General features: G+C 57.7%; 43 protein-coding genes (1 of these 43 only partly in view). 21 read left to right on the top strand and 22 right to left on the bottom strand.

Annotated features, from left to right (window positions below; genetic code table 11):
- The 4 genes from HY298_17415 to HY298_17400 form a co-directional block, all read right to left on the bottom strand.
- Positions 1-114: DUF433 domain-containing protein (locus HY298_17415; GenBank protein ID MBI3852040.1), on the bottom strand; the 114-nt coding region annotated here is incomplete at its 3' end.
- A 138-nt stretch (positions 115-252) separates the two neighbouring features.
- On the bottom strand, positions 253-2,778 hold the full coding sequence (locus HY298_17410; protein MBI3852039.1) for a hypothetical protein: 2,526 nt from the start codon (positions 2,776-2,778) through the stop codon (positions 253-255).
- Between the two features lie 88 nt (positions 2,779-2,866).
- Positions 2,867-3,835 carry a dihydrodipicolinate synthase family protein gene (locus HY298_17405; protein MBI3852038.1) on the bottom strand — a complete coding sequence of 323 codons (969 nt, stop codon included), beginning with the start codon at positions 3,833-3,835 and terminating at the stop codon, positions 2,867-2,869.
- The gene (locus HY298_17400) at positions 3,832-4,959 is read right to left on the bottom strand and encodes a hypothetical protein (protein MBI3852037.1); all 1,128 of its coding nucleotides are present in this window, start codon (positions 4,957-4,959) and stop codon (positions 3,832-3,834) included. Before HY298_17400 ends, HY298_17405 begins: the two co-directional genes overlap by 4 nt.
- 258 nt (positions 4,960-5,217) lie before the next feature.
- Here HY298_17400 and HY298_17395 point away from each other — a divergent pair, with 258 nt between their 5' ends.
- Entirely contained in the window at positions 5,218-6,753 is a 1,536-nt protein-coding gene (locus tag HY298_17395; GenBank protein ID MBI3852036.1) for a hypothetical protein, read from the top strand.
- Positions 6,754-6,846: 93 nt separating this feature from the next.
- On the opposite strand, the gene HY298_17390 is transcribed toward HY298_17395, so the two are convergent.
- The 8 genes from HY298_17390 to HY298_17355 form a co-directional block, all read right to left on the bottom strand.
- Positions 6,847-7,188, bottom strand: a complete 342-nt coding sequence (locus HY298_17390) for an ASCH domain-containing protein (GenBank protein MBI3852035.1) — start codon at positions 7,186-7,188, stop codon at positions 6,847-6,849.
- 14 nt (positions 7,189-7,202) lie between these two features.
- The gene (locus tag HY298_17385; protein ID MBI3852034.1) at positions 7,203-8,588 is read right to left on the bottom strand and encodes a hypothetical protein; all 1,386 of its coding nucleotides are present in this window, start codon (positions 8,586-8,588) and stop codon (positions 7,203-7,205) included.
- 6 nt (positions 8,589-8,594) lie between these two features.
- Positions 8,595-9,164: a hypothetical protein gene (locus HY298_17380; protein ID MBI3852033.1), complete on the bottom strand. Its 570-nt coding sequence runs from the start codon at positions 9,162-9,164 to the stop codon at positions 8,595-8,597.
- 264 nt (positions 9,165-9,428) lie between these two features.
- Complete coding sequence (locus tag HY298_17375) at positions 9,429-11,216, bottom strand: hypothetical protein (GenBank protein MBI3852032.1); 1,788 nt, start codon at positions 11,214-11,216, stop codon at positions 9,429-9,431.
- 12 nt (positions 11,217-11,228) lie between these two features.
- On the bottom strand, positions 11,229-12,242 hold the full coding sequence (locus tag HY298_17370; GenBank protein ID MBI3852031.1) for a hypothetical protein: 1,014 nt from the start codon (positions 12,240-12,242) through the stop codon (positions 11,229-11,231).
- 123 nt (positions 12,243-12,365) lie between these two features.
- On the bottom strand, positions 12,366-13,268 hold the full coding sequence (locus HY298_17365) for a hypothetical protein (GenBank protein MBI3852030.1): 903 nt from the start codon (positions 13,266-13,268) through the stop codon (positions 12,366-12,368).
- Positions 13,269-13,764: 496 nt separating this feature from the next.
- Positions 13,765-15,528: a PQQ-binding-like beta-propeller repeat protein gene (locus tag HY298_17360; GenBank protein ID MBI3852029.1), complete on the bottom strand. Its 1,764-nt coding sequence runs from the start codon at positions 15,526-15,528 to the stop codon at positions 13,765-13,767.
- A gap of 62 nt (positions 15,529-15,590) precedes the next feature.
- Positions 15,591-16,049 carry an acetolactate synthase gene (locus HY298_17355; protein ID MBI3852028.1) on the bottom strand — a complete coding sequence of 153 codons (459 nt, stop codon included), beginning with the start codon at positions 16,047-16,049 and terminating at the stop codon, positions 15,591-15,593.
- A gap of 288 nt (positions 16,050-16,337) precedes the next feature.
- On the opposite strand from HY298_17355, the gene HY298_17350 reads away from it, so the two are divergent.
- Positions 16,338-19,238: a DEAD/DEAH box helicase gene (locus HY298_17350; GenBank protein MBI3852027.1), complete on the top strand. Its 2,901-nt coding sequence runs from the start codon at positions 16,338-16,340 to the stop codon at positions 19,236-19,238.
- A gap of 87 nt (positions 19,239-19,325) precedes the next feature.
- On the opposite strand, the gene HY298_17345 is transcribed toward HY298_17350, so the two are convergent.
- The 3 genes from HY298_17345 to HY298_17335 form a co-directional block, all read right to left on the bottom strand.
- Complete coding sequence (locus HY298_17345; protein MBI3852026.1) at positions 19,326-20,108, bottom strand: hypothetical protein; 783 nt, start codon at positions 20,106-20,108, stop codon at positions 19,326-19,328.
- 108 nt (positions 20,109-20,216) lie between these two features.
- Positions 20,217-21,239: a DNA-protecting protein DprA gene (locus HY298_17340; GenBank protein ID MBI3852025.1), complete on the bottom strand. Its 1,023-nt coding sequence runs from the start codon at positions 21,237-21,239 to the stop codon at positions 20,217-20,219.
- 109 nt (positions 21,240-21,348) lie between these two features.
- On the bottom strand, positions 21,349-23,487 hold the full coding sequence (locus HY298_17335) for a RecQ family ATP-dependent DNA helicase (protein ID MBI3852024.1): 2,139 nt from the start codon (positions 23,485-23,487) through the stop codon (positions 21,349-21,351).
- Positions 23,488-23,557: 70 nt separating this feature from the next.
- On the opposite strand from HY298_17335, the gene HY298_17330 reads away from it, so the two are divergent.
- Both HY298_17330 and HY298_17325 read left to right on the top strand, forming a co-directional pair.
- Positions 23,558-24,808 (top strand): radical SAM protein, encoded by a 1,251-nt coding sequence (locus HY298_17330; GenBank protein MBI3852023.1) that lies wholly within the window; start codon positions 23,558-23,560, stop codon positions 24,806-24,808.
- A gap of 26 nt (positions 24,809-24,834) precedes the next feature.
- Positions 24,835-25,053: a type II toxin-antitoxin system HicA family toxin gene (locus HY298_17325; protein ID MBI3852022.1), complete on the top strand. Its 219-nt coding sequence runs from the start codon at positions 24,835-24,837 to the stop codon at positions 25,051-25,053.
- On the opposite strand, the gene HY298_17320 is transcribed toward HY298_17325, so the two are convergent.
- Complete coding sequence (locus HY298_17320; GenBank protein MBI3852021.1) at positions 25,050-25,289, bottom strand: hypothetical protein; 240 nt, start codon at positions 25,287-25,289, stop codon at positions 25,050-25,052. The two genes, HY298_17325 and HY298_17320, sit on opposite strands and share 4 nt — an antisense overlap.
- 204 nt (positions 25,290-25,493) lie before the next feature.
- On the opposite strand from HY298_17320, the gene HY298_17315 reads away from it, so the two are divergent.
- The 8 genes from HY298_17315 (at position 25,494) to HY298_17280 (ending at position 38,787) form a co-directional block, all read left to right on the top strand.
- Positions 25,494-28,628 carry a PSD1 domain-containing protein gene (locus tag HY298_17315; GenBank protein ID MBI3852020.1) on the top strand — a complete coding sequence of 1,045 codons (3,135 nt, stop codon included), beginning with the start codon at positions 25,494-25,496 and terminating at the stop codon, positions 28,626-28,628.
- Positions 28,629-28,735: 107 nt separating this feature from the next.
- The gene (locus HY298_17310) at positions 28,736-30,202 is read left to right on the top strand and encodes a DUF1501 domain-containing protein (GenBank protein ID MBI3852019.1); all 1,467 of its coding nucleotides are present in this window, start codon (positions 28,736-28,738) and stop codon (positions 30,200-30,202) included.
- Between the two features lie 78 nt (positions 30,203-30,280).
- Positions 30,281-31,684, top strand: a complete 1,404-nt coding sequence (locus HY298_17305; protein MBI3852018.1) for a hypothetical protein — start codon at positions 30,281-30,283, stop codon at positions 31,682-31,684.
- Positions 31,685-31,926: 242 nt separating this feature from the next.
- Complete coding sequence (locus HY298_17300) at positions 31,927-32,949, top strand: hypothetical protein (GenBank protein MBI3852017.1); 1,023 nt, start codon at positions 31,927-31,929, stop codon at positions 32,947-32,949.
- Between the two features lie 204 nt (positions 32,950-33,153).
- Complete coding sequence (locus HY298_17295) at positions 33,154-35,112, top strand: hypothetical protein (protein MBI3852016.1); 1,959 nt, start codon at positions 33,154-33,156, stop codon at positions 35,110-35,112.
- A gap of 23 nt (positions 35,113-35,135) precedes the next feature.
- Complete coding sequence (locus HY298_17290) at positions 35,136-36,017, top strand: prepilin-type N-terminal cleavage/methylation domain-containing protein (GenBank protein ID MBI3852015.1); 882 nt, start codon at positions 35,136-35,138, stop codon at positions 36,015-36,017.
- 54 nt (positions 36,018-36,071) lie between these two features.
- On the top strand, positions 36,072-36,500 hold the full coding sequence (locus HY298_17285; GenBank protein MBI3852014.1) for an exo-alpha-sialidase: 429 nt from the start codon (positions 36,072-36,074) through the stop codon (positions 36,498-36,500).
- Between the two features lie 25 nt (positions 36,501-36,525).
- On the top strand, positions 36,526-38,787 hold the full coding sequence (locus tag HY298_17280) for a hypothetical protein (GenBank protein MBI3852013.1): 2,262 nt from the start codon (positions 36,526-36,528) through the stop codon (positions 38,785-38,787).
- A gap of 615 nt (positions 38,788-39,402) precedes the next feature.
- On the opposite strand, the gene HY298_17275 is transcribed toward HY298_17280, so the two are convergent.
- A complete protein-coding gene (locus tag HY298_17275) occupies positions 39,403-39,552 on the bottom strand; it encodes a hypothetical protein (GenBank protein MBI3852012.1) in 150 nt (49 codons plus the stop codon).
- 173 nt (positions 39,553-39,725) lie between these two features.
- Here HY298_17275 and HY298_17270 point away from each other — a divergent pair, with 173 nt between their 5' ends.
- On the top strand, positions 39,726-40,550 hold the full coding sequence (locus HY298_17270) for a hypothetical protein (GenBank protein ID MBI3852011.1): 825 nt from the start codon (positions 39,726-39,728) through the stop codon (positions 40,548-40,550).
- A 49-nt stretch (positions 40,551-40,599) separates the two neighbouring features.
- Complete coding sequence (locus HY298_17265) at positions 40,600-42,420, top strand: putative Ig domain-containing protein (GenBank protein ID MBI3852010.1); 1,821 nt, start codon at positions 40,600-40,602, stop codon at positions 42,418-42,420.
- On the opposite strand, the gene HY298_17260 is transcribed toward HY298_17265, so the two are convergent.
- The 4 genes from HY298_17260 to HY298_17245 all read right to left on the bottom strand — a co-directional run bounded on the left by HY298_17260 (position 42,399) and on the right by HY298_17245 (position 46,946).
- Complete coding sequence (locus tag HY298_17260) at positions 42,399-43,361, bottom strand: hypothetical protein (protein MBI3852009.1); 963 nt, start codon at positions 43,359-43,361, stop codon at positions 42,399-42,401. The two genes, HY298_17265 and HY298_17260, sit on opposite strands and share 22 nt — an antisense overlap.
- A complete protein-coding gene (locus HY298_17255; protein ID MBI3852008.1) occupies positions 43,358-43,807 on the bottom strand; it encodes a hypothetical protein in 450 nt (149 codons plus the stop codon). The genes HY298_17260 and HY298_17255 overlap by 4 nt, the downstream gene beginning before the upstream one ends.
- 348 nt (positions 43,808-44,155) lie before the next feature.
- Positions 44,156-45,355 carry an outer membrane beta-barrel protein gene (locus HY298_17250; protein MBI3852007.1) on the bottom strand — a complete coding sequence of 400 codons (1,200 nt, stop codon included), beginning with the start codon at positions 45,353-45,355 and terminating at the stop codon, positions 44,156-44,158.
- 241 nt (positions 45,356-45,596) lie between these two features.
- Positions 45,597-46,946, bottom strand: a complete 1,350-nt coding sequence (locus HY298_17245; GenBank protein MBI3852006.1) for a Gfo/Idh/MocA family oxidoreductase — start codon at positions 46,944-46,946, stop codon at positions 45,597-45,599.
- A gap of 277 nt (positions 46,947-47,223) precedes the next feature.
- Here HY298_17245 and HY298_17240 point away from each other — a divergent pair, with 277 nt between their 5' ends.
- Positions 47,224-49,767, top strand: coding sequence for a hypothetical protein (locus HY298_17240; protein MBI3852005.1), 2,544 nt, complete (start codon positions 47,224-47,226; stop codon positions 49,765-49,767).
- Here HY298_17240 and HY298_17235 read toward each other — a convergent pair.
- Positions 49,652-50,875: a hypothetical protein gene (locus HY298_17235; GenBank protein ID MBI3852004.1), complete on the bottom strand. Its 1,224-nt coding sequence runs from the start codon at positions 50,873-50,875 to the stop codon at positions 49,652-49,654. The two genes, HY298_17240 and HY298_17235, sit on opposite strands and share 116 nt — an antisense overlap.
- A 245-nt stretch (positions 50,876-51,120) precedes the next feature.
- Between HY298_17235 and HY298_17230 the strand changes: the two genes are divergently transcribed.
- The 6 genes from HY298_17230 to HY298_17205 form a co-directional block, all read left to right on the top strand.
- Positions 51,121-51,561 carry a transcriptional repressor gene (locus HY298_17230; GenBank protein ID MBI3852003.1) on the top strand — a complete coding sequence of 147 codons (441 nt, stop codon included), beginning with the start codon at positions 51,121-51,123 and terminating at the stop codon, positions 51,559-51,561.
- A 30-nt stretch (positions 51,562-51,591) separates the two neighbouring features.
- Positions 51,592-53,040, top strand: a complete 1,449-nt coding sequence (sufB, locus tag HY298_17225; GenBank protein MBI3852002.1) for a Fe-S cluster assembly protein SufB — start codon at positions 51,592-51,594, stop codon at positions 53,038-53,040.
- A gap of 137 nt (positions 53,041-53,177) precedes the next feature.
- Positions 53,178-53,936: a Fe-S cluster assembly ATPase SufC gene (gene sufC / locus HY298_17220; protein MBI3852001.1), complete on the top strand. Its 759-nt coding sequence runs from the start codon at positions 53,178-53,180 to the stop codon at positions 53,934-53,936.
- Between the two features lie 167 nt (positions 53,937-54,103).
- The gene (gene rpoD / locus HY298_17215; protein ID MBI3852000.1) at positions 54,104-55,978 is read left to right on the top strand and encodes an RNA polymerase sigma factor RpoD; all 1,875 of its coding nucleotides are present in this window, start codon (positions 54,104-54,106) and stop codon (positions 55,976-55,978) included.
- 174 nt (positions 55,979-56,152) lie between these two features.
- Positions 56,153-56,350, top strand: coding sequence for a 30S ribosomal protein S21 (rpsU, locus tag HY298_17210; GenBank protein MBI3851999.1), 198 nt, complete (start codon positions 56,153-56,155; stop codon positions 56,348-56,350).
- A 62-nt stretch (positions 56,351-56,412) separates the two neighbouring features.
- A protein-coding gene (locus HY298_17205) for a sugar phosphate isomerase/epimerase (GenBank protein MBI3851998.1) crosses the window boundary here: on the top strand, positions 56,413-56,536 show its 5' portion. It continues 791 nt past the right edge of the window; only the first 124 of its 915 coding nucleotides appear in the window; the start codon lies at positions 56,413-56,415; the stop codon falls past the right edge of the window.

The raw sequence follows: 56,536 nt of genomic DNA, 5'->3' as shown, positions 1-56,536 counted from the left end.
CAGGCTATCCACCGGCACGCGCGTGCCTTTGAAGCAGGGTGTGCCACTCAACCGTTCCGGGTCAACCCAGATGGGAACCTCCGGTGGAAAATTGTATGTCGGCGCTGATTTCATCCGGCTTCAATCTATCAGATGCACCGACATTGTCACGCGATGTAATTCTCGATCCCACACGCACAAGCAGACGGGGTTGCAGTCGCCGATGGTGTTGGCTACCGACTGAATCACTCCATCGTTCGGTGCCATTCGCATTCAGTCCTTCAACAACCACACTTCGCTGACGCGGGATTGCTGTCGCCAGTTGAGATGGGCTTCGTCCGGCAGCGGGTCGAAGGTCAAGAGCAGTTTGCCGTCTTTGAGCAATGCGGCTGGCACCGGAAACTCCTTGAATTCGCCGATGTCGTGCCTGGCTTCCCGTGTGGGAGTCAGGAGTTGGCTGTTGGCCCGCAACTTCACTTGGCCATAGCCCGTCAACCGCACCCGATACTTCGCCGCCGGGTCGAGCTGATGATACGCGAGTCCCAGCGGCCAGTCCATGCTGGTCTGCCACGAAAGGCGCTTGCGGCTCGAACCTTCGTCCCACCACCAGAAACCAGGAGTCGGATTCTTTTCGCCGGTCGGATCCGTGTTCCTTCCCTCGCCACGAATGACGTGGGGCGATTTGGCAATGTTGCCCACTTCATCATAGAAACTGCCAACGCCGGGATTTTCCCAGGTGCGTATCAGTTCCAGCGCCTTGAGCTTGGCGGTTTCCGAGGAGTCACCACGGACGTTCGTACTTCCGGCTGCATTAGATGAAACGCCGGTCCCCACACCCCGTCCCTCTCCCCGTCCGACGGGGAGAGGGTGGCTTCCAGCCGAGTGAGGGGAATTTTCGCCGCCAAGTTTTCGGATTCGAGCGAACTCATCCTCCAACCACCAGCGGTTGTTGAGCGGGTGATCGACAAAGTCCAGCACCGCGCCGCGCTCATGGCCGCTGGCCTGATAAAGCGGGACGCTCGTTTGCAGCTTGATCGCTTTGAACAAGTCCGCGCACAAGTCGCCGATGCGCGCCCGCCACTCCTTCTCGATGGGTTGCGAAACTGCGCGCTGCAAAACTGCGAGGGCGGAGTCCATCACAACGTTGGCACCGCGCGCGGGAGCGGTCGCCAAAACCTGATTCGCCTCATGCTCCAGTTCGGTTTCATAGATCAACCGATGCCGCGTGTAGGCGTCGTAGTAGGCCCGGAGCAGGCAAAGTTGCCAGCGCCAGTTGCCGCGCAGTTGCGGCGATTCACGCTCCAGTCGTTGCCACAGCGCGAGGGTTGCGTCCACGCTGCCGTTGCTGGCCAGTGGACCTTCCCAGTTCTTTTCCAGCGCGAGAATTCCGTCCGCCGCTGACTCGGCAACCGGCGGACCAAAAAAGAACCGCGTGTATTGAATGAGGATCTCACGCGCCTGGAGATCAGGATTCCAACCTGACATGCTCCAGACGGTTTTGTTGACGTCGTCGTGAACGCCGTCCGAATACGAAATGAAGCCGCTGGTGTATGGGCCAAACCAGTTTTGAATCAGCTTGTAGAAAACGGGGCGCGGATTCGAACACTCCCGGCCGAGCGTTAACGCGAAGGCCGGGTCCCACCACGGAACTTCAAACTGGCAGCGCACGGTGTGCGTGATGTCCGGATAATCGCGCAGCCCGTACCGTTGCGGCAGACGCGCGCGGATTTCCGGAATGGGCGGACTGCTCGGCCCGGCGACGAGACCACCCAACCAGTCGGGCATTTTCTCGTTGATCCAGTGGTGGACGTAATCAACCTGGGCCTTCCGGAATCCCTGCATCGAGAGCCAGATCTTTGCGCGCGGATGATGTTTGAGCAGGGACTTCGACATGTCTTCCAGATACGGAATCACAAGTTCGGGCGGATTGTTCCCCGGATCGCCGCCGGGAAAGAAGACGCCGTCGAGCCGCGGGCAATCGCGGAACAACGCTTCATGTTGCTCCAATGCTTTTGCGCGTTGCGTCGTATCCTTGAGATCGAAGTCCGCCGGCACCCAGATCCAATACTGCATCTCGTAGCGGGCGCAGATTTCGCTGAGCCTCCGGTTCATCACGTCACGCGGCAACGGCATGTGCGGGCTTTTGCGCCCGCCCTGAAAGGGAATGCCCTCAATGCTGTTCGCGCCGAACAAGGCCAGTTCGCGGATGTATTGCTCGAATTGCTTGTCGCCCCAGCCATCGTAACTGTTGGCCGTGGAGCGATAACCGAGTTGATGTCCGCGAATCGGTTGAACCGGCGCCGTAGCGATGTCGAGATCGGACGGGACGCTGGCCGAACCTTTGGCCCAGTTCAAGAAGCGCATAAATTGACCGACGCCGAACAATGCGCCACGGGAATCTGCACCGCCAATCCAGACGACGGCGGATTGCGCCGGCTCATTTTCAGTCAGCAATCGAAAGCCTTCCGGTTGGTTTTCTGGCAAGTTGTCTCCAAGTCGGCGCGGCATGGCTCTGGGCCAAGTGGCGTCGCTTGAACCTGAAGAGATCGCGATGGCCACACCGCGTTTCGGCCAGGTGGTGGCGATCGGCCAGTTCAAACCCGTCCGCTTCTTCACTTCTTCCACCAACACGCGCGCTGCGGTCTGCTCGGCGGGCGGAAGAGTTCCGGGGCGCACGACGATGGTCGCCCTCGTCAAGTCGAGGTTCGTTGCGGCGTGAGAATTTGCCGACAGGCACAGACTGCAGAACGACGAACTCAGCGCGACGATCAGGCTGATTCGATTCTTGAACGAATGCATGACTGAGTATGACTGCAAAGGTTGGCGACCGCGCGCAAGGGAAAAGGAAAATGCATCGGTAGTAACCGACGACGTAAAGAGGGGCGGTTCAGCACGACGCATTGTGTCCGCCTCCTTTCGTTGGCGGCTCCGCAGCTTGATGAGGTCGCTCCGCCTGAATCTCCTTTTCGAGTGCCAAGTAGAGATCGATCAGCTCGTCGGCAATTCGCAGATTGTATTCGTCCCAGCCCGACCAAGTTTGGCGCATCGTGGCGGACAGAAAGACCCCTTTGCGTTCCAGCAGGCGTTTGAAGAAGGCGATCGAGAGACCAATCTCTTGGTTGGTGAACGTGAGCACGGGAATGAGACGGTGAAAAATGCGCACGGCTTTCGCGCGGTCGCCGCTGGCGTGCGCCCGATAAATTGCCGAATAGACTGCCACCATAGAGCTTTCCGGAATAAGCGCGTCCACGCCGCGATCCAGCACCTCGATCATTTGCGGCACGGCCCAGCCGCCAGCAATGAAGAATTCGCTGCCCAACGCGCGACGGACGGCGGTGTATTTGGGACCAGACGGCACAGTTTCAATCTTCACTCCGGCCAAAGTCGGGACGACTTCTTTGATCCGCCTGAGAGTCCGGATCGAAAGTCCCGGCCCGTTCCATTCCAAATCCTGAATGACCAAAGGCAAATCAATGCTTGCGCGCACGGCTTGGAAAAAGCCGACGATTTCCTCCGGACGAGAATAGAGCGCCGACGGAACGGCCACGAGATATGCAGCGGCCCGGACTTCCTCCGCGAGCCGCGCAAAGTGCCGACACTCGTCCATGTCCCGGCTGGACGCACCGACGATAAACGGCACGCGCCCACGAACGGTCGCGGCCACACATCGGATGATTTCTTCCCGTTCCTGTCGCGACAGGAAATCCACTTCACTGGCAACGACGGGCGCGAGGAAACCATTCACGCCATCGCGCATCGCGGCTTCCATCAGCTTGACGAGCGAGGCGTCGTCCACGTTGCCACCGGGAGTGAACGGCGTTTGCAGCACGGAAACGATTCCGCGCGGAAGATTCATGGACGTGACGGTTTCCGCTTTGCCTTGGACAAATCGAGGATGAAAATCCCGTGGCCCACACCCGCGGCATCTTTTGACTTCGCCATCTGAAACGCCACGAACCTGCCGTCATCGCTCACCACCGGATTCGAAGCCTTGTAACCCGGATAATCCGAGAAATACGTCAGTCGCTCCACGTAACCGCCGCCGTCGAGCCGCAACTTCCACAAATCAATATGATTCGGGCCTTGCTTGTTCTGCTTGTCGCACTCGACCAGCGTGAACCTGCCGTCGGGGAAAACGCCCTCCGGTTCGTCGTATTCATCCGGCGAATTCGTGAGGTTCGTCACAGCTTTGGTCGCCAAATCCACCACGCACACTTCCGTGCCTTGAAATCCGTAAGCAGAGAACGTCAACCGCTTTTCATCCGGCGGCACGAAATTCTGCGTCTCCATCGTGCACTTGAACGGCAGTTCGCGGCTGTCGAGGATGAGCCGCTCGTTCGCAAGCTTTGGCGTACCCCTCACCCGTCCTCCGGACACCCTCTCCCCATCGGATGGGGAGAGGGACGGGGTGAGGGGCGCGTCGTTTCCATACACAATATCCGCCTCGCGCATCTGCGACGCGCCATTCGGCAACTTGTCCGGATACTGTGCGCTCACGTGCGTCCAGGCGATGTGCATCCGTTTGCGCGACACCGCCGGTCCTTCCGAACACTTCGTGCCCAGTGGCACCGGCGGCTTGGTGAGGCTCTGGTCCAGCACGGAGAGAAAACATTGTGTGCGCGCGTCGCCGGGTTTCTTCGGATCGAAGGTTTCCGGACCGGACAACAGGATGTCATCGTTGGCCAGATAAAGCGCCCGCGTGTAACCATGATGTGGATAGTGATGCGTCATGGCCCGGATGCGTCCCGTCGCCAATTCGACTTCGTACACGTCGCCAAAGGTTTTTTCGACGAACAGAATCCGTTTCCCATCGTGCGACCAATCGGCGCGCTCCCCGAACCACGTGAGCCGCTTGATGTGCGACGGCAATTCATCGGCGGGACTCCTGCCGGCCGTGATGGTAGGTTTTTCCGCTGCAACGAGACCCAAAGCGGCGCTGGAAGCGAGGAGCAGCAAGAGTGGAAGTGTTCGAGCGTTCATGAATGATGCCGGACTTTAACCACAGATTGACTGGATGAACACGGAATTTTTGCCACAAACAAACGCAAAAACCTTAACCGCTGATGAACGCAGATGGACGCTGAATTCTGACTTCTGTCCTTCGACGAGCCGCATCTCAACCGCACAGCAACACGGCGGACAAACCGGCTTGGAACACAAACTTCGGAGAGGATTTGAAATTGCCGAAAGAAACGCCTGTTCAGTGTGGAATGTGCAGCGTAATTTTCCGTCAAGTTTATGTGCCTCCAAATATCATTGGTCAATCCTTGGGACTCCTGGAACTGGGAAGGCGATGAGATCGTCTATAAGCCGATCATCCCGGCCTCGCGCACAATCCCCAATACGAACAAGCGCTATCCCATTGATATCCGCGAATTCCTGACCACCACCGACAACGCGGTTGTCAGCGAGAAGCTGGGTGAACTGATCCACAGCCTGTCGCCATCGGACCAGGCGTGCTTCCGATCCCACTCAAATGGAAGTTTCGATTTCCGTGCGGACACAATTCTGCACTCGTTCAGCAAACTGCGCTATTTGCGCAAAGCCAATAAGGTTGGCCGGTGCCCCGATGCGTGGCTTTATCCGGATGAAACTCTGGCCCAGGGCGGCGGTGACTGTGAGGACTTGGCGTTCCTTTTGGCGGCCCTGCTGCTGGCGGCCGGAATCAGCCGGTATTGTGTCCGGGTCGCACTCGGGTCGCTCCACATCCGCCTGACGAACGGAAAACTCCAAACGAACGACCATTGCTGGGTGATGTACCAGAACGAAGCAGCCGTGTGGGAAATCCTCGAACCAATGACCGCGGTCGGTTCCCGTCCGGACAAACAAGGGATCAAAGCCGTTCAATCGAAGGTCCAGAGCATCGAATACATGCCGCATTATGTGTTCAACGCCGATCATCTCTGGAAAATTCACTCCCGGGATTTTGATCGTGATGTGGATTTTCCTGATTATTGCATGGACCGGGAATTCTGGGGAAAATTCGACCCCAGCTTCGCCGCAGCCGTGCATGACACCATTTACGACCAGGCTTTGAAGTCGAAAATTCCCGCCTCCGCCCTGAGCGCCATCAAACGCAAAAGCCTGTGGCTCGACGCGAACATCCTGACCTACGACCCGCGCGATCACTTTGACAACGGCTACATTCCGGAAGGTTGGGATCAAGTGAACGCACGCCTCGCTGTTTTCCGCAAAGACAATACCGATTGGGGCAGCTTCGGCGCGGCGGCCCATGCCATCGGCGATTTCTATGCCCATTCATCCTACGTGCATTTTGCTCGACTCCAGAATGTCGCGCCCGACGGTGGCCAGGCCGTCATCTACGCTCCCGGCGTGCCACTCGTGGCCTCGCCGCAATACACGGCCATGCCGGCTGATCCGTCGCTGCCACCGTTCGATCTCACCTCGAACGCGTTCTCGATGAACACCGAACTTTGGACCGGGACAAAGCCGCAGGCGGCGCAACAATGCGCCGGCAAACTGATTTCAGGAAGATACGCCCAGAAGTATGATCCGCAGGCGACGTTCTGGGAAGGATTCACGAGCATCCCGACGGCCCTGGCCCAGGCGCCGGATTTCAAGACCCGCGGCGCGTTGCCACATCACAATGAAATTGCCGTGGACGACCAGACGATGGGTTCCAAGCACAAACTGTACAGCGCATTTTCATCCGGCCCGACCGACCGAAAGGCCTATGCGAACCAGTTCCGCTGGCGTGTCAACACAGCCATTCAGCACATCCAGAGGGCACTGCTCGACAATTATCATCCATAGTAGGGCGAGTTGCTTGGTCGGACACTCAACCGCACAACAACACGGCGGACAACCCGGCTTGAAAAAGAAACTTCGTCTTCATCCGGGCGCGTTTCATGCCAGCTCGTTCGGCACTTCGACCTCGTAAATTCCAAGTTGTCCGCGCACTTCGAACGGTTTGATTCTCCGAATTTCGCGAAACACCCATGAGAATGCGTTGGGGTAGATCGGGCAACAAGCAGCCATTTCATCCCGTCGTTCCATCGGACGGCAATCAACGAGCTTTACGAGTGCAAGCGCGCAGCCAGCAGGTTCAATCGGAGGGGTTCGCGATGAAACTATTAGTAGTTCGCCACGATAGTCCGTTGGCCATGTTCTCGTTTCTATTGTCTTTTCTCCCGAGGCAATCAGATTGGCCCACGGCTGCTTGACAGATAATGCCTTCACGAGCGGCATAAACAAATCGTCAGCTAGAGACTGAGAATCTTTTTCGTGTTAGCGCTGCTCCACGCGCTTGCTTTCCTGAGGTAATCCTGCGACCAACGTAAAAGCATGTCTGACCACGGCGAGTAATTCGACGCGCCTTTAGGTCCGATCAATCGCCCGACGTTCGCAGGAAAATGGCCATGCGCAAGGACTAGGAGTTGGCGTTGCGCCTCAGTCGAAGAGACAACTCTTTTGGCGAACGTCGTAAGCGCCCTCACATGCGGCGCTGTCGTTTCAGTCAATTTCCCTGCACCCAAGTCAACGAATGGATTGTACACGAATTCCTGTTCAAAATTGTTGACCACTTCAGCCATCGCGCACCGGCGGTACAAACAAGGAACACAGTAGCCACAGTGCCGCTTACCGAACTTGTGCATACGACTTGGGTGAGCGCAGGAGACAGAGAGTTTTAGAAGTGCCAAGACATCACCGCCGCAGTCGCGCAACATGTCGGTCTCGCTACTGTACAGAAATGGGTTCTTCAGTTCTCCATTGTAAACGCCGAGCTTGGCCAGCGTCTGCAACAACTGCAAAAGAAACTTCGGATGTGCTGTTCGGGTGCTGAGAGTGCCCAGTCTTGATAGCTGTAGCGGCGCGTTTAGCGCTATCAATCCGTTCTCTGGAACAAATAAGGATTCGATTCCTTGCGCTTCAGCCACGGCAGCAGCTAGGGCTATGAAGAGAAACGACCGCACCCGGTGCGTCTCCTCCGTTTTCGCTGGTAATGGAAATCTCGGATGGTCTGACTTGGACCGGGCCGCCCGACATTGGATGAAGGACACTTGTCCCGGGAACTTCACCCTGAGCCGGCGTGCTAGTTCATTTTGCACACCGGCGGTCGTATTATCCGCTTGATGCCCCACGAGCAAAACTTTCCTTCCGCTTTTAAGTAATAGCCATGCGCCCAACAACGAATCAATGCCGCCAGAGAAAAGGCAGACCGTATCGAATTGACGCGAAACGCGTCCCCTATGGTGTGGTCTCCGAGGAGCTCCCATGCATTCTTCCCAAGCGAATTCAAACTTGTCGCCAGAGAGAGTGAAGAGCGTTTCGGCCAATAGAGCTTCGGCTCCGCGCCAGACATCGAGTTGCAGCACCGGAAGTAGAAAACAGAGATTTCGCGTCCAGTGATCGGGGCCGGATTCGCGAGGGACGTGCTCATCAGCGATGTAAACGCACACTGCAATGTCGAGAAGGTCGCGTGCTGCGGGACTGAATCGAAGTCGAACCGCTTTTTCGTCACATGTAAGCCGGAACGTGACGTTGCCCTCGCTATATGAATCAACAATCAAGGAATCTTCAGTTTCTAGCGCTTGGTGATAACGGGGAGCTTGGCAACTTCGCTGGCCGATATAGCGAACAATCATCATAGAAAATCAATCTTCAGCATGGGCTATGAGGCGTGCCTCCACTTTGGTCGCGATTTCATGGCCGAGCTTTACGCCGTCATTACCAAACCAGTCCACTCTATCAAAGCTGCCAGCTGCCTTGGCGTCATTTATGATATCGCGGACCTCGCCCTTGCATGAATGCAGAAGTGCGTCTTGGAGCGCTTCCACATCTGCCTCGCCAGTGCTGTGAGCTTGAACGTGCTGTTCATCACGGCTCCAAACAAATTCGAATGCGAACCGGCCGAGGAGAAGCTCAATCAATCCTTCAATTCCTTCAGCGCCAAGGAAAGCTTGCAGGCCCGCTTCCAAGTCTTCGTATCCGAGCTCGCTTCCCAAGTTCGCCGCCTCAAGAATCGTTGTGCGAAGGGAATTGTTCAGAATCTCCTGATCAATACCGTCTCCCGCCTCGCAGAGATGTTCGGCAATCTTCGCAATTACTTCGGGAGCTTCCTTGCCGTGCAGTTCAGAGAGAGCCAGCGTGTCCAAGGCTGAATCCAAACCATCTTTTTGCAATGAACTCGCAAAGGCGCCAAGGCCACCGACTGTAGCTCCCAATCCTTTTCCTCGACCTCGCCGCCCGCCGCCCCGTCGCCCACCCGCGCCTGAACCTCCACCACCACTTCCCGCTGTTCCTCCAGTAGGAAAACGACTCGAACCAGCAGATGCGAATCCCCCGGCCGCTCTCATAGTCTGGCCTACGAGCTTGACCGGAGTAATTCGGCGGTCCCCGCCGAGATAGCTCGTCAAATTTGTCTTGAGCGGCTTCCACTCTCCGCCGCTGGGTGTTGAAAGGCTTTTTGATGTTCCCATACGGCAACGCTATTTGCGCTCTTTCGCACCACGCTTAACCAGCGACTGAGCAATTGGTGACGCGGAAACGAACCGTTCCTTGAGGCCGTCCGAAAGTTTCGCTCCCACCTTTTCCGCACTCTGAATTATTGTTGCAGCGACGAACGACACGGCGCTCCTTGGCCGCGACGGCAATTGTTCTATTGCTGCCAACACCTCTTCGTAGTGCTTCGGGTGTTCCCTGCAAATCGTAGCCAGGCCAGTCAGGACATGCGTCTGCACTTTTCCCCCATCTGGAGTAAAGAGTTTCGGCGTTAACAGCCGCACAACCGCTGCAACAACGGCAGGTTCGGCCTTCGCCGCTTGTCGTGCCGCCGCGTCCGCGCGAACGCGATCTTCGCTGGAAATTCGCGTAGCGAAGGATTTCGCCAACTGCTCGAGAGTTGTAACACCTCCGCCCTTTTGTGAGACGAGCGAGGTTTGGGCGAGGAAAAGATAAGGGCCAAGGTGAAACCCTTCGTCAAGGCACGGATCAGCGGCTAAGAAATCGGCGAGCCCGGGTGACTCCAGTGCCACTCTTACCCAAGGTGAATCCGGCTCTTTCGTTTGCTCTCTGTGCGCCTTCAATACTTCAACCACCAACGTCGAAACCCCTGAAGATGGATCAAAGGTTTCGACCAATTGGCCGAAGAATTCTGGCCAAGCGTACTCGAGCACGGCCAGTTTGATGAGTACGTCAGAGTCGACCGAGAGCTTGTTGTGTTCCGCCAGGCGTTCTCGCATCCCCACTATATTCAGGAACCGTTTTATCTGCCTCGGGTTTCCTTTCAGACCGTGGGCAAGAATTGATACATAGGGCAGCGTCCGCTGGAGCTGCTTCAGCGGCGCATCGACCTTCTTGTCCATCATTCCTGTTGGGTGTTGAATCACCCACTCATTAAATGCATCACCAATCTTCTCTCCCTTTCCAATCAGCGAAACTCGCTCTTGAAGAAGCGTCTGCCATGCTTCATCGGTTACGAATCGCTTCATGACCAACATTCCAACATAACAAGCGATATCGGAAAGCTGTTGTTCAGGTATCCTAAACGGCAGTTGGATAATCTTCTCCAAATAATCCTTCGTGAAATCCGTACGCTTGAGATCAACGACTCTGTAAGTGTCACCGATGGCGTGTTCAATCTTGTCGGGATCTGCCCCGATCACAAACGTGCATTTCGGCGTGTTGAGAAATAATTTTATCGTTTCAAAAATCTCAACCACCTTGGAGCTTTGACAGCGGTCAAGATCGTCAATGAAAACGACAATTCCTTCGACCTCTAGCATCTTGAGAAACTCTTCGAAGTCCTTCTCAAAGCTCTCCATCGTCGCTGCAAGCTTCTCCGATTCATCCCGAAAACAGTCCAGAAGACCCGCAAGGTCAGGTGTCAATGTCATCGCCGACTTTCCGATGAACTTTGCCAGCTTTATTACGCTCGCGCCATCTTTGAGCCGCTTTAGCACGTTTTTAGCGTCGTCGCTAAGGGTTCTATTCTCTTGAAACTTGTTGAGGATGGAATGAATGAGGGCAACTTGGGCTTCCTCCTTTCCCTCGTATCTCCATGCGTTGAACCAAAGGGTTTTGAACTTGTGGGAATCGACAGTGCTTTCGACATGCTGCTGGAGCATTTTCATGAGACTGCTCTTGCCGCTTCCCCACGATCCAAAAACTCCAAGGGTGAGCGGTGCGATACTTCGTTCCACGCAGATGTCGGCAAGAACTTTGACGTAGCTCCCGAACCCGAGGCAGTCTTCGTCAGTTTCGCGGTCTGTCCACATACGGTGTGCCTTTTACGATTTGCTGCGGAGACATTTCTTGATGAAGAGGAGATAGCCCAGGAACGGCAGCATGGAAAACGCCATCAGCCACGTCATGCGGTTCCCCACCAGCAAGCCGGACTTTTGTATCTGTTCGATTTGCGCCTCGGGATAATCCATCAGCCGATACATTTCCATCACGTCATGCCGGGCAAACGTCAGGATGGCGGACGCCATAAACACACACAAAGCGATTAAGATCAGCCACCAACCCCGCGGCTCGAGTTTATACAACGACCAGGCGGCATAACTCCAGATGGCGGCGATGGCCAGACATAGCATCGCGCCCGGCGCACCGGTGAGGAACATTCCAAAAAACGGCATCACGCCGTGACCCGCAAGGGGCATGATCAGCATCATCGGCACACCCAACAACAGCCACAAACAAAACCCCAACACCGGCAACGGACAGGCATCGGTCCAGCGCGTTGCGGGATCGCGCGTTTCACAGGTGGCCTTCACATGCCGGCTGTTATAGAAAAAAGTCCAGGCTGCCGGCAAAATCACAAATATGACGCCGAAGACCAGAAACATGCCGACCATCATCCCGGCTATCGCTGCCGAAGGCACCGCCGGTTGGTTGGTCGCTCCGCTAGTGGGTAAGTTGGCCAGCATTTTCGGCATCAAGAACGCCATGAAAACCAAAACAAACAGTCCCATGATGAGCCAGCTCCACGAAAAGATGAGCAACAGCGCCCTTGCCCAGCGTCGGGCCATGATGGAGCCAATTCCCAACCACACCAACGCCACCGCCAAAACGCCATAGATCAACATGGCAGGAAGAATGGCGGAAAATGGGGTCGCCGCACCCGAGGCTTTGGCAGACGCGGCCTGCCCGATCAACATCAAAGGGACAAACAGTCCGGCCAGACAGCCGAGCAATATCGTCAGAATGCCGAAGATGATCAGCCCCGCCGAACGGTCCTTGTAAGGCGTGGGCAACGGAATTGATTCAACCGGCGCGGTTCCTGGATATTGATCATCCATAGGCTTGAGGGCGACTGCATTGGATGCTCCTTGACGGCCCCGCGTTTGTCCATAACGGATGTTGAAAGCAGAAAGCATAAATCTGTGTCCATTCGCGTTTATCTGTGGTTGGGCGCACAAGCTTCAATCTGCTGATCTAAGGCGGAAGAACAGGCTGCCGATGGCTGTGCTGATGCTCGCGGTTTTGTTCGTGCCATCGTCCGTGACCGTGCCGGTGTAGTTGGTCCAGTGGTTGGCGTCCAAATCAAAGTTTTGTTGCAGTTGAAAGCTGGCAGGAACGCTGGGCCAGGAAAGCAACAGGCTATTGCCGAAACGTGACGGACTCAACGAAGGCGGAGAAGGAAGTGAGGTGTAAATCTGACCGTTGGCAGCCACCGCGACCATCTTGCTTCCGTCGGCTGAAACGGCAATTGAGGACCAATACAACTCAGGCAAATTGTTTGAAACCCAGGTTGATCCCGAATCCGACGACGTGTAGATGGGGCCGGTGGAAGTCGCTGCCAGCTTGCTACCATCAGCCGAGGAGGCGACGGACAACCAGCGTCGGGAGGGGGCGGCACTGTTTGAAGTCCAAGTCGCTCCCGAATTTGTGGAGATGAAGATGCCGCCGCCATCCACACCGGCTATCAGTTTAGTTCCATCCGCTGAAGAAGCGACCGTATTCCAATAGTTGCTGGGCACTGTATTCGGCGACCAATCCAATCCAGAATTGGCCGAGGTATAAATGACGTTGTTCTGCCACGCCAAGGCCACCAGTTTTGTTCCGTCCGCAGAGGATGCGACGGAATACCAGGAGAGATTCGGGGCGCTGGTCAAGTCCCAGGTATTACCGCCGTCAGACGAGGTGTGGATTTGGCGCGTCAGAGCCTGCGTTCCTGCCGCGACGATCTTCATCCCATCCGTCGAACAGGAAACCGAATTCCAACTGTGGAGACTTGCCGGAGCACTCGTTAAGGTCCAGGTCGCGCCGCCGTCTGGAGAATTGTAAATACCACCTGCGCCGGAAGTGCTGAGTATACTGATCACGGCCACCAACTTCATTCCATCGGCCGAGGATGCCACGGAATACCAGTTTCTGGCCGGGACGTTGTTTGAAATCCAAGTCACGCCAGAGTTCGTAGAAGTGTAAATGGGGCCGCCATAGGCTACGGCCACCAACTTGGTTCCGTCCGCCGAAGAGGCGGCAGACCACCATGTCTTTACGGGTGCGTTGGTTGCCTGTGTCCAGATCTGCGCGACCGTGGAACCAACGCAGAAAAAAGAAATAACCGAAACTACAAGAGCCCAAAGGAGAAACATCAAAGGTTTCATTTCTTACCCTGATTGTAGCCAACCAGTTCCTGCCGATGGTTACAAGATGAATCTTAGTATCTTGGCTCTTCGTGCGTTCTTTTGTGCCGAGGGACTGACTGCTCGCGTCGTAATGCTGCGGCGAGTGCGCGCGGGGAACTAATCAGCGTCAAATGAAGATCAAATGCGGAAAGTTGAAAGCTGGAAGCAGAAAACCCTGTCAATCCGTGGTTCATTTCGATCCCACACCTTTCTGCACGGCGTAGAGGTGAGTCATGGTGGCGATGTAGAGGACGCCGTTGGCGGCGGTCGTTGTGGCGCTGATGGGTTCGCCAAGTTCCATCGTGCTGAGGATTTTCTTTTCCTTGCTCGCAGCGAACACCCAGAATTGTCCGCCGCGCGTGCCGAGATAAACCTTGCCGTCGGCCACGAGCGGCGAGGCCCACACTTCACCCGTGATTTCGTGCGTCCAATAAGGCTGGCCGGTGTCCGCGTCCACGCAATGCATCGTGCGTCCGCAGTCCGAGATGAACACCAGGCCGTCATACACCGCCGGCGTGGACATGACGTGTTTTTGCAGCGGGTAAGACCAGAGCAGGCCGCTCACCCCGTCCATCTCCCCATCGGATGGGGAGAGGGTGTCCAAAGGACGGGTGAGGCCTGCTGCGTCAATGCACTTCAGCCAAGCCTCGTTCTTGCCCCAAAAAACATCGCCGCCGCCTGCGACGTAGATGCGGTTGCGATGGAAGACGGGCAGGCCGTAGATGTTGCTCGGGCCTTCGCGGCGATTGCTGAGATACGGGTGAACGTCTCCCGTGGGCGACGTCGGGTCGAACTTGAATTGCCAGACTTTGCGGAGCGTCGCGGGGGATTGGAGTGTTGGAGAGCTGGAGCGTTGCGCCGATTTACTCAGGCCCACCACCCCATTACTCCCTGACTCCATTACTCCCTTTCCGACTGCTTCAAACGCATAGACAACTCCATTGCCGCCGCAGAAGAAAATCAGCGGACGTCCATTCACATCGCCGAGCGACGGCGATGACCAGGTGCAGTGGAAAATATCGGGCGCGATGTGTTCGTCGTCGCGCGCCACGAGTTGGCCGGTGCGCTTGTCGAGCACGATGAGGCTCGGCGCATCGGGTCTGCGGATGCGCTTGTGGGTGTTGTCCACGCCGGTCCCGGTGTTGAGATAGAGATAGTCCCCGTGAATGAGAATCGAACTGTGCGCACTATCATGCGGCCAGATGCCGGCGTCGGAAACCAGATCAAAGAGCCAGATGATGTCGGCATCGAGCGGGCCGGGCTTGAGCAACACCCCGTCGGCGGGAGGACGCAGCGGCTGGGGATTGATCTCCGCGCCGGCGACGGGTTTGGGTGGCGCACCGGAATTCTCAGGCGGCGTCATGTGCGCGGCTTCATCGCGGAACGGACCCTCGTTGCCGTTGGCCATGCCGTGCGCATCGAGACACAGCACCTCGCCGCGGTTGCTGACGATATAAACGCGGTCGCCTTCAACGGTGGCGGGCGAAGAAATCCCGCTCTTGGGCCAATCGAAGTAAGGGTCTTCCTCGCGCTTGGGCACGACGAGTTGCCACAGGAATTTTCCCGTCTTCTCGTCGAAGCACATCAACACGCCGCGGTCGCCTTGATGCTTGGGATCGCGCGGTTCGCCGTTGTTCGTGCCGATGAACACGCGACCACCGGCGACGACCGGCGTGGAATGCGTCTCAGTGCCGAGCCGAACCGACCACTTGATGTTCCTGCCCGTCTTGGGATCAAATGAATCCGGGAGGCCTTTTTCCGGCGAGACCATGTTGCGCGACCAGGCCGCGCCCCATTGGGCTTGATCGGCCGCACAGGCGCGGAAGTCCCAAGCGCCAAGCGCCAAGCTCCAGATAATCCCCAAACTCAGAATCGATATTCGAACACGAAGACATCGACGGCAACCCACCGGACCGGGCGCGAAGAACCGGGAGCCATGTAAACTTCTTTTCATTGGCATTACTCCGAGAGGAAACCTGAATATTCCCAACGCAACAAGAATTCTTTGCGCGCGGGTTAGCGCGAGATATCCGATTGTTTGAGCACGCGGAACTGATGCCGTCGCAGGATTTGCTCGGCGACTTCGTTGTCCTCCATGTTCAGACCGATGAGGGATTTGCCATTGGGGTGTGGGATGAAGGAGTAGAGATAGTTGATGTTCAGTTCGGCCTCGAGCAACGCGGACATGATCCGGTGCAAGTCTGTCGCTGAATCGATTTCGACCACGAGCAGTTCGCTTTCGGTGAATGGAAAATTATTTTCCACCAACAATCTGCGGGCGAGGTCCGGGTCATCCACCACGCCGCGGATGATGGCGTTGTCGGTTGCGTCCAACACGGTCAACGCCAGGACGTGCACGCCATGCGAGCCCAACAGACGGGTGAGGTCGTGCAAACGACCGAGCCGGTTGGGTGTGAAAACGGAGAACTGAATCACCGGATCGGGCCGCCGCGCTTTGCTGATTGCCACAGGCATGATGCAAATAAGCCATACCCCGCCGCCAAAAGCCAAGCCTGGAAACAACCTTGCCGAGAGATGAGTTAAACAGCGTGACGCAGCCGTAATCGAAGTTGGAGTTCAAGCTTCAGCTTGTTGCGGCGTCACAGCGCGGTGGGTGGGGCAAGCTGAAGCTTGAACTCCAACGCCAGAAATCTTTGCGTCGCGTGAAAACAGTGAGGAACTTTTGCGTGCGGTGAATAACCCGTGAACAAACCGCCAACAACTGCGCGTTGACTCTGCCCGCCCGCTCAGAATGATTGCGGCATGGCATTCAAGACGAAGACGAGTTCCGACCTCAAAATCCCTTCGGCGCATGATTGGCGCACGACCGATGCGGATGAAATCAACAAGCGCCGCCTCCGCGCCCGCGAGGAGTCCTTCACGATCTCGAACGCCGACCCGCGGCATCCGATTTTCTCCAACTTCCGCGTCGCGTCGCGCAGCGGGCTGACTTACTCGGTGGAGATTCGCGACCTATGCGAGCGGCAGTTCGCCTGTGACTGCGTCGATTTCCGCATCAACGGGCTGGGCACTTGCAAGCATGTCGAGGCGGTGTTGCGGCAGCTTGAGGCGCGGTTCCGCCGGCTGTTCCACTCGGCCCGCCAAAACGGTTCCACGCGGATCGAAGTGATCGTGGACCCGGCCGCCGACACGTTGCGACTGCTCAACGGACACGGCGAACTCCCGCGCGCCGCTCAGAAGTGGTTCGACGGTAACGGCCGCCTCGCCCAAGGTTCGCCCGAGCCGGCGCTCACCGCCTTGCAGCAACTCCGCGAAACCGGCTGCCCGCAAATTCGCATCTCGCAGGAGGTCGCGGCCTGGCTGGAAAACCGCCGCCGCGCCGAGGAGCGCCGACAACTGCGCCACGAGTACGAGCTTAAGGTCCAAAGCGGCGAATGGCCAGCGCACGAGACCAAAGTCCCGCTATTTCCTTACCAGCGTGAAGGGATGCTGCATCTGGCTTTCACCGAGCGTGCGCTCCTGGCGGACGAGATGGGCCTGGGCAAAACCATTCAAGCCATCGCCGCGTGCGCGCTGTTGCATCGGCTTGGTCAGGCGCAGCGCGTGCTCGTCGTCACGCCCGCGTCGCTCAAGACCGAGTGGGAAGAGCAGATTCAGCGGTTCACGGACTTGCCGCTGCAACTCGTCTTCGGCTCGCGGCATGAACGCTTGAAAGCCTACACAGTCCCCTTACCCGTCCTGGCGGACACCCTCTCCCCATCCGATGGGGAGAGGGACGGGGTGAGGGGCGTTCTCAACTCTCAACCCTCAACTCTCATCTTCCCCTTCTTCACCATCGTCAACTACGAGCAGATGCTGGCCGACGGGCTGGAGGTCAACCAACGTCTGCGCCCGGACATCGTGGTGCTCGACGAAGCCCAGCGCATCAAGAACTGGAGCACCAAGACCACGCAAGCCATCAAGCGTCTCCGCAGCCGTTACGCCTTCGTGCTCACCGGCACGCTGATCGAGAACCGCATTGACGAGTTGCATTCGCTGATGGATTTCCTCAACCCGTCGGTGCTCGGCCCGTTGTTCCGTTTCAATCGCGAGTTCTACGATCTTGATGACCGCGGTCGCCCTGCCGCCTATCGCAACTTGGATCAACTCCACGCGCGGATTGCCCCTTACATGTTGCGCCGCCGCAAGGCTGAAGTCGAAACTGAACTGCCCGACCGCACCGACCGCAATCACTTCGTCCCGCTCAGCCCGGAGCAACAGGGCGAATACGACGGGCACGAAGGTGTTGTGGCGCGGCTCGCTCACCTGGCGAAGCGCCGCCCGCTCACGCAGCAGGAGCAGGACAAGTTGATGCGCCATCTCGCGATGATGCGCATGGTCTGCGACACGAATTACATCCTCGACCCGGAAGACAAGGTGTGCCCCAAGCTCGGCGAGTTGGAGAAGCTGCTCGACGAGTGCCGCGAGAACGATGCGAAGGTGATCGTCTTTTCCGAGTGGGAACGGATGCTCGAACTGGTGCGCGAGTTGTGCGAGCGACTCCACCTCGTCTTCGCCTGGCACACCGGCACCGTGCCGCAACGCCGCCGTCGCGCGGAAATCAATGCGTTCAAGAACGATCCGAACTGCCGCGTGTTTCTAAGCACCGATAGCGGCAGCACCGGGTTGAACCTTCAGTGCGCCAGCGTCGTGATCAATTGCGATCTGCCGTGGAATCCGGCGAAGCTCGAACAGCGCATCGCCCGCGCCTGGCGCAAGCACCAGACCAAACCGGTCAGCGTGTTCAATCTCGTTTCCGAAAAAACCATCGAGCACAAGATGCTCGAAACGCTGGCCAACAAACAGGCCCTCTCCGACGGCGTGCTCGATCTCAAAGGCGACTTGAAGGAAATCAAGCTGCGCACCGGACGACAGGCGTTCCTCGCGAAGCTGGAGCAGTTGGTGATCGCGAAGCCCGCCAGCGCGGCGGCTGAAAGCTCTCAACCCTCAACTCTCAACTATCAACAAAGCCTGCCCGCCGACCACCCGCTTGGATTTGCGCGCAAAGCCCGTGAGCGAATCAACGGCGCACTGCTCCATTGCGAGGAGCGCTATCCGTCGCAAGGCGCACATTCGGTGCTCTATGTGGTGGTGGATCGCGACGCGGCGCAGTGGCAGACGCGGTTGAACGAGTTGCATCGCGACTTTTTCGGTCCGGGCCTCAGCGATCCGCTCGCGCCCGTGCAACTGGAAGTCGTGGACCGCGCGACACACGAAGCCTTGGAGCGACTGGCCGCGGCGGGGTTGATTTCCGTGACAACGCGAGCGAGTCGGCCGCTGTTCCCGGAGCCGGAGACCGGTTCCGCCCCGCTGCCGCTTTCGCCAGAGGAGCGAGCCAAAGCCGACGCCCACCGCGCCCAGGCTGCGCGTAAACTCAAGATGGCGCAATTGCTCGGTGGCGGCGGAATGGCCGACGAAACTCGCGCGCCGTTGCTCGACGCGGCGCTGTCGCTCGGTCGCGCGCTGGCCACCGAAGCCCGCCTGCCAGAACCGGCGACGCTCGACGAGGCGCTGCTGCCGCCACTGTCGCATTGCTGGCGGGAGGCGCTGCCTTTGTTGCGCACCTTCGCGTCCGACGCCGCGCAATCGTGGCGACCGATGTTTGAAGCTCTGGAGAAAGCGACCGACTCCACCGCCGGCCGGACTCAATCCCATCGCCTTTGATCCGCTTGCCTCCTCACAACTGCTCATGGTCAGGTGCACCCGTTCTCCCAAACTTTGTCGCATATGCGACAAAGTTTGGGATGTAGCTCAAGAGTTGAAGGTGCGCAATTGTCGCCCGGCTTCGCGGAACACTTCCACGCGCCGGCGCCACGCCGATTGCCCCTGGTAATCAGACGGCAGAATTCTTTCTGGCAGCAGCGGATCGTTCGTCACCGCGTTGAGCCACGCCTCGCGCTCCGCCGCCGCCCAGCGCAGCAACGCCTTCGCCGCCGCGTCGTTCCGCAGCGCCCCGCCCGGTCGCTCATCAAGGATTTTCAAATGCCGGGCATAGCGGCGGTTGATGCGCTCGAAGTCCCACGCGCCAGCGACGATTTCCGCGTCAGATTCTCCCGCGCAAGGCCGCGCCTCCAGCAGGAGGAGCGATTCCACATTGATCTTCCCGCCGACAAGGATTCGCCGTTCTTCTTTGAGCGAATCCGGCGTGATCCAGACGCTGTTTTGCAGGTAACCGAAGCCTTTGTCGCGCAGGTAGCGCCGCAGCCGGGCGCGATGCGTGTTCTGTGTCGTCGGAACATCGAACAACACCAGCCGCCAGCGTCCATCCCACTCGCGCGACCAGTGGGTTTGAGGGTCACGTCCTCCCAAAGCGTGCAAACGTCCTTGCCAGGTCAAGCGATACATGCGGTCGTCCGGCACGGCTGGATTGCGCTCGAGGTATTGCTGGCGCTCCAAAATTGCGGTTTGTTTCAGCAGGCCGTTGCGGTACGCCCAACTCTCGTATGAATCGGTCAGGTTGCGAAACGTGGGGCGCGCCAGCTTTTCGGCAGACCAGAGCAGAAGGTTGAGAAGTTCTTCGGTTTTGGGTTTCACGGTTGAAGTATGCGTGAAAAGTCTTGAAATGGCCAGTCCAAACTTTGTCGCATATGCGACAAAGTTTGGGAGTTTCAAATAAGGAGTTCGAGCGGGAATGTGCTCTGATCAGGTCCGTCGCACTGGTGGAACGAGGTCGAACAAATCCGGCTCGGGCGTCTTTGGCGCGACTCGTCGATCCACCCATTCCGCAACGTTTGAAACGGCGGCCAGATGATCAGCGCTCAAGCCGGTCGCGCCAAGTTTGAGAAGCTCCCGGTTCCCGCGCGGCACGCCGTCGCCGTCACGCACCAGCACGGGGCACCAGCCGCCCTTCAACGCTTCGACCGCGCCCGCCCAGGTGCCGCCGGTTTGATGGTCGCTGCTCACCACGACGGCGAACTCGGCCAGTCCGTATATCAACTTGTTGCGTCCCATCGCCGCACCGACGGAGAAGCCGGCAGTCGGCGCGTAGGGCGTCAGCAACACCAGCTTTCCATCGCTCACGAACTCGCATACGTCCGCCTGTCGCGCCGTGCGTTCGAGGCTGTCCGCCAATGCGCCGAACGCAATGCCACCGGTTTCGAGCGCGGCCTGCATGGCGATGCGGTCCGTGCCGCGCGCTCCGCCGGAAACCACCGGAAGTTTCGCCGTGACAGCTTTTGAGCCGACCTCGCGGGCGAACGCGGCGCCGGCTTCGTCAATGTTGCGCGAGCCAACCACGGCGACGCCGGCGCGTTGAAGCAACCGGATGTCGCCCGCCCCGAACAACACCGTCGGCGCTTGATGCTTCAACGTGTCGCGTAGATGCACAGGGTAAAGTTCATCCAAGCGCGACACTGCCCACAGGCCACGCTCGAAAAGGTTTTGCAGCTCGAGCGAAAGTTGGCCGGCGAATTTCAGCAGACGCGCGATGCGCCCGGCTTCGTCCGTCGGCAGTGCGAGGGCTTTGGCCAGTTCATCCGCACTGCGACCTTGGAGTGCGGCCGGGCTTTTCAAGGATGATTCGCGAATCTTGCGTTCGAGTTGATTCCACTCGCCCAGTTTCAATGGCGACAAATCCATCTCCTTCGCGGTCGGCGGCAAAGCGAGCGAGGAGCAGAGCAACAGCATCGCCTGCCCGTCGGCGCTGAGATAGTCGTGTGGGTTCATCAACAATCTTCAATTATTCTCCGTAGCAGCCGACGTAAGGAGGCTCTAACTCTTCGAATCGCTGCGACGTAAGGATTTTAGAGCCTCCTTACGTCGGCTGCTACAGCGTTTAACTGCCTCGCGGCGAAGCCTTGGCCAGGGCGAACGGATACACCGGCCCGCTGCCGCGCTGCCGCAACAATACCGCCAGCAACGTCAGCGTCCATCCTGAATCCACCATGTCGTCCACCAGCAGCACTGGACCTGACGGCGGCTTTCCCTCAATGTTGAACGCGCCGAGAAGATTACGAACTTGTTGAACGCTGTTCTGCATTTCCTTTTGCGGGTGAATGTCACGGGTGCGGCGAAGAATGGGCGCGAAAGGCAGGTTCAGTTTTTCTGCCAGGCGACGGGCGAAGCCGTTGACCAGTTCCGCCCGGCGCGCCGATGGAACAGCGGTGATCCACGCGGGCGGCGGTTGAGGTCTCCACTTTTCGCGGATCAGTGCGGCGGCGGCGTTCACCAGCGCGTCGCTGAAGCGGCCGGCTTCGTATTTTCCACGCGCGACTTCATCGCCCCAGCCGGAGTCGCCCCAGAGGCACAACACGCGTCCGGCTTCGGCGCGCAAGGCTTCCGGGATCGTCGTTTTCAGCGCGCCTTTGTCGCCAAACTCCACGGCTTCCGGCAACGCTGATCTGATCTCTTCGAGCAACGGCTTTGGCCAGCGCAAGCGCTGTTCGAGCACGAGCGCGTCGCCGCGCAGAAAATCCACGGCGGACTGTGTGAGAGACCCGGGCACGGTGCGTCGCTCAGTGTGCTTCGTGCAATTCATGCACTTGCCGCACGGCGCGGCGTTCGGGTCGTCGAGCGCCCGTGCGAGGAATTCCATCAGGCAGCCTTTGTGCTCAACGTAGCGCCGCATCTGCTCGACCTCGTCCCGCCGCAAGCGTGTCACCTGTTCAAACCGTGCAACGTCCGGTTGCCAGGGATTCGCCGTGCGCGAGTAGCCGTGTCTGTCGTGTGTCACCGCGCCGTCCACTTCGAGGAGCTTCAGGGCTTTCTCGATTGCACCGCGGCCCTGGTTCAATTCCGCGCCGATATCATCAATCGTCAGCGGGCCGCGTCTGCCATACTTTGCAAAGTACGCCGCGCCATCCAGCGTCTGAAGGATGCCTTGCATCACCTCCACGGGCGGAAACGCGGTGCGGATGAAGTAATCCGAAATCTCGTCATCCTCGCTGCCGTTCAAAAGAATCCCGAACGCTGAATCCACCGCGCGACCGGCGCGACCGACTTGCTGATAATACGCGACCACCGAACCGGGCCGCTGGAAGTGAATCACGAAACCGAGATCAGGTTTGTCGAAGCCCATGCCCAGCGCGACGGTGGCCACGAGCGCCTTGACTTCGTTGTGGAGCAACTGTCCTTCGGTTTCGATGCGCTCGGCGTCTTCGAGGTCGGCGTGATACGCGCGGGCGGAAATCTTGTTCGCTTGGAGCCACGCGGCGACGCGCCGCGCGTCCTGAATGGTCAGGCAATAAACGATGCCGTTGCCAGGCAGTTGCGGCAGGAAATGCGCGAACCACGCGAGCCGGTCGGATTGATGGGCGAGGCGGATGTTGTAGAGGCGAAGCGACGAGCGCACGAGCGGGCCGCGCAGGACGTGCAGTTGCGGAATCTGCGTTTCGATGTCGCGCACCACGCGGTCGTTGGCGGTCGCGGTGGTGCAGAGCACGGGCACGCCGGGCGGCAGCAATTTCATCACTTGCAAAATGCGGCGGTAGTCCGGGCGGAAATCGTGTCCCCAATCCGAAATGCAATGCGCCTCGTCCACGACGAACAATCCGACGCGACCCTGCAACAGCGGCAGGAGCTTTCGCATGAAGTCCGGGTTGGCCAATCGTTCCGGCGACACCATGAGCAAGTCGAGATGATTACCCGCGAGAGCCGATTCGACCTCGCCCCAGTCCTTCACGTTCTCACTGTGAATCGTGGCCGCGCGCACGCCAAGTTTTTCCGTGGCGAGAAGCTGATTGCGCATCAGTGACAGCAGCGGGCTGATGAGCAGCGTCGGGCCAGAACCGGCATCACGGAGAATTTTTGTGGCGAGAAAATAGACGATGCTCTTGCCCCAGCCGGTGCGTTGGACGACCAACAGGCGACGCCGCTGATTCGCGATTTGATCAATCGCCTCCCACTGGCCCTCGCGGAACTCCGCGTTCGAACCGAGCATCTGTTTGAGCAACCCTCTGGCGCATGTTTGCTCCATGCAGGAGGGAGTGTGTGACATTTGCGTTGGCTTGAACAGCTTTCTCGTGTTGCCAAGACGAAACGCGCTCATGAATGAGCCGGAAAAGAAATGGTTGCCACGGCTGGTTGTTCGTCGTCAGAATGCGAAGGTAAATTGCATGAGTACCGCCACATTAAATGAGCCAGTGTCTGCCGCAGCGAAGGCGAACGGCCAGGCAACGGCTGACTTCTCACGCCCGGTTGTGAAGCCGAGGAAGGGCGTCCTCAAGTTGATTGGCGAGGTGCTGGACCACGGCGGGCCAGGTTACCTGCAATTTGCGATCACGAACATTTGCAACGCCAAGTGCGATTTCTGCGGCTTCGCCGTGGACCGGTTTGATCCCAAGCAACGACGCAGCGTCACGCTTCAAGAGGCGAAGGACGTTATCGACATCGCGGTGAAAAATCACATCGGTTACTTGCTGTTCGTGGGCGGCGAACCGCTCGTGCACAAAGAACTGCGCGCGATGGTGCGTTACGCGGCTGAGCGCGGCATTCATCCGATGATTTGCACCAACGGCTCGCTCTGGACGGAGCAAACCATGCGCGACCTGGCGGGCGATGGTTTGAGCAGCGTCATCATGTCTATTGACTCCCACGACGTGACGAAACACGAGAAGAACCGTGGCTTGCCTGATGTATGTCGCAAAATCAAACGGGCGAACGAAGTTTTCCACGAACTCGGCATTCAAACCACCGCCAGCGTCACCGCCAGCAAGCTCATTGACGATTACGACAAGCTCCCGGCATTTCTGACGGAGCTTGGTTTCAAGAGTTGCACCTTCAGTTATCCGCTGACGTCACTGGCGTCGAGCTATCTCAGTTTCAGCGATTCGAGTCTGGTCAGCTACAAGACCGAGGAGCTGATTCAGGTTTTCGAAAAGATCAAACAGATGAAAGCCCGCAGCGGTTTTCCGGTCGTCAATCCCACCGAGTCGCTCAAGGAAATGCAGCGCCACTTGCGCAAAGAGCCGGAGAAGTTTGGTTGTCTCGGCGGCCACAAATATTTTTACCTCGACTGGAATCTGGATCTCTATCGGTGCCACTTCTGGGAAACGCCGATGTGCAACATTTACGAGTTCGATGAGTCGAAGTTGATTCGCGACGGCTGCACGCGCTGCATGATTGATTGTTACCGCGATCCCAGCGTGCTCCAGTTCGTCGCCATCAGCGCCAGCGATGCCTACAACAACTTGAAGAAGGGCAAAGTTGTTACCGCTGCGAAGAACGTTTTTGATCGGCGTAATCTAACTTCGCTGAAGGCGGTTTGGGACGACCGCAAATGGATCGGTGGAGTGTAGATTCTCGTTAGCGTAATGGCATTGCGATGCGTCTTACACCTATATCACGCCGCGAATTGATCAAACGCCTGCGAAGACTTGGATGGGACGGGCCGTACGTTGGCGGAAAGCATCAATTCATGGTTCGTGGCGCAATGAAGCTTCCCGTTCCGAATCCACACGGAAGCGTCTTGAGCGTAGGAATGGTGAGCGAAATCCTGAAGGAAACCGGAATCAGTCGTGAGGATTGGCTGGAAGCGGATTAACCAGCGACAGCTTCGACGGCATGAAGCGTAGGCAGTCCGTCACCGCGCGACAGAGATAGTTCCACCCAACCTTCCAGTGCGGATTGCAGTTCGCGCAACACTTCTGTCCGGTTTGGCGCAAAAACCACCAAACCAGAGAAGCCTGGAATTCTGGCCGAATACCCCTCGCCCGCTCCCAGTTTTTTGACCACAGCAAGCTTAATTGCGTCTTTGCAGTATTCGCTCAAGCCATTCATCACAGTGAGAATAGCCAGCCGTTCGCTGCAAATCAACTTGTTTTGGGGCTGTCTTCCCAGCAGAATCCTGTGAAAGAGCGTCGCGTTTAATTCTTGTCCACCACAAGTGGCTGGGTAATATTTACATTCGAATCGCCCATTAGGGTGACCTCCTGCACTGGAGTTTGTTTGATAATGCTAAGAAACTCATTGAGTAAGTCGAATATGACAGTCAGTGCTTTCACAACACGCTTCATCGGATGCGTGGGGTGCCTTTTGGGTGCGACTTGCTTCCTGCCCGTGGCTGGCGCTGCCGCCGCAGTCGATGTTTCCAAATTGCCGCCGCCTGCCGCCCGGAAAGTGGATTTCGTCAAAGACATTCAGCCGATCCTCTCCAAGAGTTGTTATTCGTGTCACGGAGCTGACCGGCAAAAGGCGGAGTTGCGTTGGGATGTCAAAGCCGTCGCGTTGAAAGGCGGCGAGCATGGTCCGGTGATTGTGCCCGGCAAGAGCGAGGAGAGTCGGATGATACACCTGGTGGCCGGTTTGGAAAAAGACCTCGTCATGCCGCAAAAGGGCGACCGTCTGACCGCCGAGCAAATCGGTCTGTTGCGGGCGTGGATTGATCAAGGCGCGAGCTGGCCCGATGGATTGGATGCGAAGGGCGCTGATAAACGAAACCATTGGGCCTTCAAAGCGCCGGTGCGCCCGGCGATACCTGCAGTCAAAAACAAAAAGTGGGTGCGGAACGCCATCGACAATTTTGTTCTCGCCCGACTCGAAAAGGAAAAACTCAAACCTTCGCCGGAGGCCGACCGCATCACGCTGATTCGCCGCCTGAGCTTGGACCTGACCGGACTGCCGCCGACGATTGAGGAAGTTGATCGTTTCCTCGCCGACCGCAGTTCCGACGCTTACGACAAATTGGTCGAGCGCTTGTTGTCGTCACCGCACTACGGCGAGCGCTGGGGCCGCCACTGGCTCGATGCGGCCCGATATGCCGATACGAACGGCTACGAGAAGGACGTGCCGCGCAGCATCTGGCCGTATCGCGATTGGGTGATCAGGGCGTTCAATCGCGATCTGCCCTTCGACCAATTCACCATTGAACAGCTTGCCGGCGATTTGTTGCCGAACCCCACGCTGGAGCAGCGCGTGGCCACGGGTTTCCTGCGCAACTCGATGCTGAATCAGGAGGGCGGGATCGAACCGGAGCAATTTCGCGTCGAGGCCATGATTGACCGCATGGATGCGCTGGGCAAAGCCTGGCTGGGTCTGACCATCAACTGCTGCCAGTGTCACAACCACAAATACGATCCCATCTCGCAGAAGGAGTATTACCAGCTTTATGCGTTTCTGAACAATGACGACGAACCGTCTTTGGAAGTGCCGACACCGGCGCAGCAAAAACAGCGTGATGAAATTCTCGCCAAAGTGCGTGAGCTGGAAACCAAAGCCATGCACGATGCCACCAACCTCACCGAGCGCATGGCGGCGTGGGAGAAAGGCCCCGCTGGCACTGAAGGCCATTGGACGGTGCTCGACCCCTACGATTGGATGAACTTCGCCACGAAATTTGAAAAACTGGAGGATTCGTCCCTCCTCGGCGGCGGCGACCTTCAGCGCGGCGGAGTGATGAAGTTCTGGGTGGATACGCCCTTGACGAACATCACCGGCTTCCGGCTTGAAGTGTTGACGAATCCCAATCTGCCTTATGGCGGGCCGGGCTTGATGGGCAAGGGAAACTATTTCCTGAAAGAATTCGCGGTCGATGCTTATCCGAAAAACAATCCAATGGTTACGAACAAGGTCGCGTTCGAACGCGCCATGGCCGATCAGGAAGCAGCCGGGTTCAGCATCACCAATGCGATTGATGGCGATTCGGAGAAGACCGGCTGGACGGCGGCGGTCACGCCGGAGCGACGCAATCAAGATCATCGCGCTGTCTTCGAGTGCAAGGAACCGGTCGGATTTCCCGGCGGCACACGATTGTTCATTCAACTGCACGAGAATTTCAAAGGCGGTGAAGGCGGACTGGACAAGGATTCGCGGCTCGATTGCCACATGATCGGTCGTTTCCGCCTGAGCGTCACGACCAATGCCGGTCCGCTCAAAGTTGATCCGCTGACCACTGCGCAGCGAAAAGTGTTGGCGGTGCCTGCGGAAAAAAGAACCGCGGAACAAAACCTGGCATTGTTCAACGCGTTCCGACTTGGCGATCCAACTTTTGCCGAAGCCAACAAGCAGATCGACGAGGCGTTCGCGAACTGGCCTTATCCGCCCACCACGCTCGCCCTCCAGCAACGCAAAGTGCCGCGGGTGACTCACATCTTCAAACGCGGTGACCGCCTGCGTCCCGGCGACGAAGTTCAACCCGATGTGCCATCGGTGCTGCATCCTTTTCCCGAAGGCGCGCCGCACAATCGCCTTGGGCTGGCGAGATGGCTCGTGGACCGGCGCAGTCCGACCACGGCGCGCGTCATCGTGAACCGCACCTGGCAGGAATATTTCGGCCAGGGCATCGTCACCACGCCGGAAGATTTTGGCACGCGCGTGGATGCGCCGTCGCATCCCGAACTGTTGGATTGGCTGGCTTGCGAATTCATGGACAAAGGGTGGAGTTTCAAGGAAATGCACCGGCTCATCGTCACTTCAGCAACTTATCGCCAGTCGTCGAAAGTCACTCCGGAACTCTACGCCAAAGACCAGTTCAATCGGCTGCTGGCGCGCGGGCCGCGCTTCCGCGTGGAGGCGGAAACGGTGCAGGACATCGCGTTGGCGACCAGCGGACTGCTCAATCCAAAGATCGGCGGGCCGAGTGTTTACCCGCCCATTCCAGCCAGCGTCGGTGACACGGTTTACGGCGGATTCAACTGGCCGGAAACCAAAGGCGATGACCGCTTTCGCCGCGGCATGTACACGTTCTGGAAACGCTCGCTGCCGTTTCCGACCATGATCGCCTTTGATGCGCCGCCCGCCGACAACGCCTGCACCCGCCGCGTCCGTTCGAACACACCGTTGCAGGCGCTGACGACGTTGAATGAGAAAACGTTTGTGGAAGCGGCTCAAGCGATGGCGTTGCGTGTGTTGAAGGAAGGCGGTTCGGATGAACGCACGCGCGCTACTTACGCATTCCGCTTGTGCACCGGTCGCAAGCCCACTGCCGCTGAGTCGGAAGCACTATTAAAATTCTGGCAGGAGCAATATGATTATTTTGAAAACCGGACGGCGGCAGCGGTGAACGTCGCGTTGCCCGACCCCAAGCAAATGCCGGCCAATGTGAACCTGCACAAGGTCGCCGCGTGGGCGATGGTGTCGCGCGCGATTTTGAATCTGGATGAAACGATAACGAAGGAATGAAATGCCCAAAAGCAAAACACCCAACGCCCCAACGCCCCAAGAAAGTCCAATCGCCAAATCGCAACGTTGGGTGTTTGGGTATTTGGATTTTGGGTACTTAACACGCCATGAAGACGAAATTGAACTTAACTGACGAGCTTCGCCTGGAACACGCCAGACTCACCACCCGCCGCTGGTTCTTCCGCCAATGCGGCGTGGGGCTTGGTTCAATCGCGCTCGCTTCCTTGCTTGGCAAAGACAGCGTGTTTGGTGCGACCACGACACCCAAGGTCACAAATCCTCTCTCTCCGCATCAACCCCACTTTGCGCCCAAAGCCAGGCGGGTGATTTATCTCTTCATGGGCGGCGGACCGAGCCAGCTCGATCTGTACGATTACAAGCCCACGCTCGCCAAATACACCGGCAAGCCGATTCCTCAGGAAGTCGTGATGGGACAGAAGTACGCGTTCATCAAGCCCGACGCAGCGCTCTACGCTTCCGAATTCAAGTTCGCGAAGCACGGGAAATCCGGCGCGGAAATTTCCGAGGCGTTGCCGCATCTGGCCGAAGTGGTGGACGACATTGCCATTGTGAAATCGATGACCACCGACGCGTTCAATCACGCGCCCGGCCAGGTGTTGATGCAGACTGGCTCGACGCAGTTTGGCCGGCCGTGTTTCGGCTCATGGGTGCTCTACGGACTCGGCAGCGAAGCGCAAAACCTTCCCGGCTTCGTCGTGCTTAATTCAGCCGGAGGGCTCAGCGGCGGCGCGGCGCTTTACGGCAGCGGATTTCTGCCGACGATTTATCAGGGCGTTCCGTTCCGCAAATCCGGCGACCCGGTGCTGTATCTCTCAAACCCCGCAGGCATCACCGAAAAGATGCAGCGGCGCACGCTCGACCTGATCAAGGAACTGAACCAAAAACATCTCGACGCGATGGGTGATCCGGAAATTGCGACGCGCATCAATTCGTTCGAGATGGCGTATCGGATGCAAACCAGCGGTCCGGAGTTGATCGACGTTTCCAAGGAATCGCCGGAGACGCTCAAAATGTATGGTGCCGAGCCGGGCAAACCTTCCTTCGCGATGAACTGCCTGCTTGCGCGCCGGCTCATTGAACGCGGAGTCCGCTTTGTTCAACTTTTCCACGAGGGTTGGGACCATCACAGCGAGGTGGTGAAAGGCGTCAAGGATCAGGCCGGCAAGACCGACCAGGCCAGCGCCGCCCTGATCAAAGATCTCAAACAGCGCGCCTTGCTCGACGATACACTGGTGCTTTGGGGCGGTGAGTTTGGCCGCACACCCATGGTGGAGAGCAATCCCGATGCGGGCCGCAAACTCGGTCGCGATCATCATCCGCAAGCGTTCACCGTGTGGCTGGCTGGCGGCGGTATCAAACCGGGCGTTACGATGGGTGAGACCGATGAGTTCGGCTTCCAGGTGGTGAAGGACCGGGTCCACGTCCACGATCTTCACGCAACGCTGCTTCACCTGCTTGGGTTCGATCACACGAAGCTGACGTATCGCTTCCAAGGTCGCGATTTCCGGCTCACGGATGTGGAGGGGGAAGCGGTCAAGGAACTTCTGGTTTGAAGCGAAGCCAGTTGGTTCGAGCGCGACAACATCGCAAACTCCAGTGAGCCAGCGACTGCCTTGAACAGTTTTAACCGCATGTTCAAAAACCTGCTCCTGATTGTTGCGGTAGTCGCGGCGGCGAACGCACAAACTGGCCGCGAGCGCCATGTGGACTCGAAGGCCGATCCACACTGGGAAGGTTATCGCAACCAACTCATACCCAATCCCATTCCCATCACGCGGCAGGATTTCGGATTTCGCACGACCCGCTACACCGGAAGCACCAATGGAGAAATCGGCGGGTGGATTCAACGCTCGATCACGCCGGCCTATTATGCGAAGGTGATTCCGACAAAAACCCTTCAGGACAAACTCACCGCTTCCGGCAAGTTCGCCGTCACCAGGGACGATGGCGCCGCTGGAATGCTTATCGGCTGGTTCAACGAAAAGTCGCGCGGCTGGCGGACGCCCAACTCGCTGGTCTTCCGCATCGACGGCAACGGTGGCAGATACTGGCTTTTTTACGAATACGGTACGCGCAACTGGTTGACCGGCGGCGGCGGTTGTTTCGAGGGGGAACGCTACCAGACGACCACGACCAAACCCTTCCTCGCCGATGGAACGGTGCATGAATGGACCTTGAGTTACGACCCGGACGCAAGCGACGGCAATGGACTGCTCACGTTCATGGTTGATGGCCGGAAATACTCACAGCCACTGGCGCCCGGACACAAAGCGGATGGCGCCGCGTTCGATCGTTTCGGTGCGTTCAACGTACAGGTCACCGGTGGCGGGATGGAGGCGTATGTAAGTGATTTGACTCTTGATGGCCACGTGCTTGATTTGCAAACCGGCTGGGAAGCAAAAGGCAACAAGGTCGAGTTTGAAGAACGCGTCATCCGGCCGTACGATTATTTTGGCTACACGCGTGCAAACGAGACGACGAAAGGAAAAATTGGCGGCATCATCTGGCGTGATGAAAAACTCGCTTACTATGCGGACAAGGTCGGTCCGCTGACTCTGGACGACGAATTGTTTGCGTCGGGGAAATTGGCATTCAACGGCGCCGGTTCGGACAGTGCTGTTTTCCTCGGCTGGTTCGATTCGGCTTCCAAAACCAATAAAGTCACGTCTGAAATCAAAGAGCGGCAGAAAAACCTGTTGGCAATTCTTATCGAAGGCCCGAGCCGCGTCGGTCACTATTTTCGTCCAGCTTATACCACAGCGAGTGGAACGGGGATTTCAGAAGATTCCGGCCCGATCATTCGTCCGGACGGACTTGTGCACAAATGGTCGATTCGTTACTCGCCTCGTGCCACCGATGGCAGTGGTCAAATCATCGTGACGTTCGACAAACAGACACAAACGCTCACCCTCAAACCGGAACACCGAAGGTCGGGAGCGACCTTCGACCGCTTCGGGCTCTTCAACCTCCAGACTGGCGGTCATTTCGTCGATGTGTCGCTGGATGATCTCACGTACACCGTCAGGGCAAAATAGCTTTTGATTTCGCGCGGCGGAGGAGCATTTTCGCCTTCATTGATCTCGATGGCTTCACTGGGGCGGTTACGCAGAGCAAGGGAATCGGCTATGATTCTGTTCTGTGGATCTCTCGGCGATGTATTCAAAGGCATGGCAGAAAGGCCAGGTGGCGACGATCAATATTTCCAAAAAAACACTTGCTTTCTATCCCAAGGTCGCGTCAAGTTCCGGCAGAACCCAGTTAACCCTTCGCGAAGCCTATGAAAAGAATGCTCTCCCACTCTTGGATTCTCATTTGTCTCACCCTTGCCAGCCAATCGGTCAACGCCGCCGATCCCGGTATTGCTTATCCCGATCCCGCAGGAGGTTGGAATTATATTTTCCGCGGCGACGCGGCGGCATCCGGGACTGGCGTTTTCGATTCCCTGGATGGTACTTGGAATAAAAGCAACGGTTCCAGCGAATGGGCTGGGGACGGCATTGGCGGGATACTCTCCAATGCCAACCCGCCGGGCGGCGTGTCCGCCTTCCTGGAAGGTGATCTGACTTATCCAGCAACCAACGTGAACTATCTGCGTATTCAGGACACCGGCCGACCGGACCAGCAGAGTGGTGCCAGCTTTACAAATAATGGCTGCGGCGGATGCGTTTTCTCCGCCCCACCCGGAACGGATCGCAAGATACAGTTCGTCCACGACATGGGGACGGACCTCGGTGGTCCCCCGGCGGATACGTTTTTAGATGATGGGTTCACGATTACTTTTCGCGCTCGAGTTCCCACGCCGGCCAAAACCACGAATGCAGTGGATAATCTCTACCCCAGCGGCGAGAGTGGAAGCGGACCCCAACCCTATCCGGCTGCCGGGGATGGTTACCTGATTGCCGATAACGCCAATGGTTTTTTCAACCCCCGTCAAGCGGCGATCGGCAAGCTCGGCTTTTCATTGGTGACGAGCAACGACACGGGCGGCGGCCTCACTGCCACACCGAAAGCCAACTTTCAGGGACTTATGTTAAATGGACTCAATGGAATTACACCCAACAACAACATCGATTTCACTGAAGTGGCCTCGCAGTTCTTGCCGCTTGATCCGACGGAATGGAATGAATTCTGGATTGTCGTCAAGAAGGACAACTCGGGCGTTGGCACTCATTTGGTTCTGGTTTACACGAATGGATCGATCTCGGCGCAAGCCTTCCATGTGACGGCCGCCACCTCCGGAGGGGAAGCCGGCGGCGGCAGTGGAAACCACATCGAAATGGGCATGTCCCAAAGCGCCTAAATGGGCTGCGTGGATATTGACTTTTTAGCTTATAAATTCGCGGCCGTATTTCCGCCGGGGGCTTCGGAGCCGCCGATAATCAGCAGTGTTGCCCCAAGTCCACCTCCCCAAGGCAACCTCTTCTGGCCCGTCGCGAATGGGATTTCTTTCTCCGCGAATTCGATTGGCACCAACACCATTCCATCCTCAGGCGTCATACTGGTCTTGAATGGAAGCAATGTCAGCAGTGGCCTGATCATCACCGGGGCCGGTACCCCGAGCATCAGCGCGACCTTTGCCGGCCTGGTAACCAACACCATTTACACGGGGGCGATCACCGTGCAGGACTCTGGCGGCCAGCCTACGACTTTCCCGCTGCTCTTCGATACCTTCACCGAACCGAGCGCGTTGGTGATCGAAGCGGAAGATTACAACACTAATAGCGGGAACTTCATGGATAATCCCGCGCCCAATGGCTACCTCAGCGCCGTCGGCACGCCAGAGGTGGATTTCCACGATGTTACTCCAGCAACGCTGGGCGATTATCGCACCACCGACGCAGTGGACACGCGGCTGTCAATTGACACCGAACGCCAAAAGTACACGGATGCCAGCGCCAGCGAGTTTGATGTCAGCCTGGTCGAGCAAGGGGAATGGTTGAACTATTCGCGGACCTTCCCCGCTGGAAAATATAATGTCTTTTTGCGTTGTGCCGGCCAGGTGGCGCAGTCAGTCCGGTTGGATCTCGTCACGGGAAACACCACTACCAGCAATCAAGCGACATTTTCACTGGGCAGCTTCCCGGTGCCCAACAGCGGTGCGGGCCACGTTTACGTGCGTCTAGGCAATGCCTTCGGTAGTCCGCTGGTCCTCAACTTGTCCGGCGTCAATACGCTGCGGATGACCGCCCCGGACGCCAGCCTCAATCTCCAAATGAATTATCTTGTCTTCGCGCCGGTCGTCGGTGCCGTCACCAACCCACCGGTCGTGGGCTACACCTCGCCGGCGTCGAACTCAACGAGCGTGGCGCTACCGGACGCGCTGCCGGATTCGCCGATCAAAATCGCGATTGTCAATCGCGACACCTCTGTGGCGACCAACACCATCAACTACCAGTTCGACAACGTCGATGTGACCGCTTCGGCCACGATCAGCACCAACCTTGCCGGGACATTGATCACGTACCAACCCGCGAGTCAGTTGGCCCTGAACTCAGTGCACACCAATCGCCTGGTCTTTGGCGATGGCACGCGACTGTTCACCAACCAATGGACATTCCGAGTGGCCAACTTGCCGGTTCTTCTGGGCATCTGGGCCACCCCGCCTGGTTCGGGATTGACCAACGGATTCAACGTTGCAATCCACTATCACGAGCAGCTCCAGGACCTCACGTTCCCGAACACCGCCGCCCGGGGAGAAAACCAGGTTGGCGGCCTGCTCATTGATCCCGGCACCGGTCTGCCCGCCGTCAACCAAGCGACGGGTTGCAATCCAACCGGCATCTTCTCGGAAACGCTGGTCATCAATTACAGCATCGACGCTACGGATCAAGGGTCGTTCCCCGGTGACGGACCATTCCCTTGCATCGATCCCGGTGCTCACAAGCACATCGCGATGGCCGCAACTGCGAACCTCGAACTTACCGCGGGTCTGTATCGGTTTGGCGTGCGCAGGAACGACGGATTCAAACTCTCGGCAGGTCCGGACTTCACGCGGGCCGACGCCACCCTGCAATTGGGAATTTTTGAAACCCCGAACACTGACAACGGTACCGCCACGACGACCTTTGATTTTCTGGTACAATCCAACGGGGTCTATCCATTCCGCTTGATCTTCTTTCAGAACAGCGGCGGGTGCGACATTGAATGGTACTCGGTAAATCGCACCACCGGCGTGGAGACTCTAATCAATTCGACCACTGCGGGTTCAGTAAAGGCTTACATGAGTCGCACTGCGCCGATAGGCATCGTGCAAATTCTCAATCCGCAATTCTCCGGTGGCAACATCACCTTCTCGTACGCCACTGTTGTTGGCCATCAATACTTCGTGGACTTCAAGAATGCGATCACCGATGCCTGGACGCTTGATGCAGGACCGGGGGTTGCGGGAGACGGCACCACCAAATCCTTCAGCGCGCCGGCCAGCGCTCCGGACACCAGATTCTATCGCGTGCGAGCGCAATGATGCGGGTCGGGCCGTGAATCAACATGAGAACCGTTGTGCACCCACCGCTGGGGCCAGGGAAGGACCCGAACCAGCGGTGGGGTTTCACGTTGATCGAACTTCTGGTCGTCATCGCAATTATTGCCATCCTGGCGGCCCTGCTCCTCCCCGTCTTAGGCAAGGCCAAACAGAAGGCGCAAGGCATTTTGTGCATGAACAATCACCGGCAATTGCTGATCGCTTGGAAACTTTATTCCGACGATTATCGGGACGAACTGGTGGGAGCTTCACAGTGGAGACCGGCAGGCGCGGCTGGGGACGTACCCGATTGGACCGCCGGAAACGACCTCACGCTGGACAATCCCAGCGATGACAGCAACTGGAACGCCGATAAATACAACAAGGCCAGCGTGCTCTGGCGGTATTGTGGCAATTCGCTCGGCATTTGGAAATGTCCGGCCGACAAAAGCACGGGAAGAAATGCTCAGGGCAAATTTGTGCCGCGCATCAGGAGCATGTCCATGAGTTGCTGGGTGGGGGGACGCCCGCTGTATGGCGAATCGCCAGGCGGATATAAAACTTATCGAAAAATGTTCGACATGACCGACCCCGGCCCGTCGGGCACCGCGGTCTTTTTGGATGAACGGGAAGATAGCATCAATGACGGCTATTTCGTTATTGATATGAGCGGGTATCCCAATCAACCCGCCTCCTGGCAGATCGTCGATGTCCCGGCGAGCTATCACAACCGCGCCGGCGGCTTTTCGTTTGCCGATGGTCATTCCGAAATCAAGAAATGGCGCGATCCTCGCACCTGTCCGCCTCTGTCGAAGCACGATCTCGACCTGGTGAGCAACCGGACCAAATACGGCGCGAATAACGTGGACGTTCTCTGGATGCAGGAACGCGCCACGCGCCTGCAATGACCACTGCTGATCACCGGGCGGGAGTTATCAACACCGTCCGGTCACGCGCGATGCTTGAATGAGAACGATTACGACGCCATGTACACCTGCCGGTCGCGTGACGATGGACGCTCCTGGAGCAAACCCGTCTCGACGGGTTTGCGCGGCGTCGATCCGCGTCTTCTGTTGCTTAGTAACGGCTTGATTCTATGCGCTTATGGCGTGAAGGAATACGAGGGCAACCGCCGCGAGCGCCGCCTCATGCTCAACAGCGACGCCGGGCGCACCTGGTCGCACCACGTCATTGTGTTCGCCGGTTACGGCGGTTCGTATCCCGACGCGATTGAATTTGAGCCGAACAAGATTCTTTATGTGTGGAATGTCGATGGTTTCAAGAAACCCGGACAGACTACGCGCCCGCGCAACTACCTGCGACTGGCGACGGTCACGTTGCGTCGGATAGAATCGCAAAGCAGTATGGCGCCGCTTCCCATTGTGAAGTAAAAATCTAGCGTCGGAAAAGTCATCAATGCAATCAACACCTCGCGCCGCCATTCTCGCGTCACTATTCTGTGCATTCGCTGGCCATGTCCTGTCGGCCACGATTACGAGCCAGGCTGACGGCGATACTTGTCGGCTCGTCTGGCAGAGCGACGAACACATCGAAATCTCCTTCTCCCGCTCGCGTGGGTTGCTGTTTGCGCCCATCACTGTTCGCGTGGATGATCGCTCGTTTTCGTTCGATGGGTTTTACGTCGCGTTCAATGGCGAGCGTGACAGTTACGCGAACAATTCCGTCAGTGTGGAGACCGGGAAGGATTCTTTTCGCGTAACGCACCTGCTGGAACATCCACGATTGCCGTCGCCGATTCGCGTTGCTATCCACGTCTCGATGGCGCAAGGCGACAAAGCTGTTCGCTTTAAAATCGACACGGACAACGGTGAGCGCGTGCATCTCGACCGTCTTGGCATCGGCAATCATCACGGCGCGCGTCTGTCGCCGACGCGGATGTTTGTCACGAAGTATTTCGTGTTCGAACCGCCGATCGAGCCGTTCAAGCTGAAGTACAATTACAATTGCCTTCGCTACTGGTGCTTCACGATGCAGAACGGGATCACCGAGATGGTGGGTTCTGATTCGACACCGCGCGGCTTCGACTTCGACGAGTCAACCGGCGCCTACGACGTTCACACGTATTGCGACACCAACATCACCTACACGTTCGTCTTCACCGGCAAAGGGCCGCAGGAGGCGATGGCGCATTACCGCTCTACCATCCGTCTGCCCGCGCCGCCCACGCTCGCGCAATTGCCCGGCCGCGTGACCATCATGACCGGTTATCCGATCCGGGAGCGCTACGAAGACTTTCTCGATGAACTCACCGGCCGCGGTGTCCGCGATTTCATCTGGCTCGCCTACGCGCCCTGGCCCGGCGACCGCAAACTCGTCGAGCCGTTCGGCGCGCTCTACTCGATTTACGACATGTACACGGACCTCTTTCCTGAAGGCCCGCGTAAAGCCGAAGGCTGGACGCCCGAATGGGTGCGTTACGAAAGCCCGGGCGTCATGAAACGCGGCTACTGGGACTCCACCCGTTGCCTGCCCAACCTCTACATTCCGATGGCCAACGGCCTGCGCCGCCAAGGCACACTCGGTCGCGAACTTGCGAATCGCAACTTTCTGCGCACGCCGATCACCGAACTTTACAACCTGAAAATCTTCAAGGAAAAGGTGAAGCCGACCGCGCTCTACTTGGACGTTCACGCCTCGCTGTTGCCGGAACATTATTACGACTTCCGCGGCAGGCATTACCCGCTCAGCGAGCACTTGCGACAGGAGAAGTTGTTCTTCGAGTGGGCGCGCAAGTTTCTTGGCAACGTGCCGGTCTTTTCCGAAGTGGACTGCGAACCCTTCGCGGGCATCATGGACGCCGGCATCTTCAGCCCCTGGCGCACGCCGGAAACCATCGGTCGCATCGGCATCGAGCCGCAAACCCTGAAGGCCGCGCGCTGGGAATATTATCCGTTCCTCGACGTCATCCACCGCGAGCGCCTGCTCAACAGCGGCGCCGGAGCGCCCTTCGCGCTGCCCGACTACAACGCCACGAACATGGGCCTGGCGATTTCTTTCGGCCGACCGCAAATCATCTCCGGCTATCCGGGCACGTCGCAAGCCAACGTGGGCGGACGCGTGCAACTCTATTACTTGTCCAGCGCGTTTCATCGGATGCTCGGCCTGTCGCGCATGGACCGCGTGGACTTCGGCTCGTCACCGGCGGACGACGGCGATGACATTCATCGTCAGATCGCCACCTACTCGAACGGCGCGCGCATCTGGTCGAATCGCGGCGGCGTGGATTGGGAGGTGGATGGACTCACGCTGCCGGAGAACGGTTATCTCATTGTGGACACAAATAACTTCCGCCAGTACCGCGCGCGTGTTCAGGGTCAAACCGTCGAAGTTGTGCGCAGTCGCGATTACGATTATTTCTTTTCTGACAAATTGTTCGATTTCGGCCCGGTGAAAACCAGCGGTGCCATTGCGGTTCGATCACCCGCACCGGGCAGAGTCGTCATTTATGAGGTGGTGAGAGGTGGTGGGATTGAGTTTCGTCTCGGTCAGTTGTCCGGCACCGCCACTGGACAGAAGTTGAACAAGTCTTGGATATTGCTGACGAGCAACCGCAAGGTGCCGCTGAAGTTTCCCGACATCACGCAAGACGCTGACACGATCCGGTTTGGTCCGCCGGAAATGGCGATGACTCTCGGCTACGAATTCGAATTCCGTTGACCCGCTGGTTGCGCGCCGCGCTTCGCTTAGGTTGTCGTCCAGCATGACAATTAGCGGCAATTTTTTTCTGGTCTAATTACTTGATTTCCCTTCCGAGTCGCACGACAGAACTGTCAGGGCGCGGTTCAACCTGTTCCGCCTCCAACAACCTGACCGCACGGTAAACGATGTTAATGAAGAAAAAAAGTGCAGCAATGGCTCAACACATTCGATGGCTGACCGGGGTGACCTGCCTGCTGGCCTACCTGTGTGGGTCTTTGGGCGCGCTGCCCGAACTCTGCGCGCTCGCTGCTTCATTGGATCGATCTCACACGCCGTTCTTTGCCGTGCGTGACAGCGGCACGACCCTGGTTCTGAGTCACGCTAGGATTGGAGTTTCCAGTGTGGCGAACGGGTCACACCGGCACGGCATAATCGCGCGTGGCTTGTGTGTGCTGGCGAATGCCGATTCTTCTTCACCGGATCATCGGTTGGAATTTGTCTCCTGCGGCAAAATCGAAGCCCCAAAGGGCGACGTCGGATCCAGTACCCGAACCCCATCATCGACTTCGGTACCTCTTCCTCCGCTCCCCTTCAGTTCGCGTGCTGTCGACGATTCATTCCCTCCGCATAGTATCACGTCTTTGGCGATTTCGGAATCGCTTCTTTCAACTCGCCACACCGTGCTGCTGCTCTGATGCCTTTGGCGCGCTGCAATGACGACAGGTGAACTGTCGTCGCAGTGCGCTGCCCCGGCTGCGCCACGTCGATGTGATGTGGCTTCATCCGTTTGCCTTTGTAATTACAACGCCAACAGATTTGTCACCATGAGAAAATTAATCATCGCCTGCCTGAATCCGGCAAGTCGGGCTTCTGCGTGCTTGACGGCCACACCCAAAGGGCAGCCTGGCCGATTTGTTCCCAGTCAGGCTTCGTGGTCGGCAAGAACCTGTACGACCATGAAAACACTGGGGCTGGTTACGCTCCTCACGCCACTCTCTTCGTACCTGCGCGCTGCCGTGGCTTACGGCCAGCCGCACAACGGCAGTGGCACGCTCTACCAGTCATCGTGGTGGGACCCAGACGGCAGCGATTACGATCAGTATGTCTGGGACGGTTTTTCTTTGGCGACAACCCAGACGATCACTGAAATCCACTGGCGCGGGGGATTCGATCCCACCCATTTCGGCATGGGCGGCCCCGTGATTGATTTCACCGTGGAAATCTGGTCTTCCATCACGGGCGGCTCACAGCCGGATATCGGCAGTGTTTTTGCGCCCAATCCGCTGGTCCATTACCAAACCGGCGGCAACGCCGGCGAGACCAGTGCCGGAACGTTCGGCAGCGTGGCGATGTACGACTACCAGTTCACGCTGCCAACCCCATTTCAGGCCGCTGCCGGCACGAAGTATTGGGTGCAGATTGAAGCGTGGCAGCAAGGCATCCCGGACTGGTGCCTGGCTGCCAGCGCGGGCGGCGACGGACAGTACTTCCGTCAGATTGCCTACGTCGGCGACAAGTATTATCAATTGGTGACCGGCAACGCCGCGTTCACGCTCGTCGCCCCCGACCCGCCGACGCTGACCATCACACCGACCACCACCAATGCCGTGTTGATTTCATGGCCGACACCTTCAACCGGTTTTCAACTGCAACACATCAACGACCTGACCGTGACCAACTGGGCGAGCGTGACAAACGCCGTCACCGTCGTTGGCACGAACAACCAGGTCATCGTTTCACCGCTGACGGTTAGCGGCTTCTTCCGGTTGATCCATTTTTGACTCACCACCGTTTCACAAATTCCAAACCAAACCAAACACCCAGACCATTATGAAAAAATCATCTGAAATCAAAACCTCCGGGAGCCGCCTGCGGATTTCCCGGTCATCGTCATGGCTGCCCGCCCTCGTGGCGCTCTGCCTGTTCGCGCTGAGCGGCGGCTCGGCGCGCGCCAGCATCGCCTACGGCAGCATCAACAACTTCGACACCGTCAATGACACCGGCGTTCCGTGTCACGGTTTCGAGATCGAACTGGATGACATTCGCAGCACGGACATCACTTACACCTACGATTACAATCACTACGGCACACCGAAGATCACCGAAGACACCGTCTCGGTTCCGGGGCACACCAATGTGCTGGTCCGTTATGAGGCGGTCTGGACGGGATCGGATTGGTCGGCTTATACCGCCGTGCCGACCACCAACATCCCCCCGACGCAAGGTCACGCATTCACAAATCCTTCGTTGAACTTCGGCGGGGAACACTTCGGTGTTGGTTATCGCAATCAACCAACCAAGGTTTACTACCACTGGTTGGTTGATAGCGGGGCGCACACGCTGGCTCTCGGGCCGCAAGTCAACGTCTCCACCCCGACTTTTACCTACAACCCGCCCGTTGCCGGCGCGCCGGCTCAAGTGGTGGCCGTCATCCCGGCACCCCTGCTGCCGCTGCCGCCCACGAATGGGTTTGAGTTTAGCGATGCGACCTGGGTCAAAGCGATCGTGACCACCTCCCATACCAACACTCAGATTGAGTTGCGCGAATTGATCACCCCGGATACGAACAACCCGGCCGCCAAAGACTGGCGCAATGGCGAGCCGGACGAAGTCGAAGTGGAGTGGCAGCTCTTGCAGACCGACTTCATGTCCGGCGACTACAATCCGACGAATGGCGTTGGCGGCGCGAACGGACAACTGGGGGGCACAAACCAGAATCTGGCCAACAGCGATGATGTGGTCACGCGGCGTTACGAGTACTACGCATACGTTGGCCCTTATGCGGACTGGGACACGCATCAAGCGATGGCGGAACGAGTCGCGCCGGATGGCATTCATGGGGTTGGAGTTTATACGAACGGCAATGGGGATCCGATTGACCTCTCAACGGTCGAAGTCGTCGGCAAATTCCTGGGCGCACAAATGTCGGCCATGGTAGCGGCGCCACCCATCGGATTGATCGATCATCTCCCCGACGGTGAGGTTGGGGTTGAGTATCCTACCCGCAGCCTGGTCATTGCCAGTGACACAAATTTCACCGCAACCAGTTCCGGCGATCTGCCCGCCGGAATGGCCTTCGATCCTGCCACGGGCTGGGTTTATGGCACACCGAACGAAGCCGGCGTATTCATGCTCACGGTCACTGCCACCGCCAGCAACAATCCGGTCCTCACGAAAAAATATCCAATCATCGTCGCGGCCGCGAACGAAGTCCTGCCGCCACACAGTTCCGTGGACACGACCGCTTCACCCACCAACGGCGGCATCTGTACCGGCGATGGCGTTTATACCAACGGCACAACGGCGACCGTCACCGCCGCGCCGAACGCCGGGTTCAAGTTTGTCAACTGGACGGAGAACGACACCGTCGTGAGCAGTGCGTCCAGCTACCAGTTCACCAATATCTTGAACCGCTCGCTGGTTGCCAATTTTGTCGCCGTGCCGTGGCTGTCGGTTTCAATGCCGCAGAGCAACGCGATGGCCCTCACCTGGCCGACCAACTCCAGTGGCTTCGTGCTCCAACAAAACTTCAGGCTCGGCACCACCAACTGGAACGACGTGACCAACGCCGTTACTGTCGTGGGCACCAACAATCAGGTCATACTTCCGCCGTTGGCGGGGAATAGCTTTTACCGGCTGATGCGTCCCTGATTCTGCGAAGCGCGGGCCTCCTTAGCCACGCCACGTTTCAGGAGGTCCGCCAGAGCGACGCGGAAGAGCCGGTTGCGGGCACCCAAATCTTCAGGCAGGAAATAAACCAGACCGTCAAAAACGGCCATGGCTTCACGCGCGAGCTCGACTCCGTCCTGCAAAGGTGGAAAGCAAATCCTGCGCTGGAAATCCGTTTCCAAAAAATTGGCGAAGGAAATCCAGCGGCTTTTCGGCGACACTTTGACCGATTCAGGCGCGCGAAAGAGGCCGGAGGCAAAGAGGCGATCGCCAACAACCTTCCAATCCTGAACCGCGACACCCGCACGGACCTCACCGCTGGTGACCACGCCCAAGTCGCGCGCCTTGAGTTCGGCACCGGTCAACGTCCGTTTCAGGCGACCTTCGAGGTCCCAAACATAAACCGTTTCCGTATCCCAATTTGCGCCGAACACCAACCCGTGCCCGCTCTCGACCGCCAGCGCGCCGATGTGATCGTTGACGGAGAACTCAAATACCGGTTTCAGCGGCTTGCCGGCCACCATGCCCTCCAGAGCAAAAACGCAAATGCGGCTGCGCCCATGACGTTTGCTCTCGGCAACTGGAATCCACAAACGCTTCCCGTCCGACTGCATTCCGCCGGGATGATCCAGCGCCATCACCTTTCCAGCGGCGTCAACAGATGTGATGTCCCAGACATCCCAGTTCGTTCCGGCTGGCTCGGTTCGCAGCAGCAATGCGCGCCTCGGCCGGACGTCCTCCCGACGCGCGGTGACATAATATTTGCCGGCCGCGATTTCCAGTCCCTGCGTGTGCGCCCTGGCCGCCTGTCCGTTGATTCGCAATGCAGGCAGCGCAACCGTCTCGAGCTTCAGACCGTCTGCCAAGGAGAGACTGCCGTGAAGAATGAGCGCCGCGAAGATCGTGACAACAAGTTGTTTCATGGGCCGGAGCGGAGTTTTTCTTTGACGCGCTTCAACAACTCCTGATACGGCCCGCGCCCGAGATGAATGGGCCGTGCCTCCTCCACCGAGCGGTCGCCGGGATCGCGCACCCGGAATACCGTGCAATGCAGCAAGTGCGAGCCGTTGTTTTGGACATTGACGTGGACAATCACGCGGATCGTCACACCGGAGTCCCAGCCGCCGTAAGCGAGGTTGTTCACTGCGCCGCCGGGCTTTTCGAAGGTCACTTGCAAAACGGTATTGGTTTTTAAGCGATAACTTTCGTCCTTGAACACCTCGACGGTCGCCTGCCGGATTTCGGCACCTGTGCGTCCGTCAATCTCCACCCACGCGAGGCTGCCTTCGGCCGCGGGTGGCGGCGATTGACAACCTGCTAGGACCCACGACGCGAGCAGCGCCCCAAAGAGAAAGAAGAAACATTTCATGTGAATTCACTCAACGCGATTGACGTTTCTCATGGCGATTTGCCGATTGAATCTTGTGGGACAAGGACGTCGCAACGCCGAACCCAGAGGGAGCGCGGGGCGCCTCCACCTGCCCTGCGAAGCAGCCAGTCGCGCTTCAGTAGGGTCGGCCACTGCGAACCCCGCGCCGTTTCTATTCTCGATTCTTGATGTCATTTTCGCAGCGGACTTGGCTGGCTTCAGCTCACGCCACGACGAATTCTCTCATGGCCGCGCCCCGATGCCGACACGAAAGTTTCAGCAAGCCCAGGCGGCTGGCCGTGTCTTTGAAGTTCTGAAACGCGCCTTTGCCCTTGATCGCCCCCGTAGTCACCTCCGCTTTCCGAATTCAAACAGGTACGCGCGGAATCCAACTGTGAATTGAATTTCTGAGGTGTCTCCTTTACCTGTCGGACCGCCCGGGACAGCCAGCTTCTGGTCCAAGGCATATCGCCAGCGGCTTTCAAAGGTCAGAGAAAGATTACGAGCGATGAAGTAATCCACCCCTGCACCGGCGACGAACGCGGGCGAAGTGCCTTTGGCGCGAATCCCAAGACCAACGCCGGCCGGTTTCACATCGTGGAACTCGCCATAGACGACCCCCGCCCCGGCGATCGCGTAGGGCACCCAGCGACCGCTGGCAGAGGGAAATCGCAGCCGCAACATCGGGATCGCTGAGTACATCGAGTATTCGCCGACCGGGCCATTTCCCGGCAGAAACAGCGAATATTCCGTGTGTGCCAGCGCGAGTTCGCCGCCGAGGTGTTCGCCAAAATCCGCTCCCAGCGCGATGGTGTAATTCAAATTGAGCGTGCCGCCGAGCGCATTGAGTTTCGGCACCAGTTCGGCGCCTGAAACCCATTCGCCATCGGTCAAAACCGTGAATCCGCCTTGCGTGCCGAAATAGAAGCGCACGGGTTTGAAGACGCCCGCCTTGCTCAACAGCATTTCCGGCGGCTGTTTGTCGAAATAAATCCGCAAACCCAGCGTGGCGAGAAATGACGACGCATCCCAGTCCTGTCTTCGGCCGTCAATCCGGATTCCGATGGGATCGCACCAGACATATTTGCCTTCGAGGTTGAAAGCGATGTTGGGCGCCAGCAGATAGTCGAAACCCAGACCCGCGGTTGCGGAGAAGGTCATGCCGTCGGCGTCAATCCGGTGCCCAATGCCTTCCGCCTTGCGGTCGTTGAATTGAATCCACGATCCGCCGACGCCCACGATGGAGTAGAGCAACAGGCGATCCGACCCGACGGGAATTCGGAATCGCGCTTGCGGAGCGAGCGTAAAGACCTGTTCTTCGCCGAACACCACTCCGGAGTGGAGCGGTTCGAAATTCAGTTGCCAGGCGTCGAGCGCCAGCTCCGCACTCCAGTGCTGGTTGAAGTCCGCGCCCAAGCTGATTCCGCGCAAGTCCAGCACCCCCCATTTGGGCGCAAATTCGCCCACCCGCCATTGAAGGTAGGGGCGGAATTCATTTGTGTCCTGGGCGTGAACCAGTCCCGACAGTAAAATCCCGGTTAGCGCCAAAACACAGCCATAGCGGTGTCGGCGCGACGGTGACAAGGCCGAAACCTGTACTCGCGCTCCCGCTCGCGCCGAAGTGGGGTAGCGGCTGCGAATTTTTGGGGACTCACGCAATAAAACCATGCTTGAGCGGGCAACCCACCGAGTCAATCGGATTCTCGCCCGCGCAAATGACCTTCGGACACCCCGGTCCGGTGGGCCACGGGTGTACCCTCAACTTGTTTTTCGGTCCTTGCTATTGACGTCAGCCCGGGAATCGGTACGGCGCGCGGTAATGGTAGCGCAGCAGGTCGTTGGCGACAGCGTGGTGGGTAAACTTTTCCGCCTGCGCGTCCCATTCCAACAAGGCGCGGGTTTTGAGCGCTATGTTGGCGAGCAGCGTGGTCGTTGTGCTCCGGTGGCCGGTTTCGGCGTCGGCATTGCAGCGAGCGCGGCTCTTGACGCAATCGAGAAAATTGCGCGCGTGCGGACCGGTGTCGGAATCGCCGCTGACCTGCTTTGGCTCGATCAGTGGCCTCTCCCCCATGCGCCAGCCCCGTTCCCCTTTACGATCAATGGGCGAACGCACCGGAAACGCATTGGAAGTGATCGCGTCGGGCACGACTTCCCAGCCGCTGCTGTTCAGATACAGCGTGCCCTTCGTGCCGCGGAACTCAATTTCGCATTTGCGAAAAGCGGCCGGCGCGGCAGTCGCATTGAACTGCGAGAACGTCACCAGCGTGCCGCCCGGATACTGCCAGGTGACTTCGAGCGTGTCGGGGATTTCCCGGTTGTCATCAATTTCAGCGACGCGACCGCCCAGCGCAGCGACTGCCAGGGGCGCATCGTGGCCCAGCGCCCAATGAATCTGGTCGAGATAGTGCACGCCCATGTTGGTGACCTGACCGCCGGAATAATCGTAGAACCAGCGGAAGCGATACAGCCCGCGATTCGGGTTGAAACGAACTTTCGGCGCCGGCCCGAGCCACGCCTCCCAATCCAAATCCGGTGGCGGTTCACGGTCCGGCGATTGACCGATACCTTTGGGCCATTCATTTTGAATGTGAAATGCGCGCGCCACCGTGATCTTCCCAATACCGCCCCCACGGATGAACTCCGCCATCTCGCGGCACATGCGCGAGGACCGGCGATTGGTGCCGACCTGGCAAACGCGCTGGTGCCGCTGCACGGCCTCGACCATCGCGCGTCCTTCCGCCACGCACAGCGACAGCGGTTTCTCCACATAGACATCCTTGCCGGCTTCGCAGGCGTGAATGGTCTGCAACGCGTGCCAATGGTCGGGGGTGGCGATGACGACGGCATCAACCTCCTTCAATGCAAGCAAACGCCGGTAGTCTTTGAACTTTTTTGGATTCGTGCCGATCTTCTTCGCCGAGAAATCGACGTACGGCTGGTAAATGTCGCAAACCGCGACAACTTCCGCATCCGGCTGTTTGAGAAACGCGTCGAGCACCTGGTCACCGCGATTGCCGACGCCGATGAAGCCGAGGCGCACGCGGTCATTCGCGCCGGACACGCGCAGTTGCGAGAAGGCGGCCGCCGTTCCTGCGGCGGCCAGAGTTTTGGTGAATTGTCTGCGGGTTAATTGTTTCATGGTATTTCTGTTGCGCGGCAAAAATGCCGGACCGAGCGAGTATTATGCACGGCTTGCGAAAAGTCGAATCCCGCTTTCGCGACGTCCACCCTCTCACGCAGCGACGCTCCAGTGCGGTTTGGATTCATGGTGAGCCTTGATCACTCAACGGTTTGGACTGGACAGGACACGAAGGCGACCGAAGATGCGAACACAAAGTCACCCGTCTGGAAACGCCGGCTGGCTCCGGTTGGAAGGTGACGAAGCGACCGGGCAAGTCGGACGAAAGTTTGTTCCTATGAAAATTGCCGCACTGCTCTTTGGTCTCACCTTGGGCATCGCCGTTGGCGCGCCCACCAATGACTGGCCGGTTTATCGCCACGATGTCGCGCTCTCCGGAGTCACGCCCGCCAAGGGCCGAATCGTGACACCTGAAATCAAGTGGGAGTATTACCTCGGCGCTCCATTCGTTGGCATCGCGGCCAACAAAAACGATGAACCCTCGAATGTGGCCGATCTCGATGGCGACGGCACGCTGGAGAAGTTTTCGTTGACTGGCAAAACGATTGAGGTCACGGACTTGTCCGGCAAGCGGCTGTGGTCATTCACCGTGAATGGTTTTCCACTGGGCGGCAATGTCCGCGTGTGCAAATTGTTTCCCGATCGCAAGGGAATGCAGATCATCTCCTTCTCGCATCGCATGGACACGGGCGAAGGACAGGGGTATTGCTTCACGTTCGACAAAGGCGCACCGCACGGCGAACTGGCGTGGACGACCGGCCCGCTCAAGGATCAATACGCGCCGACGCTCATCGTGGACGACGTGGACGGCGACGGCTTGCCGGAGATTGTCACCGCGCCGCATTATCGCGTGCAGATTTTCAACGGCCAAACCGGCGACTTGAAAGCCGAAGTGCCCGTGGCCAAAGGTAGAAACTACGGCATGTTGCTCAGCCGCCTCCGCCACGACCGGCCGCAAAAGGACATCTTCGTCATCAGCGATTTCGTATTGCACGTTGAGTGTGTTCGCTTTGAAAACGGAAAATGGGTTCACGCCTGGGGACACAAGTATCTCGAAAACGAAAATGCGCCGCGTCCGGAGGGCCGGCCCAATTACCTCCACGTCGGACCGAATCCGGTGACGGACCTCGACGGCGATGGCCAGGACGAGATGGCCTACATGCTGGTGGACGGGGAGGTGGATGATCAATGGCATCTCATCGTCCGAGATTGTGAGACGGGTAAAGTGAAGGCGGACATCGCCGGCGTGTGGTTGTGGTCGATCACTGATCTGAATGGAGACGGCGTCTCGGAGCTCATCTACACGCCGACGCGCGAAAAGCGTCCGCCGACTTACTGCGACCTGCATATCGGCCGTCTCGAGGGACACAAGCTCATCGACCTCGCTGTGCTCAAGCGAGTCCGTCCGGTGCTCATGAATGCCACGCTGCCGCCCACGGCGAACACGATTGCCGACGAAGGTTCATTGGATATTTTGCGCGCCGACATCGACAGCGACGGCAGACCCGACTTCTTCTTCGCTGAGAAAAGCAACGCGGGCCGGTTTGAAGACACTTTTCGCGCTGCTTCGCTGATGCCTGACGGGAGTGTGAAACGGACTTGGAAGTTTGCGCAACCCGGTCACCGCTTGAACCTCGTCTTTGCCAGTGCTAATGAAGTTCACATTCGCGACCTGACGGCGGGCAAGGCGCTGACCGTTGACACGAAAGGTAAAGTTACCCATCAATCCGATTTGGGAAAATCAGGCGGCTTCACAACGATTCCTATCGCCGTTGACTTGGACGGCGATGGGCGAAACGAAATCATCGTGCAGAATGCAGCGGGGGAAATCGTCGTGCTTAAGCCGGGGAAGGAGCACTCGTCACCGCCGACGATTCTCTGGTCATTGCCCGGCGTGGGGATGGGCTTGTCCCCTGGCTACGCACTGAATGGCGCGCGTTGCCCGCAGGCCGCGGACTTGGATGGCGACGGACGTCCCGAAGTCCTGTTCGCGGCGGAGGACGAGCACGGATTGAGTTCGCTTGTCTGTGTGAACGCGCGAGGTAAGATCAAGTGGCGTCGTTCCATCGAAGGGTGTCCGTGGGGCGGGTTGCAGGCGGGCATTGACCATTGGACGTTCGGACATTTCACGGGCCGGCGGCGCGGACTGGATGTTTATGTTGACCTGCACCGCCGCTCCAAGGGCAGCGGTGAAGGTTGGGTGTTGCGCGGCGACACGGGCGAAGTCGTCTGGCAGCGCAAAGGACTGGTTGCCAAGGAATCTGCCATGCCATTCGGGGGCGGAATTCCATCCGTGGCGGACATGAACGGCGATGGCATCGATGACCTTGTGCAGATGTTCTTCACGATTTACGGGGTCATCAGCGGTAAAACAGGCGAGCCAATTTTTCCGCCTGCCTTCGTGACGAGTACCAATTACTTCGGCAAGTGGCTTGCGTACTCCGAACCAAGCGTAGCCGACCTCAACGGCGACGGCAGATTAGATGCCTATCTCAACGCCCGCTCTTACGCGCGCGGCGGGTATGCCGCCGTTCACGCCGACGGCAAACCGCTTTGGGCAGAGTTTCACAACAACGACGAAGGCTCCAACGGCTTGGGGCCGGTCGGTGATTTCGATGGCGACGGCAAGTTGGAAATCGGCGTACCTGTCTTGAACGGCACGCTGCTTTGCCTCAACGCCGCGGATGGTTCGCACAAGTGGGGCATCAAATCTGCGTGGCCTTCACCAAGGCAGTCACTTGTGAGCCGAGTTCGGACTCAGCGCGGTAAACGAACCAAAAGTTGGTTGGCATGGCCGAACGGCTGTCGGACTCGGAGCTAGTCGGCCCTTCCACCACTTCCAAGTCAGGAATGTTTCTGCCTTTAGACTTCTTGGGGAAGATCGGCTTTGCCGGGGTCTTTGAAAGAACGGCTTCCTGATTATCGAGTGTGACCGCACGGGGTGTGCCTGCCGCATCAAGGCTCATTCTGTTTTCACGGGTAATTATATTTTTTGAGCCTATCAAACTGCTGTCAAATCCGCTATTGACCTGGCGTTTTGCTTCACGAGCTGTCAGCCCCGTTCGATCGGCGGCTTCAGAAGGGATGCCGTCGTAACGGACGGCCAACCAGTGCTGGAACCAGAATAAGCGGGGTATCACAATGCTTGCCGCAGCGACTGTCGCCGATTTCAATTCTGCCTCTTTACCTTGGATTGTCAGGAGTGGTGGTTTGGGACTCGTCGTGACGCCGAGATGTTCGCGCGCCGCAGAATACAACGCCCGCGACAATTCGTGTTCCTCCCAGAGCCGTTGCCAGATTTCTTGCACGTTACGGTCATCTTCCGAGACAAGTTGCAGAAAATAAGGGGTCAACGGAGTGGGATGATAGATGGCGCTCGACCAAAAGGAGTCCGCTGTGCTGGGAGAGTTTAGGACACTGCGATTGGTTTCGAGGTTTTGTAGTTCGAGCAATTTCCATTGGGCCAGCGGCCCAAGTTCAAGACCCGTGTCGCCGATTGCGTCTGGAAATTTATCCACGACGATTTTGAATGTGTTCGCAGCTTCTTGAAATTTCCCCTGCCGCGCCAGCAAGACAGCGTCGTTGTATTTCGCGATGGCTTGGGAATTGTCCGACGGTAATTCTGTTGAACTCAGCGGCCGTGGAATAGGGTCGAAAGGTCGCGGGAAAATCAGTTCACCCGTTTGATCAATCTGAAAGGCGTGATGCTTGAAGAGGTTGGAGTCGTTCGTTGCTGTTAATGCGGTCCAGATTTTGGGGAGGAGATCGTCCGCGATGGCTTGGGCGCGCTCGGTTGCTTCGTGTTGAGCCAAAATCTTGTCCTGACGCAGAGAGAAGATGCCAACCGCCGCCAGCACCACGACGGGAAGCACAATCAACAAGCCTTGCCAGAGGAAGGTCGGTTTCTTGTTAAAGCTTAATCGAGTCATGACTGTTGGTATCGTTAATTGATACCCAGGTTAAGCAAGGCTGGGGAGCATAAATGTCACGGTTTTGTAAAATCGACCGGGCAAACGAAACCCACCCCTGACCCCCTCCCTGGAGGGGAACTTTGTGGGGAGGAGCGTCATCTGATTTCTTCCGCCCGGCACTGGTCGGGCTTGGGCCGCCTTTATTTAGAATAATTCCAAATATTGACAAGCCCGCTCTTCGCCGGTTAAATTGGCGTGACCTGATGAATCTTTTGGGAAACAAAAAGAATGAGCGGCAACTGACCGAGCGGCTGGCAACGAACGGATTTCGTTTCACGTCCCAGCGGCAGCAGGTTTATGACGTGTTGCTCCAAAAGCTCGATCATCCGACGGCGGAAGAGGTTTTTATCCGTGCCAAACGCGCGCTGCCGGACATCTCGATGGCGACGGTCTACAATTGCCTCGCTGCGTTGGTGCAGTCCGGTCTGGTGCGGCAGGTCCAGCTTCAACGCGGGGCGACGCGGTTCTGTCCGAACATGGAAGAGCATTGCCACTATTACTGCGATGAATGCGCGGCGGTTTTTGACGTGGCGCTGCCGGCGGATTCGCCGAGCGTACCGCGCCCGAAGGGCTTCAAGGTGGATCATTACGACATCGCCGTTCATGGCCTGTGCGCCGATTGCGCGGGGAAGAAACGGAAATGAACGCCGCAATGCTTTAACGAGTTTTTTGCCATGAGTACAGCAACGGAAACCATCGAAGGCCTGGTCAAGCAGGAATACAAATACGGTTTTTACACGGATGTCGAAACCGATTCCGCGCCGCCCGGTTTGAGCGAGGACACGATTCGTCTCATCTCGCGCAAGAAGAACGAGCCGGAATGGCTGATGGAGTGGCGGCTCAAGGCGTATCGGCATTGGCTGACCATGACGGAGCCGACGTGGCCAAAGGTGCATCACGAAGTCATCGATTACCAAAGCATCGTTTATTACTCCGCGCCGAAGAAGAAAGGCGACGGCCCGAAAAGTCTGGACGAAGTCGATCCGAAGCTGTTGGAAACGTACGAGAAGCTCGGCATTCCGTTGCGCGAACGGGAACGGCTGGCGGGCGTGGCGGTGGACGCGGTGTTTGACAGCGTTTCCGTCGGCACCACTTTCAAGAAACAACTCGGTGAGAAAGGCGTCATCTTCTGTTCGTTCAGCGAAGCGGTGCAGGAACATCCCGAGCTCGTGCGGAAATATCTGGGCATGGTCGTGCCGTACACGGACAATTTTTACGCGGCGTTGAATTCGGCAGTCTTCACGGACGGCTCGTTTTGCTACATCCCCAAGGGCGTGCGTTGCCCGATGGAGCTCTCGACTTACTTCCGCATCAACGCGGCGAACACCGGCCAGTTTGAGCGCACGCTCATCATTGCTGAGGAAGGCGCCTATGTGAGCTACCTCGAAGGTTGCACGGCGCCGATGCGCGACGAGAATCAGCTTCACGCCGCGGTCGTCGAGTTGATCACGCTCGACAAGGCGGAAATCAAATACTCCACCGTGCAGAATTGGTATCCCGGCGACGAGAACGGCAAAGGCGGCATTTACAATTTTGTGACGAAGCGCGGGTTGTGCAAAGGTCGAAACTCGAAGATTTCCTGGACGCAAGTGGAAACGGGTTCGGCCATCACCTGGAAATATCCGAGCTGCATTTTGCAAGGTGAGAATTCCATCGGCGAATTTTATTCCGTTGCGGTGACGAACAATTATCAGCAGGCTGACACCGGCACGAAGATGGTTCATATCGGCAAGAACACGCGCAGCACCATCATCTCGAAAGGCATTTCCGCCGGGCACGGCCAGAATAGTTATCGCGGCCTGGTGAAAGTTCAGAAGGGCGCCACGAACGCACGGAATTTTTCCCAGTGCGATTCGCTGCTGCTGGGCAACAAGTGCGGTGCGCACACATTCCCTTACATCGAAGTGAAGAACACCACCGCGAGCGTCGAGCACGAAGCCTCGACTTCCAAGATTGGCGAGGACCAGATTTTTTATTGCAACGCGCGGGGCATTTCTACGCAGGACGCGGTGAACATGATCGTCAACGGCTTCTGCAAGGAAGTGTTCAAGGAACTGCCGATGGAATTCGCCGTCGAAGCGCAGAAACTGCTTGGGGTGAGCCTTGAGGGTAGCGTGGGCTGAACGTCCCAGAACCGTCTTTCGATTTCTGTCCGTGGTCTCGTTAACTACGGTTTATAGGGCGGAAGCTAGGCGGGGAATTGAATATCGAGCCAATACCGATCGCATTAGAAATTGAACGAACAGAAATGAATCAACCGATACTTGAAATCAAGAATCTGCACGCCGGAGTCGAGGCCAAACAAATCCTCAATGGCGTCAACCTCACGATCAACGCGGGCGAAGTCCATGCCATCATGGGGCCGAATGGCAGCGGCAAGAGCACGCTTTCGCAAATCCTGGCCGGCCGCGACGGTTACGAAGTGACGCAGGGTGAAGTGATTTACTGCGGCCAGGACTTGCTCGAGCTCGATCCGGAAGAGCGCGCTCGCGAAGGGATTTTTCTCGCGTTCCAATACCCGGTGGAGATTCCCGGGGTGAACAGCACTTACTTTTTGAAATCGGCCCTCAACGAAGTCCGCAAGCACCGAGGTCTGCCAGAACTCGACGCCATGGAGTTTCTCGTAGTGGTGAAGGAACGGATGAAGATTCTGCGTTTGTCGGAGGATTTTTTGAAGCGTCCGGTGAACTACGGTTTTTCCGGCGGTGAAAAGAAGCGGAACGAGATTTTCCAGATGGCCGTGCTCGAACCGAAGCTCGCGATTCTCGATGAAACCGATTCCGGTCTCGACATTGACGCGTTGAAGGTCGTGTCCGAAGGCGTCAACAAATTGAGACGGGCCGACAATGCCCAACTCGTCATCACGCATTATCAGCGGCTCCTGAATTTCATTGTTCCCGATTACGTCCATGTGCTTGTCGATGGCCGGATCGTTCGCTCCGGCGGCAAGGAACTCGCGTTGGAATTGGAAGAAAACGGTTATGACGGCGTGGTGAAGGGCGAAGCCGTTACCCTCTAGGAAGACCTTGGATCGCGTCCAAAACGCCCAATAATGACGCGGCGGTTTGGGCGTTGTAACCGTTTGGTAGCGCTGCCGTTTACTACATTGCTTGACTCGACCACGGTGTTCAGGCATACTGGGAGGCTGTTTTTGCAGCGCAAATGCGACGCACCCATATAAAAGATATGATTAAATTGAAGGCCAGAAAGGCCGCCACCAAATTCACAACCAAAAGAACCGTTCGCAAACATGTTAAAACACCGTCCGCCAAAGCGCACCGAGTCGTCACCGGAAATGGAGCGTCCGAGTCTCCCGCTGCCGCAGTCAAGGACTTCAAGAAGACCCGAAACGGTCACGCTGGCAACGGCCATGGCAAACTGCAATTGTCCGCCGCCTCGGATGGCAGCACTTCGATTGGGCCGGTGAAAAGTCATACCGGCGTCGATCTGACGGAAAAGATCAAGGAGTTGATCCGGCTTGCCCAAGAGCAGGGCCATCTGAGCTACGACGACATCAACGACGCGCTGCCAGACAACATCGTCACGCCGGAGGACCTGGATGAGATCTACACCAAACTCCGCAACCTTGACATCGAGATCGTCGATCAGGCCGAAGTGGACAACGTCAAGCAGGTTGAACCCGAGGAGCCGGACGAGAAAGTCCGCCTGGATATTCTGGACGATCCAGTCCGGATGTATCTCAAACAAATGGGCCAGGTGCCCTTGCTGACCCGCGAACAGGAAGTGGCCATCTGCAAACGCATTGAGGAAGCCGAAAACGAAGTCAAACGGATCATTTATAGCTTTGGCTTTACCGGCAAGGAACACATTGCGCTCGCCGAGAAGTTGATCTCCGAACCACCCAAGGAACGCTTCGACCGCGTCATCGTGGACAAAAAAATTGAAGGCCGCGAAAGCCACCTCAAAGTCCTGCGCAAGCTGGTCAAGCAAGTGCGGCAACTCGATCAGCAAGTGGACGAGAAGTACGCCAAGTGGCAGGCAACCACCAATAAAACGAGGCGCGAAAGGCTGCTGGCCGAGTTCAAGAAGCTGGACCGAAAACTCCAGGACTCATTCCCCAAGTTTTTCTACAAGCACAAAGTGATCGAGGAAGTGACGCTGGTGACCGAAAATATCCACGATAAAATCCAAACCAGCAGGCGCGCCATTCAGGACTTGGAAAAGCATCGTAAGTCCAGCCAGCAACAGGCGATCATCGCCGCCGAACGGCAGAAGATTCAAGCCTTGGAAGTCTTTGTGCGCATGTGCTGCGACGACTTCCTCAAGGCTTATGCGCGGTTGAAGAACTTCGCCGCCAAGGCGCACCAGGCCAAGACGGAAATGGTGGAGGCAAATTTGCGGCTGGTCATTTCCATCGCCAAAAAATACACCAACCGTGGTCTCTCCTTTCTCGACCTGATCCAGGAGGGCAACATGGGTCTGATGAAAGGCGTGGAGAAATTCGAATACCGTCGTGGCTTCAAATTCTCCACATACGCAACCTGGTGGATTCGCCAAGCCATCACCCGTTCCGTGGCCGACCAGGCCCGCACCATCCGCATCCCGGTGCACATGATCGAGATCATCAACAAGCTGATGCGGGTGCAAAAGCAACTCGTTCAGGTTTTGGGACGTGAAGCCGCGCCGGAAGAAATCGCGGATGAAATGCAAATTCCGGTTGATCGGGTCCGCGCCATCCTGAAAATGGCGCAGCAGCCGATCTCGTTGCAATCACCCGTTGGCGACAGCGGCGATGTGAACTTCGGCGATTTTATTGAAGACAACGCCGCAGAAAATCCGTCAGACATGACCAGCTACAGCCTGTTGAAGGAACAACTGCATGATGTGTTGGAGAGTTTGACGGAGCGCGAGCGGAAGGTCTTGGAATTGCGGTTCGGCCTGGGAGATGGGTATTCTCGCACACTGGAGGAAGTGGGCAAGCAGTTCAAAGTCACCCGCGAACGCATCCGCCAGATCGAAGCCAAGGGCTTGCGCAAGATGCGGCATCCTACCCGGTTGCGCCAGTTGCAGGGCTTCCTGCAAACCGAGGAAGCGGCTTAAGGACAACAGGAAACGGCCGTTGTTTATTGGGGTTTGGAGGCTTTTTTGCCAAAGCTTTTTTGCCGATTGACACTGACCGCGCGCAAAAATACCCTCCAGCCCCTGACTTAAGTGAACAGAGCGGCCATGGTGGCCCTTTCGATTCCGAAGTCACCGAGAGGAAGTGAATCAGTCTTGACTGAAATCAGATTAAAAAAAGGCGAATCAGTTGACCGCGCGTTGCGGCGCATGAAGAAAAAAATCGACCGCGAAGGTACGATGAAACAAGTGCGCAGCCGCCGCCATTTTGAGAAACCCAGCGAACGCCGCCGTCGCAAGATGAAAGCGGCCCGGTTTTCCGCGATGTTGAGCGCTCGCTACGCGGACCTGTAATGGTTTGAACTCTTCGGGCCGGGTGCGGTCGAAAACCCAACTGCACTCGGCTTTTGTTTTTTATGTACTCACTTTCCACCTGCTGGAATTCCCATCGCCACACCGATGGCCGCGCCATGTTGCGCGAGCTTCGCGATCTGGGCTTTGAGTTCGCTGAATTGAGTCACGGCACCCGCATCAGCCTGT

Source organism: Verrucomicrobiota bacterium (assembly GCA_016200005.1).
In the GTDB taxonomy this organism is placed as follows: Bacteria; Verrucomicrobiota; Verrucomicrobiia; order Limisphaerales; family PALSA-1396; genus PALSA-1396.
Note: the sequence above shows the minus strand (reverse complement) of the source record. Positions and strands in the feature narration are given on the sequence as shown.

Bases quoted from the DNA above. Each gene is read 5' to 3' on its own strand.
- HY298_17265 (MBI3852010.1), top strand. From the start codon at position 40,600: ATGAAAAAATCATCTGAAATCAAAACCTCCGGGAGCCGCCTGCGGATT.
- HY298_17245 (MBI3852006.1), bottom strand. From the start codon at position 46,946: ATGAAACAATTAACCCGCAGACAATTCACCAAAACTCTGGCCGCCGCA.
- HY298_17325 (MBI3852022.1), top strand. From the start codon at position 24,835: ATGCGTCTTACACCTATATCACGCCGCGAATTGATCAAACGCCTGCGA.
- HY298_17410 (MBI3852039.1), bottom strand. From the start codon at position 2,778: ATGCATTCGTTCAAGAATCGAATCAGCCTGATCGTCGCGCTGAGTTCG.
- HY298_17300 (MBI3852017.1), top strand. From the start codon at position 31,927: ATGAAAAGAATGCTCTCCCACTCTTGGATTCTCATTTGTCTCACCCTT.
- HY298_17235 (MBI3852004.1), bottom strand. From the start codon at position 50,875: ATGACTCGATTAAGCTTTAACAAGAAACCGACCTTCCTCTGGCAAGGC.
- HY298_17275 (MBI3852012.1), bottom strand. From the start codon at position 39,552: ATGAAGCCACATCACATCGACGTGGCGCAGCCGGGGCAGCGCACTGCG.
- rpoD (MBI3852000.1), top strand. From the start codon at position 54,104: ATGATTAAATTGAAGGCCAGAAAGGCCGCCACCAAATTCACAACCAAA.
- HY298_17370 (MBI3852031.1), bottom strand. From the start codon at position 12,242: ATGGATGATCAATATCCAGGAACCGCGCCGGTTGAATCAATTCCGTTG.
- HY298_17340 (MBI3852025.1), bottom strand. From the start codon at position 21,239: ATGAACCCACACGACTATCTCAGCGCCGACGGGCAGGCGATGCTGTTG.
- HY298_17350 (MBI3852027.1), top strand. From the start codon at position 16,338: ATGGCATTCAAGACGAAGACGAGTTCCGACCTCAAAATCCCTTCGGCG.
- HY298_17330 (MBI3852023.1), top strand. From the start codon at position 23,558: ATGAATGAGCCGGAAAAGAAATGGTTGCCACGGCTGGTTGTTCGTCGT.
- HY298_17375 (MBI3852032.1), bottom strand. From the start codon at position 11,216: ATGTGGACAGACCGCGAAACTGACGAAGACTGCCTCGGGTTCGGGAGC.
- HY298_17270 (MBI3852011.1), top strand. From the start codon at position 39,726: ATGAAAACACTGGGGCTGGTTACGCTCCTCACGCCACTCTCTTCGTAC.
- HY298_17230 (MBI3852003.1), top strand. From the start codon at position 51,121: ATGAATCTTTTGGGAAACAAAAAGAATGAGCGGCAACTGACCGAGCGG.
- HY298_17385 (MBI3852034.1), bottom strand. From the start codon at position 8,588: ATGATGATTGTTCGCTATATCGGCCAGCGAAGTTGCCAAGCTCCCCGT.
- HY298_17405 (MBI3852038.1), bottom strand. From the start codon at position 3,835: ATGAATCTTCCGCGCGGAATCGTTTCCGTGCTGCAAACGCCGTTCACT.
- sufB (MBI3852002.1), top strand. From the start codon at position 51,592: ATGAGTACAGCAACGGAAACCATCGAAGGCCTGGTCAAGCAGGAATAC.
- HY298_17280 (MBI3852013.1), top strand. From the start codon at position 36,526: ATGCAATCAACACCTCGCGCCGCCATTCTCGCGTCACTATTCTGTGCA.
- HY298_17320 (MBI3852021.1), bottom strand. From the start codon at position 25,289: ATGAATGGCTTGAGCGAATACTGCAAAGACGCAATTAAGCTTGCTGTG.
- HY298_17315 (MBI3852020.1), top strand. From the start codon at position 25,494: ATGACAGTCAGTGCTTTCACAACACGCTTCATCGGATGCGTGGGGTGC.
- HY298_17360 (MBI3852029.1), bottom strand. From the start codon at position 15,528: ATGAAAAGAAGTTTACATGGCTCCCGGTTCTTCGCGCCCGGTCCGGTG.
- HY298_17310 (MBI3852019.1), top strand. From the start codon at position 28,736: ATGAAGACGAAATTGAACTTAACTGACGAGCTTCGCCTGGAACACGCC.
- HY298_17240 (MBI3852005.1), top strand. From the start codon at position 47,224: ATGAAAATTGCCGCACTGCTCTTTGGTCTCACCTTGGGCATCGCCGTT.
- HY298_17290 (MBI3852015.1), top strand. From the start codon at position 35,136: ATGAGAACCGTTGTGCACCCACCGCTGGGGCCAGGGAAGGACCCGAAC.
- HY298_17260 (MBI3852009.1), bottom strand. From the start codon at position 43,361: ATGAAACAACTTGTTGTCACGATCTTCGCGGCGCTCATTCTTCACGGC.
- HY298_17395 (MBI3852036.1), top strand. From the start codon at position 5,218: ATGTGCCTCCAAATATCATTGGTCAATCCTTGGGACTCCTGGAACTGG.
- HY298_17335 (MBI3852024.1), bottom strand. From the start codon at position 23,487: ATGGAGCAAACATGCGCCAGAGGGTTGCTCAAACAGATGCTCGGTTCG.
- HY298_17305 (MBI3852018.1), top strand. From the start codon at position 30,281: ATGTTCAAAAACCTGCTCCTGATTGTTGCGGTAGTCGCGGCGGCGAAC.
- HY298_17355 (MBI3852028.1), bottom strand. From the start codon at position 16,049: ATGCCTGTGGCAATCAGCAAAGCGCGGCGGCCCGATCCGGTGATTCAG.
- HY298_17390 (MBI3852035.1), bottom strand. From the start codon at position 7,188: ATGCCGCTCGTGAAGGCATTATCTGTCAAGCAGCCGTGGGCCAATCTG.
- HY298_17255 (MBI3852008.1), bottom strand. From the start codon at position 43,807: ATGAAATGTTTCTTCTTTCTCTTTGGGGCGCTGCTCGCGTCGTGGGTC.
- HY298_17400 (MBI3852037.1), bottom strand. From the start codon at position 4,959: ATGAACGCTCGAACACTTCCACTCTTGCTGCTCCTCGCTTCCAGCGCC.